This window comes from Paraburkholderia dioscoreae, assembly GCF_902459535.1.
GTDB lineage: Bacteria > Pseudomonadota > Gammaproteobacteria > Burkholderiales > Burkholderiaceae > Paraburkholderia > Paraburkholderia dioscoreae.
In genome coordinates, this window is the sequence record NZ_LR699553.1 from 112,530 (window position 1) to 168,722 (window position 56,193).

Here is a 56,193-nt window from a genome sequence, read left to right on the forward strand (position 1 = left end):
GTAAATCACGAAGAAGCCGGCTGCGAACACCAGCACGGCCGTACCGAGATCGGGCTGTTTGGCGATCAGGCCTACCGGTAACGCGAGAATCAGCAGACCGACCAGAAAATCGTACCAGCGCATCACGCCTTCGCGGCGCTGGTAGTACCACGCAAGCATCAGCGGCGTGGCGATCTTCAGGATTTCCGAAGGCTGGATCACCACGCCGACATTGATCCAGCGCTTCGCGCCCTTGCGCGTGAGACCGAATAGCGCCACCGCCACCAGCAACGCGATCCCGAATGTGTACAGCGGGACCGCGAAGCGCATCAGCGTAGTGGGCGGAACATTGGCGAGCGCCCACATCAGCACGAACGTCAGCATGATGTTGCGCAGCTGGTCTTCCACGCGGCCGGGGACGTCCAGACTCGCGCTGTACAGCGTGACGATGCCTACGCACAAAAGCAGAAACACGATCAGCGCGAGCGGACGGTCGAAGCCCGCAAACATCCGCTTGATGCGGTCGAGCCAGGCGCGCTTGTCGAATTGCATGCCTTTCTCCTTACTCGTCGATGCCGCCGGAAACCGGCTGGCGTGGCGACGTGGCCTGAATACCGTCATCGCGCGACGGTGCCGCGGCGCTCGGCGCCGGCTCGCTGGCCGGACGGGGTGGATGCGGGGCGCCGGATTTACGCGGCGTCGGATGATTCTTTGCAGCAGCCGACGTGGAGTCGGCCATGGGCGCCGACGCGGCAGCAGGTGCCGAAGCCGAGGCCGAGGCCGAAGCCGCGCTCGCCGCCGAGGCCGCCGCCGCAGCGGAGGCCGCCGCTGCCGCCGAAGCCGCACCGGGAATCGGCAAGGCAGTGAAGCCCGCCGCGACCTTGACGGGCTGCGCCGCGTCCTGTGGCGCCGGTGCGCCGCCGACTTCGGGCGCGGACGCGTCCTCGGTCGCCGACGCCGCTGCCTCGATGGCCGCCGCCTGAGCGCCCGGTTTGTTCTTGCCGACGAGATAGTAGTCGAGCACCTTCCTCGCGATCGGGCCCGCCGCTTCCGCACCCCAGCCGCCGTTTTCGACGATCAGTGCGAGCGCGATCTTCGGTTGCTCGGCCGGTGCGAAGGCGATGAAGAGCGCGTGGTCGCGCAGATGTTCGGCAATCGCGTGGCCCTTGTAGTTCGCGCCTTGCAGCGAGTAGACCTGCGCCGTCCCCGTCTTGCCGGCCGCCTGGTACTGCGCGCCGATGAACAGTTTCGACGCCGTGCCATTGGTCACGACGCCTTCCATTGCGCGCTTGATGATGTCGATGTCCGATTGCTTCACCGCGATCCTGTCGCTCGGATCGCGCACAACCGGCCGGGTCTCTTTCGTGATCGGGTTTTCGATGTCTCGCACGAGGTGCGGCTTCATCACCACGCCGTTGTTCGCGAGCGTGGCCGTGGCATGAGCGAGCTGGAGAATGGTGAACGAGTTGTAGCCCTGGCCGATGCCGAGACTGATCGTTTCGCCTTCATACCACCGTTGCTGTTCGGGCTTGCGGTACGCCTTGCGCTTCCATTCGGTGGACGGCAGGATGCCGCGCGCCTCGCCCGAAATATCGATGCCGGTGATCTGGCCGAAACCCCATGGCTTCATGAAGTTGGCGATATTGTTGACGCCGAGATCGTGCGCGAGCATGTAGAAATACGTGTCGTTCGACACCACGATCGCGCGGTTCATGTCGACCCAGCCCTGGCCCGAACGCACGTCGTTGCGGAACGTGTGGCCGCCGAAGGTGTACGAGCCCGGATCCTGGAAGCCCCAGCCCGGCGTGCGCTTATGCAGCGTGAGCGCGGCGAGCGCCATGAACGGCTTGTAGGTCGAGCCCGGCGGATAGGTGCCGTGCAGCGGCCGGTTGAGCAGCGGGTGGTCGGGTGAATTGTTGAGATCGTCCCACGTCTGCTGGTCGATGCCGTCGACGAACGAATTCGGATCGAAGCTCGGCGCGGACACGAACGCAAGCACGTCGCCCGTGGAGGGCTCGATGGCGACCAGCGCGCCGCGCCGTCCCGCGAAGGCCTGCTCGGCGACCTGCTGCAGTCCGATATCGAGCGACAGCACGAGGTTGTTGCCAGGCGTTGCCTGGGTGCGCGACAAGGTGCGCACGGGGCGGCCGCCGGCTGTCACTTCCACTTCCTCGAAACCGGTCTGGCCGTGCAGTTCGGTCTCGTAACTCTGCTCGACGCCGATCTTGCCGATGTAGTCGGTGCCCTTGTAGTTGTTCGCGTCCAGACGCGGATCGTAGTGGTCCGGATCGCTGTCGTTCTGGTCGCTGGCGTCGTCGATACGGTCCTGATCGCGCTGCGAAATCCGCCCGATGTAGCCGATCACGTGCGCCGCCGTCGGCCCGAGCGGATATTGGCGGAACAGGCGCGCACGCACTTCCACGCCGGGAAAACGGAAGCGCTGTGCGGTGAAGCGCGCAACTTCGTCGTCGGTCAGGCGGGTGCGGATGGGCAGGCTCTCGAAGTTCTTCGAGTCTTCCTGCAGCTTCTTGAAGCGGCGGCGGTCGCGTGCGTCGATCGAGACCACCGTGGCCAGGTTGTCGATCACGTTTTCGAGCGAGTCGTTCAGCTTCGAGGGCGTAATTTCGAGCGTGTAGGCCGAGTAGTTCTTGGCCAGCACGACGCCGTTGCGATCGGTGATGATGCCGCGGTTCGGCACGATCGGCGCGACGGAAATGCGGTTTTCATCGGCCTGCAGCGAGTATTTGCTGTAGTGCCAGACCTGCAGGAACAGGAACCGGAAGCCGATCAGCCCGAAGCAGACGAACACGAACAGCCCCGCCGCCGCGACGCGCAGGCGGAACTTCGAGAGCTGTTGCTGGGTGTCCTTGAATTCGGTCATGCGATTCTGCAAAAGGCCGGATAACGGCCATGATGAGTGTGCGCCTTTTCCGGCCAGAACCGGAAGGCATGAACTGCGATGCGCGTCGAGCGGGCCGGCGACGTGAGTTTCATCAGAACGGCCGGCGGGCCCGATGCGTGATCAAATTGGCCGGGTATCGTCCGGATCGGCCGGGCGGCGCTGCGGCATCAGCAGCAGCATGCTGGCAACCGGCCACAGCGCGGCTTCGACGAAACCGTCGATCAGATAACCCCAGCCTGGAAACGCCGCGCCCGTCAGCAGACGGATCACGAACGGCACCAGTTGCGCGACGACCAGCAGCGGCATGACCGCGAAGGTCTGCACGCCGAGCGACATCCACAGCACGCGGCGGTGGATCGTAATCGCGCCGTACGACAACAACGTATACGCCAGTGCGTGTTCGCCGAGCAGGCTGGCGTTGTGCACGTCCATCAGCAAACCCAGTGAAAAAGCGATGCCCATGCCGACTTTGCGCGGTTGGTGCACGTTCCAGAACAGCAGCACGAGCGCTACGAAGTCCGGCACGCCGACAAGGCGCCCCCACGGCATCAGGTTCAGCAGGAACGCCGCGGCGAGGCTGAACGAGATGAAGTACGGATTGACCGGCTGCAGAATGTATTGCGGACGGTTCATGGCTGCGCCCCCGGCGTGGCTTGCGGCTTCGCGTTCTTCTCAGTAGCCGGTTTCTTTTCGGCGGCGGACTTCTTCTCCGCAACTGCCGGTTTGGCAGGGGCTTTTTCAGCGGGCCTGGCCGCCGCGGACTTCTCGGCTGCGGGTTTTTCGCCCGCTTTTGCCGGAGCTTTGTCCGCTGCGGCTTTGCCGTCCGCCGGCTTGCCGCCCTTCTTCGCTTTCGCGTCCTTTGCGGCTGTGGCTGCGTCGGGCTCTTCGGCGGGACGCGGAGGCACATTGTTCACGTAATGCAGCACGAGCAACTGACGCGCGCCGCGCACCGGCGCGACGGGCAGGCAGATCACGCGCGCGAACGCGGTATCGGCCTGTTTGTCGACCCGTACCACCTTAGCGACCGGCAGGCCCGGCGGATACACGCCGTCGAGTCCGCTCGTGACGAGTTCGTCGCCGGTTTGAATGTCGGCGCTGATCGGCACGAAGCGCAGATCGAGTGTGTCGCCCTTCGGTGTGCCGTAAATCACGCTGCGCAAGCCGGTGCGCACGATCTGCACGGGCACTGCCTGATCCTTGTCCGTGAGCAGCGTAACTTCGGCTTGCAGCGGGAAGACGCGTGTCACCTGGCCGATCACGCCGTCTTCGTTGACGACCGGCGAACCGTTCTGGATGCCTTGCTGCGCACCGCGGCCGATCACCACTTTCTGCGTGAAAGGATCGCGCGTGTCGTACTGGATCTCGGCGGGCAGCGATTGCGTGGTGGACCGCTGGGACAGTTGCAGCAGCGCCCGCAAATGCGCGTTTTCGGCGGCCAGTTCGGCGGCCGTATTGGCTTGCTGCGAGAGTTGCAGATCTTTGCTGCGCAGTCTGTCGTTTTCGCTGCGCAGCGTGGCGCTGGTCACGGCCAGGTCGGCGGCGCCCACGAACATGTCGCGAGGCACGAGTGCCGCGCGTTGCAACGGATAAAGACCCGCGCCGAGCACGCCACGCACGATTTCGAGCGTTTTGAAGCGAGCGTCGGAGATCAGCAGGGCAAGCGCCAGCACGACGAAAAACACGAGTCGTGCGAGAGCGGACGGTCCTTGCTTGAACAGGGGCGGCGGACTGTATTCCATGGTCGGCGCCGGGGGCGTGAGCGGTTGGGTGAGACGGCGGCGCGCGAGGAACGCGCGTTCAGCGCGCGGAGGCTGGCAGGCCCAGCCAACGGCAAACCGGCCCGCAAGGGGCCGTTTGCCAGATCCGCGCTACTGACATGGAGACGGGCTCGCTTACTCGTACGAGAAGATGCTGCCCAGCTTGTCCATGCGTTCGAGCGCCATGCCCGAGCCGCGTACAACGCAGGTCAGCGGGTCTTCGGCGACGAGCACCGGCAGGCCGGTTTCTTCGGCGAGCAGGCGGTCCAGATCGCGCAGCAGCGCGCCACCGCCCGTGAGCATCATGCCGCGCTCGGCGATATCCGCGCCGAGTTCCGGCGGCGTCTGTTCGAGCGCGATCTTCACCGACGACACGATCTGGTTTAGCGGATCGGTGAGGGCTTCGAGAATTTCGTTGCTGGAGATGGTGAAGCTGCGCGGAATGCCTTCCGACAGATTACGGCCCTTCACTTCCATTTCCTTGACTTCGGAACCCGGGAAAGCGGAGCCGATTTCCTTCTTGATGGCTTCGGCCGTTTGCTCGCCGATCAGCATTCCGTAGTTGCGGCGGATGTAGTTGACGATGGCTTCGTCGAACTTGTCGCCGCCCACGCGCACGGAGCCCTTGTACACAATGCCGCCGAGCGAGATCACGCCGACTTCGGTCGTGCCGCCGCCAATGTCGACGACCATCGAGCCGGTTGCTTCCGACACCGGCAGACCGGCGCCGATGGCGGCCGCCATTGGTTCTTCAATGAGGTAGACCTGCGAAGCACCCGCGCCGTGCGCGGCTTCCTTGATCGCGCGGCGTTCGACCTGGGTCGAACCGCACGGCACGCAAATGATGATGCGCGGCGACGGCGAGAACATGCGCGATTCGTGAGCAGTTTTGATGAACTGCTTGATCATTTGCTCGGTGACGGTGAAGTCGGCGATCACGCCGTCTTTCATGGGGCGGATCGCCTCGATGTTGCCCGGCACCTTGCCGAGCATCTGCTTGGCTTCCTTGCCGACTGCCTGGATGGTTTTCTTGCCGTTGGGACCGCCTTCCTGGCGGATCGAGACCACCGACGGTTCATCAAGAACGATGCCCTTGCCACGCATGTAGATGAGCGTGTTGGCCGTGCCGAGGTCAATGGCCAGATCGTTGGAGAAGTAGCTGCGCAAAAAACCGAACATTCAAAATCCTGTCTCGCTTGGGGCCGGGCCTCGCAACGTATGCGCAGGGCGGCAGCGGAAAAAATAACAGCTTCAACCGGGCGGAAGCGGCGCCACAGGAACTTGAAGCTGCGAGGGAGTCTACCGGAGGCCGGTGCAAAGCCAGGCCAGAAAAATCCGAACGATCTTTGGGAATAGTTCAGAAAGGCCTTGGTAAGTCGGTCCGGGTTTGGGTCGAACGCGTAATGATACCTTATAATTTTGCATGATTTGAAGGAAACGGACGGCACTTTTTGCCGCCGCTGGCCCCTTTTTCGAGGGCCTCCTCCAGCGTCGTAACCCGCTGTCGCAGCGTTGTTTTTTGCATGCTGCGGCGGTCCACCACATTTTCCGGTGACTGCATGGCTCTGACCCTGACCGATGTAAAACGCATCGCGCATCTTGCGCGGCTCGAACTGGCCGATGCCGAAGCTGAGCACACGCTTGTCCAGCTCAACGATTTTTTCGGCCTCGTCGAGCAGATGCAGGCGGTCGATACCACCGGCATCGCCCCGCTTGCCCACCCGATCGAGCAGATCGAAGACGTCGCGCTGCGTCTGCGCGACGACACGGTGACCGAAACGGTCGAACGCGAAGCTTTCCAGCGCCCGGCGCCGGCCGTGCAGGACGGTCTGTACCTGGTGCCGAAGGTGATCGAGTAAAACCCCGCGCATCGGGCCCGGCGCGGAGTGCGGGGCAGCTTTCCTTCGACGTGCCGCCGTGCGGCATATCGACTCGTGGCCCCGGCGCTCGCGTGACCGTCGTCTCCGGCTTTCTCGGCTCGGCTTGCCGGCGGGCAGCCGAATGCCTCCACGGCAGCGTGACTGCGCTGCCGCGCTCTTCAGGATAAAACGCAATGCATGAAAAAAGTTTGACCGAACTGCGCGCCGCATTGACGGCCAAGGAATGCTCCGCAGTCGAACTGGCGCAGCTCTATCTGAAGCGGATCGAAGCGGCCAACAGCCTGAACGCATTCATCCAGGTCGACCCCGATCTGACGCTCGCGCAGGCAAGAGCCGCGGACGCGCTGCTCCATACCGGCCACGCCGGCCCCCTGGTCGGCCTGCCGATCGCGCACAAAGACGTGTTCGTCACCAAGGGCTGGCGCTCCACGGCCGGCTCGAAAATGCTGTCGAACTACGAGAGCCCGTTCGACGCGACCGTGGTCGCGCGTCTGCAGAACGCCGGCATGGTGTGCGTGGGCAAGACCAATATGGACGAGTTCGCGATGGGCTCGTCCAACGAGAATTCGTACTTTGGTCCCGTGCAGAATCCGTGGGACGTCAAGGCCGTGCCGGGCGGCTCGTCGGGCGGTTCGGCGGCGGCCGTGGCCGCGCGCCTCGCGCCCGCTGCAACCGGCACGGATACCGGCGGCTCGATCCGTCAGCCGGCGTCGTTTTCCGGCATCACCGGCATCAAGCCGACGTACGGCCGCGTGTCGCGTTACGGCATGATCGCGTTCGCCTCGTCGCTGGATCAGGGCGGCCCGATGGCGCGAAGCGCCGCGGATTGCGCCATGCTGCTCGAAGCAATGGCCGGTTTCGACGAGCGCGATTCGACCAGCCTCGTGCGTGACGACGAGGACTACACGCGCTACCTCGGCCAGCCGTGGAAAGAAGACGGCGCCGGCAAACCGCTCGCCGGCCTGCGCATTGGCCTGCCGAAAGAGTATTTCGGCGCCGGTCTCGCCGACGACGTGCGCGCCTCCATCGACGCCGCGCTCAAGCAATACGAGGTGCTCGGCGCCACGCTGGTCGACGTTTCGCTGCCGAAAACCGAGTTGTCGATCCCGGTCTACTACGTGATCGCGCCGGCGGAGGCTTCGTCGAACCTGTCGCGTTTCGACGGCGTGCGCTTCGGCCATCGCGCGGCGGAGTATCGCGATCTGCTCGACATGTACAAGAAGTCGCGCGCCGAAGGTTTCGGCCCGGAAGTGAAGCGCCGCATTCTGGTGGGCGCCTACGTGCTGTCGCACGGCTATTACGACGCGTACTACCTGCAGGCGCAGAAGATCCGCCGCATCATCGCGCAGGACTTTCAGGAAGCGTTCAAACAGTGCGACGTGATCATGGGTCCGGTCGCGCCAACGGTAGCGTGGGATCTGGGCGCAAAGGGCGACGATCCGGTGCAGATGTATCTGGCCGACATCTACACGCTGTCGGTGAGCCTCGCCGGTTTGCCGGGCATGAGCGTGCCGTGCGGCTTCGGCGCGGGCGCGAATGCGCAGCGTCCGGTAGGTTTGCAGATCATCGGCAACTATTTCAATGAAGCCCGGATGCTGCAGGTGGCCGACGCGTTCCAGCGCGCGACCGACTGGCACCGCAAAGCACCGGCAGGAGTGTGAGCACCATGACCAAGCAATGGGAAGTCGTGATCGGTCTGGAGACCCACGCGCAACTGTCGACCCACTCGAAGATTTTTTCGGGCGCCTCGACGCAATTCGGTGCCGCGCCGAACACGCAAGCGTGTCCTGTCGATCTGGCCTTGCCGGGCACGTTGCCGGTAATGAACCGCGGTGCCGTGGAGCGCGCGATCCAGTTCGGCCTCGCGATTGGCGCGACGGTGGCGTCGCGCAGTATTTTCGCGCGCAAGAATTATTTCTACCCCGATCTGCCGAAGGGCTACCAGATCAGCCAGTACGAAATTCCCGTCGTGCAGGGCGGTCAGGTGACGATTCAGGTGCCGGCCAATGAAAAGGCGGGCAGTCCGGCGTACGAGAAGGTCGTCAACCTCACGCGCGCCCACCTCGAAGAAGACGCGGGCAAGTCGCTGCACGAAGACTTCGCGGGCATGACCGGCATCGACCTGAATCGCGCCGGCACGCCGCTGCTCGAAATCGTCACCGAGCCGGAAATGCGCAGTGCGGCGGAAGCGGTTGCGTACGCGAAGACGCTGCATACGCTCGTCACGTGGCTCGGCATCTGCGACGGCAACATGCAGGAAGGTTCGTTCCGTTGCGACGCCAACGTATCGGTGCGTCCAGTCGGTCAGGCGGAATTCGGCACGCGCGCCGAGATCAAGAACCTGAACTCGTTCCGCTTCCTCGAAGAAGCGATCCAGTACGAAGTGCGCCGTCAGGTCGAACTGATCGAAGACGGCGGCACGGTGGTGCAGGAAACGCGTCTGTACGATCCGGACAAGCGCGAAACGCGTTCCATGCGCAGCAAGGAAGACGCGCACGACTACCGCTATTTCCCCGATCCCGATCTGATGCCGCTCGTGATCGACGCGGCGTGGGTCGAGCGCGTCAAAAGCGAAATGCCGGAACTGCCGGAAGCGATTCAACAGCGCTTCGTCACGCAATACGGTTTGACGCCGTACGACGCCAACGTGCTGACATCGAGCAAGGCAATGGCGGCGTACTACGAAGCGGTGGTGAGCAAGCTCGGCCCGGCCAACGCCAAGGCCGCGGCGAACTGGCTGATGGGCGAAGTGTCGTCGCAACTGAATCGTGAAGGTCTCGATATCGCTGCAAGCCCGGTATCGTCCGCGCAACTCGCGCTGTTGCTGCAGCGTATCGCGGACGGCACGATCTCCAACAAGATCGCCAAGGAAATTTTCCTCTCGATCTGGGAAGAGAAAGCCACGGACGAAGCCGCCGCCGATCGCATCATCGAAGCGAAGGGTTTGAAGCAGATTTCGGATACCGGCGCGCTGGAAGCGATCATCGACGAAGTGCTCGCCGCGAATCAGAAGTCGGTCGAGGAATTCCGCGCCGGCAAGGAAAAGGCGTTCAACGCGCTGATCGGTCAGGCCATGAAGGCGACCAAGGGCAAGGCCAATCCCGCGCAGGTCAACGACCTGCTCAAGAAGAAGCTGTCCTGAGTTGAAGCAGAGTTGGAAAGCACGGCCGAAGCGTTCGCGCTTTGGCCACCGCGGGCTGTTGCCGGAAACGAAAGTGGGGCAGCGGCCCGTTTCGTTTGCGGGCCCGTTTAAACGCAGATCACGGAGTGTGTGGATGGCCAGGCAACCCGAACTCGACGACTTCCGCGTGCCGTATTTCGGCGACGGCAAGAAGAAAAACAAATTCTCGCTCGACGGTTTCGATCCGGCTGCAAAACCATTTTCGGCCGGTTCGAAAGACGCCGACAAAGCCCGGTTATCGGAAATCGGCGCGAAGCTCGACATTCAGCAGGAGCGTCTGCATGCGCAGCAGCAGCGCCGTGTCCTGCTGGTGCTGCAGGGCATGGACACGAGCGGCAAGGATGGCACGATCCGCGCGGTGTTTCACGACGTCGATCCGCTCGGTTTGCGCATCGTGCCGTTCAAGGCGCCGACGCCCGTCGAAATTGCGCACGACTTTCTCTGGCGCGTGCATTCGCAAGCGCCCGCCGCGGGCGAACTGACGATCTTCAACCGCAGTCACTACGAAGATCTGCTGGTGCCCACCGTGCTCGGCAACCTGGACGCACAAGCCTTCGAGCAGCGCTGCCATCATATCCGCCAGTTCGAAGAGTTGCTGGCCTATAGCGGTACGACCATCATCAAGTGCATGCTGCACATTTCGAAAGACGAGCAGCGGGTGCGTTTGCAGGCGCGCATCGACGATTCGACCAAGCATTGGAAATTCGACGTCGCCGATCTCGACGCGCGCAAACAGTGGGACAAGTATCAGGTGGCGTATGGCGAGACGCTGGCCGCGACATCGACCGAATACGCGCCGTGGTACGTGATTCCAGCCAACTCGAAGACGCATCGCAATGTGATGGTGGCGGAGTTGCTGTTGCGCACGTTCGAGGCGCTGAAGCTCGAATATCCGCCTGCCAAAGAATCGCTGAAGGGCATCAAGATCGTGTGACCTTGCCCCTTTGCTCCAGAAACGAATCGACCAAACAAGGAACGACATGTTGCGTGTGATTACCGCCAACCTGAACGGCATCCGCTCAGCGGCGAAGAAGGGCTTTTTCGACTGGTTCGGAGAACAGAAGGCCGACGTGCTGTGCGTGCAGGAAATCAAATGCTCGCAAGACGACATGACGCCGGAATTCATGGCGCCGCACAATTTCACCGGCTATTTTCAGCACGCCGTGAAGAAAGGCTATAGCGGCGCGGGCGTGTACACACGTCACGAACCGGACGAAGTGGTGATCGGCTTCGGCAGCGAGGAATTCGACCCGGAAGGGCGCTACGTCGAACTGCGTTTCGGCAAGCTGTCGGTGATTTCGGTGTACGTGCCGTCGGGTTCGAGCGGCGACGAGCGCCAGCAGGCCAAATACCGTTTCATGGACGAGTTCATGCCGCATCTCGCGGAACTGGCTCAGGAGCGCGAAGTGATCGTGTGCGGCGACGTCAACATCGTCCACAAGGAAATCGACATCAAGAACTGGAAGAGCAACCAGAAGAATTCGGGCTGCCTGCCGGAAGAGCGCGCATGGCTCACCAAACTGTTCGATGAAGTGGGTTACGTCGACGTGTTCCGCACGCTCGACCAGCGGCCGGAACAGTACACGTGGTGGAGCAATCGCGGCCAGGCGTATGCGAAGAACGTCGGGTGGCGGATCGACTATCAGATCGCGACGCCGGATATCGCTAGCAAGGCGAAACGTACCGACGTGTTCCGCGATATCAAGTTCAGCGACCATGCGCCGCTGACGGTCGATTACGACCACAAGCTCAAGAAGTAAGCGGAGTCCGCGTCCCGGCAGCAGACGCAGTTGAAGTCAGCCCCGAGGGGGACGCCATATGTCAGGCAACGGCCGGGAGCGCGCGCGGCCCGCGCGACTCAGTTGTGAGACGGTTTGCTGCGCGGACGGCCCATGCCGCCGTAGTCCGGCAGCGCATCCACCGTTTTGCCGATTGCTTTCGCGTACAGCGGCAACATGTCGGGCAAGCGCTTGATGATGTCCTGGCGGCGCGCCGACGTGTAGGGATGCACGTAGATGAAGCCCTGATCGCGGTTGCCGCGCGTGGCCTGCGCGAGCTTGTCCCAGAGTGTGACCGCCGCGCGCGGATCGAAGCCGGCGCGCGACGCGATATCGCTGCCGATCACGTCGGCTTCGGTCTCGTCGGTATTCTCGTACTTCATTTCCAGCAGGCGCGAGCCGATGCCGAGCGGCGCCGCGCCGAGATCGGCGAGCCCGAATAGCTGCGGGATCGTGCCGGACGAGTCGAGCTGGCTCGCCTGCAACTGGCCGAGCCGCTCGCGTGCATGTTCGCGCAGCGCGTGCGCAATCTCGTGCCCAATCAGCATACCGAGTTCGTTGTCGTTCAGACGCGCGCGGTCGAGCAGGCCGCCATACACGACGATCTTGCCGCCCGGCAGACAGTACATGCGGATATCGGGCGAGCGCACCACCGCCACATCCCACTTCCAGTTTTTGGCCCGCTCGTTCCATTTCAACGAGTACGGGATCAGCTTGTCGACGATCGAGCGCACGCGCGTGACATGCGCATCGGTGTCGCCGTACAGGCGATTGGCGTGCTCGGCGCCGTACGCGATCTGGTTGAACTCTTCGGCGGCTTGCGCCTCGAGCATCGGCGATGGGATCAGGTTGCGGAACACCAGATAGCCGCCATAGCGCAACTGCGTGTTCGTCGGGCTGTACGGTGCGGATGCGACGGGCATCGACGGGGCGGCGGGCGCTTTGGCGGCCGCGGACGGCGCCGACGTCGCAGCGGGCGTCCTTGCCGTGACTGGAGTCGGCGGCGTCGTCGATGGGGCCGACGACGGCGGCGTGGCCGCTGCGGGAGCACTACCGGCGCTGCTCGCACCTTGCGCCGCCGATGTCGCGCTTTCCGGGCTTGCCGCGCCGGCTGCGGGTCTGGCCGTTGGTGCCGCCGATGTGGCCGGCGCCGGCGTCGCTGCGGGGGCGCTGGTCGCGGCCGCCGGCATGGCTGTCGCGTGTGCGTTCAACGGCGCGGCCAACGTCAGGCTCACACCACCGAGCGCCCACACCGCCCGCAGCGCCACGCGCCTGACCTTGCGCGCGGGACGCCGGGACGGAGCCGAGCGCAACACGCCCTTCGGGAGACGCGCCTTCACGACTGCGTCCTCCACGGCGCGATGCGCAGCAGAAGCACCATGCCGGGCACCGCCAGCGCGGTGCAGACGATGAAGTAGTCGAACCAGCCGATCTGCGCGACCACGTAGCCGCTCGCCGCTGAAGCCAGCGTGCGCGGCACCGAAGCGAGGCTCGTGAAGAGCGCGAACTGGGTGGCCGTGTAGCGCGGATCGGTGGTGCTGGCGATATAGGCGGTGAAAGCCGCCATCGTCAAACCGGTGGCGAAGGTTTCGAAGCCGTACACGAGCGCCAGCGCAACCGAACGCGGCTCGAGCTGCACGGCCCAGTCGATGCCCACCAGCGCCAGCAGCTTCGTCGTGCCTTGGCTCAGCCAGACGGCGATGTCGTAGATCGCCGCGAGACCGGGCGAAGCCGGTCCGAGATGAGCAAGCCACGCGAAGCCGAGCGTCGACACCATTTGCAGGATGCCGAAGATCCACAAGCCCCGGCCAATGCCGATTTTCATCAGCCAGATTCCGCCGACGATCCCGCCCGCCAGACTCGCGCCGAATGCGGTGGTCTTCGCGATCACGCCGATCTGCGTGCGCGAAAAGCCGATGTCGAGAAAGAACGACGTGGACAGCGTGGTCGCCATCGTGTCGCCGAGCTTGTACAGAAAGATGAAACCGAGCACGAACAGTGCGCCACGCCAGCCGTCGCGCTGAATGAATTCCTTGAACGGCTGCACGATCGCTTCGCGCAGGTTCCTGGGCGGCGTACCGTGTACCGCGGGCTCGCGCACCACCAGCGTCATGACCATGCCGGGCAGCATGAACGCGGCCGTCACGATGAAAACGGTGCTCCACGGCAAATGGTCGGACAGGATCAATGCGAGCGAACCGGGCACCAGCGCCGCGATCTTGTAAGCGTTCACGTGCACCGCGTTGCCGAGCCCCTGCTGCGTGTCGCTCAGCAATTCACGCCGGTAGGCGTCGATCACGATGTCCTGACTTGCTCCAAAAAACGCGACCAGCGCCGTCAGAGCCGCCACGGTCCAGATCGACTCTTTGGGCGACACGAACCCTAACGTGCCGATGGCGCCGGCCACCAGAATCTGCGTGACCAGCATCCAGCCGCGCCGTCTGCCCGGACGCCAGCCGGGGAAACGCGGCACGTAGCGGTCCATCAGCGGCGCCCAGATGAATTTCCAGGTGTACGGGAACTGGATCAGCGCGAACAGGCCGATTTCCTTCAGATTGACGCCTTCGGAGCGTAGCCACGCCTGCACCAGATAGACGAGCGTGAACAGCGGCAATCCCGACGTAAAGCCGAGAAAGACGCAGATCAGCATGCGCGTATTCAGGAACGCGCGCCAGCCGGGATGTTCTTCGTGAGCGGTAAGTGCAGGCGCCTCGTGCGGCGGGTTCGACATGTGGATAACTTGCGTTAGCTTTTCTTGACGCGATAGACCGCAAGACTACCACGCCAGTTCACCCCCCACCGCACCACCTGACCCTCGTGGAGCACCACGCGGTCGAGAATTTCGATGCCGACTTCCGGCGCGAGCGCCTCGAAATCCTTGATGGTCAGCACCCGAACGTTCGGCGTGTTGTGCCACTGATAAGGCAGCGACTTCGACACCGGCATGCGGCCCCGGAGCACCGAGAGTCGATGTGCCCAGTAGCCGAAGTTCGGGAACGACACAATGCATTCCTTGCCGACCCGCACGGTCTCGCGCAGGATCGCGGCCGTCTGGTGAATGGTTTGCAGCGTCTGCGACAGAATCGCGAAATCGAAGCTGCCGTCTTCGAACAGGCGCAGGCCGTCTTCCAGATTCTGCTGGATCACGTTGACGCCGTTCTGCGTCGACGCCAGCACGCCCGCGTCGTTGATCTCGATGCCGTAGCCCAGCACGTCCAGTTCTTCGGTCAGGAGCGAGAGCAGCGAGCCGTCGCCGCAACCCAGATCCAGCACGGTGGCGCGCGGTTCGACCCAGCGGGCGATCGCGCGGAAGTCCGGGCGCAGCGCCAGATAGTCCAGTGCTCGCTGGTTCATGCGTTCACCTCGTTCGCAATACGTTCGTAGTAGGCGCGCATCAGGTTGTGATAGCGCGCGTCGTCGAGCAGGAAGGCGTCGTGGCCGTGCGGTGCGTCGATTTCCGCGTAAGTGACCGTGCGCTTGTGATCGAGCAGCGCCTTCACGAGTTCGCGCGAGCGGGCGGGCGCGAAACGCCAGTCGGTCGTGAAGCTGGCGATCAGATATTTCGCCGTGGTGTGCGCGACCGCCGCCGTCAGATCGCCGTCGAACGCCTTGGCCGGATCGAAGTAGTCGAGTGCCCGGGTGATCAGCAGGTACGTGTTCGCATCGAAATAGTCGGCGAACTTGTCGCCCTGGTAGCGCAGGTACGACTCCACCTCGAATTCGACGTCGAAGTTGAAGTTGTACGCGTCCAGCGCGCCTTCCGCGCGCCGCAGCGAGCGGCCGAATTTCTCGGCCATGTCGTCGTCCGACAGATACGTGATGTGGCCGATCATGCGCGCGACGCGCAGGCCGCGCTTCGGCTTCACGTTGTGTGCATAGTAGTTGCCGCCGTGAAAGTCCGGGTCCGAGAGGATCGCCGAGCGCGCGACCTCGTTGAACGCGATGTTCTGTGCCGACAGCTTGGGTGTGGACGCGACCACGATGCAGTGCGCGACGCGTTCCGGATACATCATGCTCCACGCGAGCGCCTGCATGCCGCCGAGGCTGCCGCCCATCACCGCGGCGAAACGCGTGATGCCGAATTGGTCCGCGACGCGCGCCTGGGCGTTGACCCAGTCTTCCACCGTCACGACGGGAAACGCCGCGCCGTACGGATTGCCGGTAGACCGATCGATACTCATCGGCCCGGTCGAGCCGAAGCACGAGCCCAGATTGTTCACGCCGATCACGAAGAATTTGTCGGTGTCGAGCGGTTTGCCCGGGCCGACCATGTTGTCCCACCAGCCGATGTCGTTGGGGTTGTCGGCATAGATGCCCGCCACGTGGTGCGACGCGTTGAGCGCGTGGCACACCAGCACCGCATTGCTACGCGCGGCATTGAGCGTGCCGTAGGTCTCGACCATCAGGTCGTAACCGGCGAGCGAGCTGCCGTTCTGCAACTGCAGCGGCTCGGTGAAATGCATTTTTTGGGGAGCGACGATACCGATCGATTCCATTCATTCCGCCATTTAACAAAACAGGGCGGCTAGATGGCGTCGGCGAAGCACGGAGGAGAATGACTGTGTGCGCGGCTGACGACCTCTTTAGCCGCATTTATAGTGAACCGCGGGAAACATTCCCGGCAGTTCGCGCGCCCGCAATCGAGTCAGCAAATCGGCGCGTACAAGGTTATTGATGCAGGTGTTCAGGGTGCTGCGGATAGCGGCTCCAGATGCATTGGGGTGCCGCAGTCAGGCGCAAAGTATAGCGGAAATTTTCGTGCGGCAACGTCGCGGGCGCAGTCACGGCGCGGTGCATGCGGCGCGGACTACTGAAGAATCAGCAGCAGTTGCGCGTCGGCGTGTTCGGCGGGCGGTCGCGCGAAGCCGCTGCGCACATAGCGGTGCCAGCGGCCGATGATGTAGCTCAGCAGCAGACTCGCGCGAATAGCCGGATCGTAGCCGGCGGGCAGCGGGACGGTGTCGTGCTGCGCGCTGGCGTCGTCAGTCGGACTCGCGCTGGCGTTCGCCTCCATTTGCGCGAGGCGCAGACATTGTTTTAGCGACGCTTCGACGCGCTCCAGCATCTGATTGACGCGCTCGGTCAGCCGCTCATGCTCGCCGACCAGCGCCTCGCAGGTCAGCACGCGCGTCATGCCGGGGTTCTTCGCGGGAAAGTTGAGCAGCATCAACGCGATCGCGCGGGCCTGCAGCACACCGTTGCTTTCCTTGTCGGCGATCTGGTTGATCAACCCGAAGATGGTTTGCTCGATGAACTCGATGAGCCCTTCGAACATTTGCGCCTTGCTGGCGAAATGCCGGTACAGCGCGGCTTCCGATACGCCTAACCGGGCGGCCAGCGCCGCGGTGGTGATCTTTTCGCTCTTCGGTGCCTCCAGCATCGCGGCGAGCGTCTGGAGGATATGCACGCGGCGCTCGCCCGGCTTCAGGCGTTGCGCGCGCGGGGCGGCGAGCGTGGTGGTCGGTTCGTGTTCGGCTAAGACTTCGTCAGGCTTGTCGATCGGCTGCATGGCTGTCGTCCCGTCTGCTGTCCCTTCAATCGAACCGAGCGGGTGCCCAGTCGTAGCGATTTTAACGAACGAATGCTCCGGTCGACATAGTGCGGCCGGCCGGTGCCCGGCAGGCGCTTCGGCACGCCGTCCGCGTGCGGCTTGCGCGGCAGGTGGCCGGTGATCCACACCGTGCGGATGCCGAGGCGCCGGTAGTTCTTCAGATGCGAGCGCGTGTCTTCGACAAGGATCACGTCCTTGAGCGAAACATGGGCGTCGCGCATGGCTTTGCGCAGCATTGCGTGATCGGGTTTGGCGCGCCAGAGGCGGCGATCGCGCATGTGTTCGATGGCGATCACCTGTTCGAACAGACGCTCGATGCGCAGTTCGGCGAGCACTGCGCGCGCATAGGCTTCGGGCGCATTGGTCAGCACGATCTTGCGGCCCGGCAGCGCAGCCACGAGGCGCGCGACGCCGCGTTCGTGGCGGATCATCGAGCCGAGATCGGGGAACGTGTGCACGACCTTCAGGAAGTCGTTCGCATCGAGCGGATGGTGGCGCGTAAGGCCGAGCAGCGCCGCGCCATAGCGCTGCGTGTAGCCGGTGCGCAGACGGTTCGCTTCGTCGATGTCCACTTGCAAGGCGTCGATGATGTACTGCGTCATCCCGTGATTGATTGCAGGAAAGATCGCGTGCGACGCGTGGTGCAGCGTGTTGTCGAGATCGAACAGCCAGACCGGACGGCCACCTGCGATATGCGGACGACGGCGTCGGGAAGTGGGAGTGCGCATGATGGAGAGCGCCGGTCAGGCGCGAACAGTCGCTTCACGCGGCGAACGCGAGCGGTTCACGGTGCGGGCGGCGAAAAAAGAAGGGAGAGCGGGGCGGTGCGCCGAGGCGGCACGTTGCCGGCCGCCGTAGACACTATGCGCGCCGACGAACGACCGGGCAGCGCAACTGCACGGCGCACATGACACGTCATGCTGATGTGCCGTGTGCGCCGGATTCGAGGCAGGAATCAATGCGAACGGATCATCGTGCCGAACGGCTGTTCGGTGAGAATTTCCAGCAGTACCGAGTGCTCGATGCGGCCGTCGATGATGTGCACCGAACGCACACCGCTCTTGGCCGCGTCCAGCGCCGACGAGATTTTCGGCAGCATGCCGCCGGAGATCGTGCCGTCCGCGAACAGGCCGTCGATTTCGCGCGCCGACAGATCGGTGAGCAGATTGCCTTCTTTATCCATCACACCGGGGATGTTGGTCATCATGACCAGCTTTTCGGCGTTCAGCACCACCGCCAGCTTGCCCGCGACCAGGTCCGCGTTGATGTTGTAAGACAGACCGTCTTCGCCGAAACCGATCGGCGAGATGACGGGGATGAACGCGTCGTCCTGCAGCGCTTTCACGACCGCCGGGTTGATCGCCTCGACTTCGCCCACCTGGCCGATATCGACATACTGGCCCGGATTGTCGCGATCCGGCATCAGCATCTTGCGGGCGTGGATCAGGCCGCCGTCTTTGCCCGTCAAGCCGACCGCGTGACCGCCGAAGTGGTTGATCAGCGTGACGATGTCCTGCTGCACTTCGCCGCCGAGCACCCACTCGACGACTTCCATCGTCTCTTCGTCGGTGACGCGCATGCCCTGGATGAACGTGCCCTGTTTGCCGATCTTCTTCAGCGCCTGGTCGATTTGCGGACCGCCGCCGTGCACGATGACCGGATTGATACCGACCAGCTTCAGCAGGATCACGTCGCGCGCGAAGCCCTGCTTCAGGCGCTCTTCGGTCATGGCGTTGCCGCCGTATTTGATGACCACGGTCTTGCCGTGATACTGGCGAATGTAGGGCAGCGCCTCGGCCAGGATTTCAGCCTTCAGGGTGGGCGCGATCTGCGAAAGGTCGGGAAGCTCGGACATGGCGGCAGGCTCAGGCACGGAACAGTTGAATCAGGGCGAATTGTACAGGACTGGCGCGCTGCAACAGGGTTTTCGATAGCTGCGCAAGCGGTGGGCGCCACGGGCTTTGCGCACCGCGCAATCACAGCTCGCAGGCGCCAGCCCACGATCAAGCGTAGCGCGGTTTCGGCAGCCCTGTGAATTAGCCGAACGGACGACTCACGGTGGTCAGTCAGACGTGGCATCATTTCCTGATTCAGGCTGAAGCGAGACCATCCGGCCCGTCATGAAACCGTCCGTCTCCCGCTCACAAAGCAGCGCGCGCTGCCCGCGCTGCGGCAACGCGTTCGATTGCGCCATGCATGGGCAGCCGTTCGACTGCTGGTGCCGCAAAATGCCGCCGTTGCCGGGGCACAGGCTCGATCCGGCCGGACGCTGCCTGTGCCCCGAGTGTCTCGCCGCGGAGATTGCGCGGGCGACTCAGGCGCCGCCCGGCGTGTGATCGACGCACGTGAGCGACGATCAGACCGCCGCGAGAGCCGCTGTTTGAGCGAAGCGGGAGCGGCTTACGCCGCGCGGTGCTGGAGCGCCAACGCCCGCAGATCGCGCGCGAGGGATTCCAGCGCCGGCTCCCATTCACCGAACCGCGGCTGCCGATACAGCGTGGCGTCTGGATACCATGGGCTGTCGCGACGGTCGAGCAGCCAGACCCAGTGCGGGTTGACGTCGAGCAGCACCCAGGTGCGCTGGCCGAGCGCGCCGCTCAGATGCGCCACCGACGTGCAAACGGTGACGACGAGATCAAGCGCGCCCACGAACGCCGCAGTGTCGTCGAAGGTCGTGAATTCGGCGGTGTAATCGGTCATTGACAGGCCGGCCCCTCGCGCCGCCGCGACGTCGGCGGTTGCGCCCGGTTGCAACGAATAAAACGCCACGTCATGCATACCGCCGAAATGTGCCGCATAGCGTTCCCAACCCACCCGGCGGAATGGATTGCGCTGATGGCCGTGGCTGCCGGTCCATGTCAGCCCGACCTTGAGCCTTGATTCGGCCGCCAGCCTTTCTTGCCACGACCGGATCGCAGCCGGGTCCGCATGCAGATAGGGTGCCGTGGCCGGAATCGTATCCCCTCGGGTATCGAATATCAGCGGCAGGCTGAGCAACGGGATCTCGTAGTCGAACGCCGGTAGCGATTCGACGCCGCCGCCAGCTGAGAACTCGTCCGCGTGACTGCCCAGGCTGCGCGCGAGCAGTGCGCCCATTTGCGGAAACGTGTTCCAGCTCAGACGGCCGCCTTCGCGATGCACTCGCTCGGCTAGCATCGGGATATACCGGCAGAACTGCAAGACGTCGCCCATGCCTTGCTCGCCCCATACGAGCAGCGTCTTGCCGGCCAAAGGTTCACCACGCCAGAGCGGTGCCGGCATGACCGGACGGTTGCCGCCCAACTCCGCGGAGCCGTCCCAGCGCGCCTCGTGCGATGCCCAGCCGTGCGCGTAATCGGCACGAATGAGTTGCAACATGGACAGATTCGAGCGGAAGGAGGCGTCGTGGGGGCCCAATGCGCAAGCGGTCTGGGCGGCTTGCTCCGCATCGCTCCAGCGTTGTGCCTCGCGCAGCGTCAGCGCATAGTTGTTGTGCGCCAGTGGGCTATGCGGTGCGCATTGCACGGCTTTTGCGCCAGCTTCCAGCGCTTGCGGCAAATCCCTATTCATGCGGTACGCGTTCGTCAGATTGGTCCAGCCGTCACCCTCGCCGGGCTCGTCGCGGACCGCGCGTTCCAGCAGATCGATCTGTTCGTTCAGGTCGCCGCCGGCGTGCGCCAGTGCGCCGGCGAGATTGCTGCGCAGGCATGGCAATCGCGGATCTATAGCGAGTGCACGGCGATACGGTGCAATGGCCTCACCATGCCGGTTCGCTACCTGCAGCGCGTAGCCGTGACGAAAGTGCGCAAGAGCGCGGTGCGGATCGAGTTGGGCAATAATGGCGGCGAGTTCGATCGCGTCGCCGAGACGGTGTTGATCGAGCAACGTAGCCGTAAGCGATGCGAGTGATGCGTCGTCCAGTGGATGGATTCGCGCCGCGGCGTCGAGACAGCCGGCCTCGGCTTGCGCCGTGCCGTTGTGCCGGGCCGCTGCGGCTTGTCGCAAAACAGTCAGGAAAGCTGATGAGGCATCGGCCTCGCAGGGGGAAGTAGGTAGCATGGATAGGCTGCGCGACGGAGGAACCGATAACGAGGGATCGGTCCGTGCGACGCGGTCGCAAAAATTCCCATGTTACCGGCGCAAGGTCGCAAGGTAAGTCGGACGAGTCCGAACAGGTAAACTAACGTCATGCATCGTATAACCAACACCGGCCGCGTCAATCTCGGGCATCTGTTCTGGCTGCGCAGTCTCGCGATCATTGGCCAGTTGATGACGATTGCGTTCGTGCAGACCTTCATCGGCGTGCATCTGCCGTTGCCCGCCATGCTGCTCGTGATCGCGCTCGAAGTGATCTTCAACGGACTCACGTGGTGGCGCGTTTCGCAGCAGCGGCCCGAATCCAACATGGAGCTGTTCGGCCAGATCTGGGTCGATCTGGGCGCGTTGTCCGCTCTGCTGTTTCTCTCGGGCGGCACCACCAATCCATTCGTTTCGCTCTACCTGCCCTCTCTCGCCATTGCCGCGGCTGTGCTGCCGTGGCATCTGATGGCGTGGCTCGCGGCGTTCGCAGTTGCTTGCTACGCGGTGCTGGGTTTCGATTCGGTGCCGCTGAATCTCGACAATCCCGCGAACCTGTTCGACTACTATCGCGCGGGCATGTGGGTGAACTTCATGGTCAGCGTCGGCCTCATTGCATGGTTCGTTGCGCGCATGTCGGGAGCGCTGCGGCTACGTGACGCAGCCCTTGGAGACGCGCAGCAGCGCTTGCTTCACGATGAACGCGCGGTCGCGTTGGGCGTGCAGGCTGCCACTGTCGCTCACGAAATCGGCACGCCTCTGTCTACAATTGCAATGTTGTCCGAAGAATTGCGCGACGCCGCACGCTCCGACAAGGGCCTCGCGCCATACACAGCCGATCTCGAACTGCTCGAACAGCAGATGACGCTGTGTACTTCGGCGCTTGCCCGGCTGCGCAGTCGGGCTTCGACGAGCGCCAGCCGACAACCGGTCGGCGAGTGGCTGGAATCGTTCGGCGAGCAGTGGCGCTTGCGTCATCCGCATGTGAAATTCGAGCGGCTCGGCGTGCCTCCCGCGGATGTCAGTCTTGACGATACCGTGGCTGTCAGTCAGATTCTCACGATTCTGCTCGACAACGCCGCGCGAGCAAGTCGCGATCACGTCACGCTGTCCTGCTCGCTTGCGGCGCGTGGAGATCAGATCGTATTCGAAGTCTGCGACGCGGGCCCCGGCATTCCGGCCGCGTTGCGCGGTTCGCTGGGTGCGATGCCGGTCGAGAGTACGCAAGGCGGGCACGGCGTGGGCCTCTATCTCGCATTTTCGGCGGCGGCGCGTCTGAAGGGATCGATCGAGCTGACCGATGTCAGCACGATCAGGCCGCGCGGTACGCGTGCGGTCCTGAAACTGCCGCTCGCCGCGCGCAAATTTTTTGGCTCGGGCCGTCACGGTGCCGAGCCATCCAACACGGAGAAACAAGTATGAGTGAAATGAATTTTCTGGTGATCGACGACGACGAGGTGTTCTCCGGCATCCTCGCCCGTGGTCTCACCCGGCGCGGCTACACGGTGAGCGAAGCGCACAACGCGGATGAGGCCATCAAGCTGGCGAATCAGCAGAAGTTCAGCCAGATCACGGTGGATCTGCATCTCGGCAATGACTCCGGTCTTACGCTCGTCGCGCCCTTGCGCGATCTGCAACCCGACGCGCGCATGCTGGTGCTGACCGGCTATGCGAGCATCGCCACGGCGGTGCAGGCGGTGAAAGACGGCGCCGATAACTATCTGGCCAAGCCCGCCAACGTGGAGACGATCTTGTCGGCGCTGCAAAGTGAGGCGAGCGCGCTGCAGGCAGAAGAGGCGATCGAGCATCCCACGCCGCTCTCGGTGGCGCGTCTGGAGTGGGAGCATATTCAACGCGTGCTCGCCGAACACGGCGGGAATATCTCGGCTACGGCGCGCGCGTTGAACATGCATCGGCGAACGCTGCAACGCAAGCTCGCGAAGCGGCCGGTCAAGCAGTAAGCGCGGCGTCGCGGCTGCGCTTGCCGTAAGCAAATGAAAACGGGCTGCCTTGGCGAAGGCAGCCCGTTTTTTATGCGGCTCACATCAGATCAGCTCGGTCTCAAGCGGTGATGAACACATCACCGCTTGAGATATTCGCCACGTCGAAATCACAGCACGTAGCGCGACAGATCCTCGTCTTCGGCCACTTCGTTCAGTGCGCGATCGACATAGGCCGCGTCGATCTGCACCGTGCGGCCCGAGTGGTTGCCGGCCGCGAACGAGACTTCCTCGAGCAGCTTTTCGATCACCGTGTACAGGCGGCGCGCGCCGATGTTCTCGGTTTTCTCGTTGACCGCGTACGCGATTTCGGCGAGACGGCGGATGCCGTCGTCGGCGAATTCGAGGTGCACGTCTTCGGTGGCGAGCAATGCCTGGTATTGCTTGACGAGGCTCGCGTCCGTGGACACCAGGATCGATTCGAAGTCGTTCACCGACAGCGAATCCAGTTCGACGCGAATCGGAAAGCGGCCTTGCAGTTCCGGAATCAGATCGCTCGGCTTGGCAAGGTGGAATGCACCGCTGGCGATGAACAGAATGTGATCGGTCTTCACCATGCCGTACTTGGTGTTGATCGTGGTGCCTTCGACTAGCGGCAACAGATCGCGCTGCACACCCTGACGGGAGACTTCGCCGCCGCCGGCTTCGTTGCGCGACGCGATCTTGTCGATTTCGTCGAGAAACACGATGCCGTTCTGCTCGACGTTCTGCACCGCCTTGGTTTTCACCTCTTCGTCGTTCAGCATCTTGGCGGCTTCTTCGTCGGTGAGCGCCTTCAGCGCTTCCTTCACCTTCATCTTGCGGCGCGTTTTCTTGCCGCCGCCGATGTTCGCGAACATCGAACGGATCTGCTCGGTCATGTCCTCCATGCCCGGCGGCCCCATGATGTCCATGCCGACTTGCGGCTGCTCCACGTCGAGTTCGACTTCCTTGTCGTCGAGCAGGCCTTCGCGCAGACGCTTGCGGAAGGTCTGGCGCGTGGTGCTGCCTTCGTCCACGGTATCGGCGGCGCTCGAACTCGCGCCGAAGCCGACCGGGCGCGCACTCGGCAGCAGAATGTCGAGGATACGGTCTTCGGCCTGATCTTCGGCCTTGGTCCGCACCTTGCGCATTTCCGTTTCACGCGTCTGCTTGACCGAGATTTCGATCAGGTCGCGCACGATGCTGTCCACATCGCGGCCCACGTAGCCGACTTCGGTGAACTTGGTGGCTTCGATCTTGATGAACGGCGCGTCGGCCAGTTTTGCCAGACGCCGCGCGATTTCGGTCTTGCCGACACCAGTCGGTCCGATCATCAGAATGTTCTTCGGCGTGATTTCCTGACGCAGCGGTTCTTCAACCTGCTGGCGACGCCAGCGGTTGCGCAACGCGACGGCCACCGCTTTCTTCGCGCGGCCTTGGCCGATGATGTGTTTGTCGAGTTCCGAGACGATCTCGGCAGGGGTCATGGTGCTCATTGTGGATCCTTACTCGATCGTCTCGATAACGCGGTTATGGTTCGTGTAGATGCACATGTCGCCGGCAATCTCCAGCGACTTTTCCACGATTTCGCGCGGCGACAACTCGGTGTTGTCAGCGAGCGCTTTCGCTGCGGCTTGCGCATAAGCGCCGCCCGAACCGATCGCGCAGATGCCGCCTTCCGGATCGAGCACGTCGCCGTTGCCGGTGATGACGAGCGTGGTGGTGGCGTCCGCGGCGATCAGCATGGCTTCGAGCCGGCGCAGCATGCGGTCGGTGCGCCAGTCTTTGGCGAGTTCGACGGCGGCGCGCGTGAGGTTGCCCTGATGTTTTTCCAGCTTCGCTTCGAAGCGGTCGAGCAGCGAAAAGGCGTCGGCCGTGCCGCCGGCAAAGCCGACCATCACCTTGCCGTTATAGATGCGCCGGACTTTCTTCGCGCCGCCCTTCATGACGATATTGCCCAGCGTCACCTGGCCGTCGCCGCCGAGCGCGACCTTGTCGCCGCGGCGCACGGAGACGATCGTCGTGCCGTGAAATTGCTCCATATGCGTTCCTCTTTGCAAAACGGGTAGGACGCGGCGGCGCAATGCGCTACCGCATGAATCCTGAAAGCGGACGGCGCGCGGCGCTAGAACAGAACCGGCCGGCGCGCGCTCGTGCAGCGCATGTCGGGTTTATTTTAGGGCGTGCGCGGTCATATCAAGAGCCGGCAAATGGCATAAGACAAAAAACACGCGATTCGGTGCGGGGGGCGGGGTGTGATGCGGAGGGGGCGTGTGCTAGTGGGCGCCGCGCGGTCGCGGAAGAGAGGCACAGGAGGTGTAAAAGGCGTAAGAGGCGCCGCATCGCATGTCCGCCGGGCGGTCGCGCAAAGCCATCACTTACGGCAACGCCCAAAAGAGCGCCGCACAAAAGAAAAAGGCGCACGGATCACCGTGCGCCCTCTCGACGAAGCAGCGTTTCGGGGCGCGGAGCCGAAGCCGCGCCGCAAGCGTTCAGTCGCCGAACAGCTTCTGGCGCAGTTCGCGGCGTTCCTGTGCTTCGAGCGACAGGGTGGCCGTGGGCCGTGCGAGCAGACGCGGAATGCCGATCGGCTCACCGGTTTCTTCGCACCAGCCGTATTCGCCCGAATCGATGCGCGCGATCGATTGCTGCACCTTCTTCAGCAGCTTGCGTTCGCGGTCGCGCGTGCGCAGTTCGAGCGCATGCTCTTCCTCGATCGTTGCGCGGTCGGCCGGGTCCGGCACGATGACCGTCTCGCGCAAATTCTCGGTCGTCTGGCCGGCATTACGGAGAATGTCCGCTTGCAGCTGTTCGAGCTTGTTCTTGAAGAAGGCGAGCTGATCCTCATTCATGTAATCCTTGTCGCTCATCTTCAGGATTTCGGCTTCGGTCAAGAGTCGTTTCGTCGTCATCTGGCTAACTTCTTCAATGTGAGGCAAAACTCTTACGTAGTGCCCGCACTTTCGTATTGCCCGCAAAGGCACCTTGAGGACGCGGAGCGCCAGGGCGGGCACGGACGGTGGACTGTCGTGACGCCGAAGCGCCTCGTGCCCACACGCCGGGCGTCGCAACGCCAATGCGGGGCCGAACTCCTCTGGAAACCGATTCTCAGATGCTCCTGAGGCATTGCTTGCCGGCAGCGCGTCTTTTCTGACTGTGCCAGCCGGCATTGTCGGCGTATTGTCCGGATAAGATTTTCCGGCGCCGTTCAGGCCCGGCGCAGGATACGCGCTGACCGGGCAATTCGTTCTCATTCTCCAGTGGGCACGTATTGTAACTGAATCACAATCTGGCACCGCAACTGGTGAAAATCCCCCTGCGGCGCGCCGATATCCCGAAAATATAACGCGCGCACGACCAAAAAGCGATGGTCGTGCACGCTTTAATACAGCAGGGTTTTCACGCGTTTTTCACACGCGCGCCTTTTCAACGAGCTTTCGGCCGTCGCCGGCAATATTCAGCAGACGATTATCTCGGACACGCATTTCGCCGATGCACGCGCTCGGGGGCCGTCAGCACGATGCGTGCCGCGCCGAACGCGCCAGTGCAACGCTGACCGGGCCCGCCCGCCACGCTCAGACGAGACAGGCGTCCAGACCGTCGGTGATCAGATCTTGCGGCAGTTCGATACCGATAAACACCATCTTGTTGGTCTTTTTCTCGATCGGTTGCCATTTCGCGGCCAGATCGCTGCCCATCATCTGATGCACGCCCTGAAACACGACTTTGCGGTCGACGCCCTTCATATACAGCACGCCCTTGTAACGCAGTAGCCGTTCGCCGTAAATCTGCAGAATGCCGCCGAGGAAGTCTTCGAGCTTGTTGGGATCGAACGGACGGTCGTTGCGGTAGACGAACGACTTGATCTTGTCGTCATGGTGCGCATGGTGGTGGTGATGCCCATGATCGTGGCCTTCGTGATCGCAATGGCCGTGATCGTGATCGCAGTTCGCGTGATCGTCGTGGGTATGGCCGTGCTCGTCATGCGCGTGAGCGTGGCTGTGCGCGTGCTCGTCTTCTACAAGGAAATCCGGATCGATCTCGAGCTTCGAATTCAGGTTGAAGCCGCGCAGGTCGAAGATTTCCTTGATGTCCGCTTCGCCGAAATTGACGACCTTGATCGCCGCGCGCGGGTTCATGTGCAGCAGACGGTGGCGCAGATCGGCAAGGTGCTTTTCATCGACCAGATCGGACTTGGTGATGAACAGGCGATCGGCGAAACCGACCTGGCGTTGCACCACTTCGTGCTCGTCCAACTGGTGGTTCGCGTGCTTGGCGTCGACCAGGGTGATGATCGCGTCCAGCAGGAATTCGTTGGCGATCTGGTCGTCCATGAAGAACGTCTGCGCGACCGGGCCCGGGTTGGCGAGGCCCGTGGTTTCGATCACCACGCGGTCGAAATCCAGTGTGCCGGCCTGCTTCTGCGCCGCCAGATCGCCCAGCACACGCGAAAGGTCACCGCGGATCGTGCAGCAGATGCAGCCGTTGCTCATCTGGATGATCTGCTCGCCCGTATCCTGCACGAGGATTTCGTTGTCGATGTTTTCTTCGCCGAACTCGTTCTCGATCACGGCGATCTTCATGCCGTGCTTTTCATTCAGGATGCGCTTGAGCAGGGTGGTTTTGCCGCTGCCGAGAAAGCCGGTCAGGATGGTGACTGGAATCATGTTGGTCGCCTGTATTGTCGTGAAACGGTGCGTAGTCGAAGCCTGGGCGGGCGCGGCAGCCTGATGGCGCGCAGCCCTGTCCAGCGGGTTATTGAAACATATTCGCCGGGCCGGCGCTGGCGCGCGGATACGGGCCCTGCTTTCGCCCGAGCCGGCGGCGCCGGGAAATACCCCTCAAATTATGGGCGATCAGGCGATTTGCAACAGCAGGCCCTTCAGATACTCGCCTTCCGGGAATGCCGTCAGCAAGGGATGATCCATCCCGGCGCCAAGCCGCTTGAGGATCCGGGCATCCACGCGCGCGTCGGCGGCCGCGCCCGAAACGATCTTCTGGAACAGTTCGGAGTCGATCGCGCCGGAGCACGAATAGGTGAACAGCAGGCCGCCCGGCCGCAGCAATTTCAGGCCGGTCAGATTGATGTCCTTGTAAGCGCGCGATGCACGGTCCACATGTTCACGCGACGGCGCGAATTTCGGCGGATCGAGCACGACCAGGTCGAAGCGCTCGCCGTCGTCGTAAAGACGGCGCAGCGTTTTGAAAGCGTCGGCGTCGAGCCACGTGGCGCGCTCGGCGTCGAAGCCGTTGGCCGCCACGTTCTGCTGCGCGATCGCCAGCGCGTCGCCCGACGAATCGATCGAGACGACCCGTTTGGCGCCGCCTTTCAGCGCAGCCAGTGAGAAGCCGCCCGTGTAGCAGAAGCAGTTCAGTACGTCGCGATCCTGCGCGAGCTGCTGCACCAGCAGGCGGTTGTCGCGCTGATCGACGTAAAAGCCGGTTTTGTGGCCGTTGCGCACGTCGACGTGATACCGCACGCCGTTTTCGCTGACGATCAGCGCTTCCGACGGCGGTTCGCCCGCCAGCACGCCGGTGATCTGCTCGAGTCCTTCCTTCTGGCGAATCGACACGTCCGAGCGTTCGTACACATTTGGGCAGTCGGTCGCGCCCGTCAGTGCCGCGACGATCGCTTCCTTCCACGCCTCGACGCCCGCGGCCATGAACTGGCAGACCAGCTGGCTGCGCTGGCCTTCGTCCTCGGCCATGTAATGATCGACGATCAGGCCGGGCAAGCCGTCCGCTTCGCCGAAAATCAGCCGCACCGCGCCGGTGTCGTGAACCATCGTCTGACGGTGCGCGAGCGCGCGCTGCACGCGGCGCTTGAAGAACGCGTGGTCGATCGGCTCGGTTTCGTCGAAGCTCCACACGCGGGCGCGGATCTGCGAATGCGGGCTGTAGGCCGCGCGCGCGAGGAAGCGGCCGTCGTGCGCGCGTACCAGCACGGTGGCGCCGGGTGCGGGATTGCCGTCGATCCGGTCGATCGCGTTGGCGTAGACCCACGGATGGCGGCGCAGCAGCGATTTTTCTTTCGACGGTTTGAGCGTAACGGTATTCATCGGGGTGTCAGAGTGAGCAATGGGCCGCGCGGCTCAGCGCACGCGGCAGATAAAGCGAAGGCGGAGACCGTACGCCGCGAATCGGGTCGCGGCGTCAGTCGCGTTTTTTGGCGCGTGGATGCGCCTGATCGTAGACGTGCGCGAGATGCTGGAAATCGAGCGCGGTGTAGACCTGCGTGGCGGTGATGCTGGCGTGGCCGAGCAGTTCCTGCACCGCACGCAGATCGCCGCTCGACTGCAGCACGTGCGTGGCGAACGAATGCCGCAGCACGTGCGGATGCACGTTGGCGGGAATGCCGGCGACCAGCGCCGCGCGCTTTACGCGCTCACGCACTACGTTCGGTGACAGCCGATTGCCGCGCGCCGACAGGAACAGCGGATGCGGATCGTGCTTCACCATCTGGTCGCGCACGGCGAGCCAGGCGCCCAAGGCTTCCAGCGCCTTGCTGCCGACCGGCACGACGCGGCGCCGGTTGCCTTTGCCGAGCACTTCGACTTCGGCCGAGTCGAGCTTGAGCCAGCCGGCGGAGCGGTAGCCGTCGGCATCGGCGAAACGGGCGTCGAGGCCGACCAGTTCCGCGAGACGCAAGCCCGACGAGTAGAACAGTTCGAGCATGGCGTGATCGCGCAAACCTTCGGGCGATGCAGCGGGAGGACTCTCCATCAGACGCGTGGCGTCGTCGACGGAAAGTGCTTTGGGCAGCGTTTTGGCCTGCTTTGGCGCGCGCACGGTCGCGACCGGATTGGCCGGCAGATCGACGCGGCCGGCGAGCCAGCGGTAAAACGCGCGCCATGCCGAGAGGCGGTGGCTGATCGAGCGCGCCGTCAGGCCGCCTGCGTGCGCCCGCGAAACGGCGCCGCGAATGTCCACGGCGGTGAGGCTTTCGAGCGGCCGGCCCTTGGCCAGCAGCTTGAGTTCTTCCAGTTCGTGTGTGTAGCCGCGCAGCGTATGCGCCGAGAGCCGCCGCTCGTGTTCGAGATTCGACAGATAGGCGGCGATCGGGTCGGCGGCGGTCACGGTGGGCTTTTTTGAGCGGCTCTGGCGCTGGGCGGAAGCCGCTTAGCGCGGCAGCAGACGGCTCAGCGCGGCGCTTGCCAGCGCCCCGATCTGCGTGAGGAAATCCGTTGCCATGCCGTCGTGAAAGCGGCGCGCGTCGGGCGAACCCATCACCAGCAGGCCGAAGGTCGGTGCTTCTTCGTTGCCTTCGGGGTCGCGCAGCGCGAGCAAGGCGATCGATTCGGTGGTGTGCGCCGACTCGGACGCCGCGTGGCCGGCCGCGCTCTCGTCGCTAACGGATGCGACGGACGGCGCTAGCCACTGCGCCGCTTCGAAGCCGGTATTCGCGCCGCAATACGGGGTGGTCAGGCTACCTGCGAAGATGCGCACTTCCTCGCCGACATGGCGCGCGAAGTCGGCCTGCGCATAAGACTCGGCGACATCCCACACGCGCAGCGCCGCTTGCGGCACGTCGAAAATATCGTGCAAGCCGGTGGCGATCGTGCGCGGCAGAGCATACGGATCGCGTTCGGCGATCACGCGGATGGTCCAGCGGTTGAATTTGGACGCGATGCTGTCGTTCTCGTGGCCGTACCGCAGGAGTTCGGCGAGGCGGCGTTCGAGATGCTTGTTCTTGTCGCGCAGCATTTCCATCTGCCGTTCCTGCAGCGACACCGCGGCTTTGCCGTGCGGATTCGCGAGCCGGATCGTCGCGAGCATCTCCGCATGTTCGGCGAAGAATTCGGGGTTGGCGAGCAGGTATTCGGCGACTTCGCGATCGTTCATGGTTTCGGCTAAAAGACTACGGGGCGACGCCTCGGGGCGGCGCGTCGGTCAATGAGTTCAGGCGGCCTGTGAAGCCGCTAATGAGTCGGGCAGCTCGATCTCGCCTTCGAAAACGGTTACAGCCGGTCCGGCCATCAGCAGCGGTTCACCTTCTCGCGTGTTGTCCCACGAGATGGTCAGATTGCCGCCGTGCGTGTGCACGAGCACGGGTGAATCGAGCCGCCCGCGCCGGATTCCGGCCGCGACCGCCGCGCATGCGCCCGTGCCGCACGCCAGCGTTTCACCCGCGCCGCGCTCGTACACGCGCAGCCTGATTTCACTGCGGCCGACGATCTGCATGAAGCCCGCGTTCACCCGCTGCGGAAAACGCGCATGACGCTCGATCACCGGACCTTCGACCAGCACCGGGAACGCTTCGACGTCGTCGACGACCTGCACGGCGTGCGGATTGCCCATCGACACCGCCGAAATCCAGCGTGTCGTGCCGCTCACGTCGAGCGGCCAGAGCGTGTCCGCACCTTCGCGGCGGCCTTCGAGGCCTTTGGTGGCGAACGGCACGCGTTCCGGGTCGAACACGGGCGTGCCCATGTCGACCAGCACTTCGCCGTTTTCCTGCATGGTCAGCGTGACGGTGCCCTTCTGTACCTGCACGCGCACGCTGCGTTGATCGGTGAGGCCGCGCTCGCGCACGAACTTGACGAAGCAGCGCGCGCCGTTGCCGCAATGCTCGACTTCGCCGCCGTCGCAATTGAAGATGCGATATCTGAAATCGACACCGGCCACCGTGGGCTTTTCGACCAGCAGCAGCTGGTCGGCGCCGACGCCGAAATGCCGGTCCGCGAGCGCGCGCACCTGCGCCGGCGTCAGGTTGACCGGTTGGGTGTAGCCGTCGAGCACGACGAAGTCGTTGCCCGCGCCGTGCATTTTGGTGAATTTCAGTTTCATCACGCTATTGTAAGTGACGCGCCCGCAGGTGAGCCGAACGCCATATTTTTTCCGCGTCGGGTTGCGTTCCGCACAGGCCGCGTGGGCGGCCGTTCGGGTTCAATACACGCTCGGGTCGCCGGGCGGCCGGGTCTTGAAGCGCTTGTGCACCCAGTAGTACTGCTCGGGCATCAACGGAATCTGCTCTTCGAGAAAGGCGTTCATGCGGCGGGCGTCCGCGTCGTCGTCGCCGGTCGGGTAGTTCTCCCACGGCTTGAATACCTTGAGCCGGTAGCCTTTGTAGTTCGGCAGCACTTCGCCGATGAACGGCACGACCTGCGCGTGCCCGACCTTGGCCAGACGCCCCACCGCGGTCAGCGTGCAGGTCGGCACGCCGAAGAACGGCACGAAGGTGGAATTGCGCGCGCCGTAGTCCATATCGGCGCCGAGCATGACCGGTTTGCGCTCGCGCAGCCAGCGCAGCACGATGCGCGCGCTGTCGGCGCGGCTCGCCATGTCCGCGCCGAAACGCGCGCGCGCCGCTTTGGCGACTGCCTCGAGCTCCGGATTCGACATGGGCTGATAGAGCGAGCCGCATTGACGCCTGAGCGAATAGTTCAGGAAGATCGAGCCGGCCTCGATACCGACGAAGTGAAAGCCAAGAAACAGCGTGGGCGGCAGATTCGGGTCGGTCAGATCGATCGCGCTGTCGAGCTGGATCAATTTTTCGAGCTTCTTCGCCGAGCCGAACCACTGCACGCTGCGTTCGAGATAGCTGCGGATCGCGTGGCGGAAATGCTTCTGCGCGACGTCTTCGCGGCGCTCGTCGCTCCATTCGGGGAAGCACAGCTTCAGATTGATATGGACGATGCGTTTGCGCCGGCTCGGGATCTGATACAGCAACCAGCCGAGGCCGTCGCCGAGACGGGCGATCAGGCCATAAGGCAACAGCGCAAACAGTTTCAGCAACCCGATCGCGAGTTTTGCGCCATAGCGGCTCAGCATGCCGCCTCCTGAAAAGAGGCGTTGCGCGTGACGGGCTTCAGCAAAGCGGAGAAGTTGACGTAATACCGCACTCGTAGACACTCTGTGACAATCTGAGGAAGTCGCTATAATAAATGCTTCGCCGAGTTAATAGACAACTTGCGGGGCGAAGCCGGCGGCTGCAAACCATGTGATTTGCGCCTCCTGGTAAGGTAATCCGCTAAAGCGTCGCCGCTTCAAGGCTCCCGAAGCTGGCTACGTGAAACTCAACCGTAACCACAAAACAGGAGTCTGCAACGTGGCAAACGACTATCTCTTCACTTCCGAATCCGTCTCCGAAGGCCATCCCGACAAGGTCGCGGATCAGATTTCCGACGCCATTCTCGACGCCATCCTGGCTCAGGACAAATACTCGCGTGTGGCTGCGGAAACGCTGTGCAACACGGGTCTCGTCGTGCTGGCCGGTGAAATCACCACGACCGCCAACGTCGATTACATCCAGGTCGCACGCAACACGATCAAGCGCATCGGTTACGACAACACCGACTACGGCATCGACTATCGCGGCTGCGCCGTGCTCGTCGCGTACGACAAGCAATCGCCGGACATCGCCCAGGGCGTGGACCGCGCGCACGACAACAACCTCGATCAAGGCGCCGGCGATCAGGGCCTGATGTTCGGTTACGCGTGCGAAGAAACACCGGAATTGATGCCGCTGCCGATCCACCTGTCGCACCGTCTGGTGGAGCGTCAGGCGAATCTGCGCCGTGACGGCCGTCTGTCCTGGCTGCGTCCGGACGCGAAGTCGCAGGTCACCGTGCGTTATGTCGACGGCAAGCCGCATTCCATCGACACCGTGGTGCTGTCCACGCAGCATTCGCCGGACATCGATCTGGACACGCTGCGCGAAGCCGTGATCGAAGAAGTGATCAAGCCGACGCTGCCGGCCGACCTCATCAAGGGCGACATCAAGTTCCTCGTGAACCCGACCGGTCGTTTCGTGATCGGCGGTCCGCAAGGCGATTGCGGTTTGACCGGCCGCAAGATCATCGTCGATACGTACGGCGGTGCCGCACCGCACGGTGGCGGCGCGTTCTCGGGCAAGGATCCGTCGAAGGTCGACCGTTCGGCGGCCTACGCCGGCCGTTATGTCGCGAAGAACATCGTGGCCGCGGGCCTGGCTTCGCGCTGCCTGATCCAGGTTTCGTACGCGATCGGCGTCGCCCAGCCGACTTCGGTGATGGTCAACACGTTCGGCACCGGCCGCGTGTCGGATGCGGTCATCACGCGTCTGGTGCAGGAGCATTTCGACCTGCGTCCGAAGGGCATCATCCAGATGCTCGACCTGCTGCGCCCGATCTACGAGAAGAGCGCCGCCTATGGTCACTTCGGCCGCGAAGAGCCGGAATTCACGTGGGAATCCACGGACAAGGCGTTGGCGCTCGCCGAAGCCGCCGGCACGGAACCGGTTGCCGCGCTCGCAGAGTAAGCGCAAGCCGTCCTTCGTTAAGCAAAAAACCCCGCCCGGCGCATTGAGCCGGGCGGGGTTTTTTATCGCCTTCGCCAGTCCATGAACTGAATGGCCACGCTATCGACCGCGGGCTTCACCAGCCGCGAAGTCATGTCGCGTCCTCAGTCAGTACGGCACTTGAGCCGCGCCAGGTCCGGCAGCGCGTTCTGTACTCGGGCGCCTTAACGGCTCGCAAACGCGAACGCGAACCAGCCGGTGCTGCCATTCGTCGACATACGACGCGGACGGCGACTCGAGTTCTGCGGCACGGCAACCGCTGCGCGCGGCGCGGCGAGGCGCAGCGGCGTGGGTTTGCGCAGCAGTGTGCGCAGCGAAAAGCGGCGCGAACTGCCTTGCAGGCGCAGCGCGGAGAAGAACGTATTGAACCAGGTGCGAATGCCGTCGACGGCTTTGGCATCGCGCCACTGTTCGCCCAACGCGCGCGCGCGTGTGGCATGGTGACGCAGCGCGCGCACGACATGGCGACGCGCCGGACGCGCCGCTTTCAGTGCGGCGCGGGTAAGACGGGTGCTCAGGAGAGTATGCATGGCTTCACTGGTAGGCAACGTGTCGCGCGACGGAGTGTGCGCCATGAAGAGCACCAAATGTGCCAATGGCGATGTCGCAATGAACGGCGCGAAAGCCTCGAATTCGATGGAAAAGTGCACGGAATACAGCGGAGTCGGCCTTGTCGGCCTCGACGCGGCGCAAAAGTGCGGGAATGGCGATCAACATGCAGCGCAGGTTACACGCGATTCGTGACGTCAGAAAGTCGGTTTTTACCCTGCGAATGCGGGTTTTTCCGAGGGAAATCGTGGATCGCGGCGGCGGGTCGTGCCCTTTTGGGGCGATTATCGTGCGCGCTTGCCCATTCGAAGTGCCGCGAAATTGAGCGGCGCGCCTGAAAGTAGTGCGAAAGGCTGCGCTTTCAGATCGTGAAACAGCACACTCGGCGATCGCGCCCGTTTTACAATCGAGCATCGGCTAGTCGACAGTAACGGAACGCCATGTCACTTCATTCCAAGAAAGAGCAGATTCAAACGTTGCGGGAGCAGGGTTTTGTCGTGGTGCCCGGATTGGTGTCGGCCGAGCGCTGCGAAGAACTGAAACAGATCGCGCAGCGCCAACTGGAAGAGGCAGCCGCGCCGATCGAGTTCGAAGCGGATCTGCAATATCCCGGCGCGCCGGTGTCCAGGCAGGCAGCGGGCGGCCATACGGTGCGGCGGCTGCTGGATGCGTACGCACGTCATCCGAGTTTTGCGCGCTGGGCGACCGCGCCGGAAATTCGCGGCTGGATGGAGTTGTATTTCGGTGAAGAGCCGCGCCTGTCGCGCGCGCACCATAACTGCATGATGACCAAGCATCCTGCGTACGGCAGTTTGACCGGCTGGCATCGCGACGTGCGGTATTGGTCGTTCGAGCGCGACGATCTGGTTTCGGTGTGGCTCGCGCTCGGTTCGGAGACGGTGGATAACGGCGCGCTGTGGATGGTGCCGAAGTCGCACAGCGCCGCGTTTACGTCCGACCGGTTCGATCAGGCCAAATTCTTCCGCTCCGATCTGGAAGAGAATCAGGGATGGATTCGCACTGCGGTGTCACCTGAGCTCAAGGCCGGCGACGTGGTGTTCTTCCATTGCAATACGCTGCATTCAGCCGGCAAGAACATCACCGATCAGGTGAAGTTTTCGCTGGTGTACACCTATCACGGCGCGAGCAACGTGCCGCTGCCGGGAACCCGCTCGGCTGCGAAGCCCGAGGTGGCGTTCTAGATTTTTTTCGGTTCCAGGTTTTTCGGTTTTTCGCGGCGGCGCTTGCGGTCCCTGTACCCCGATATCGCAAGCGCCGCGTAGCCGCACACGCTGTTATCGCTTGCGTCCCGACAAAGCCATGCCCGTCAGGCCGGCGATCGTCGCCACCACGCCGCCCACGATCAGCAGGATCGCCTTGTTGGTCGGCGAGCCGGTAAAGACGCGCGAGACGTCGCTGCTCACCGAATTGAACGCCTGCCCGCCGAAATACAGCAGCACGATACCGCCGACAATCAATGCGATGGAAATCGCCTTCGTCATCTATCTCTCCCGTCAGCCTGAATCGGGCAAAGTGTAGGGGAGCCGCAAGCAATCGTCCATCCCGCATACTGGGCGTCTGCATGCACCACGTCGATTCGCTACCATAGCGGTCTGGCCGCATCCCTAGCTACAAAAATAAAGCGGCACGCCTCCCGCAGCATGCAATTGCCCATGCCCGCACCGGTCGGGCGCCTTCAACATCAAGGACACTAGCAATGGCTTACGAAGCAGCTTCAGAACGCTATTCAGATATGCAGTACCGCGTCTGCGGCAAGTCGGGTCTCAAACTGCCGGCGCTGTCGCTCGGTCTGTGGCACAACTTCGGCGACACCACGCCGATCTCCACGCAGCGCGACATCCTGCGCACGGCTTTCGACCTGGGTATCACGCACTTCGACCTCGCCAACAATTATGGGCCGCCGTACGGCAGCGCCGAAACCAACTTCGGCCGCCTCTTCAAGGACGACTTCAAGCCGTATCGCGATGAACTGCTGATTTCGTCGAAGGCCGGTTGGGACATGTGGCCGGGTCCGTACGGTCAAGGCGGCGGCTCGCGCAAATACGTGCTCGCGAGTCTCGATCAGAGCCTGCAACGTATGGGCCTCGACTACGTCGATATTTTCTATTCGCATCGTTTCGATGCCGATACGCCGCTCGAAGAAACCGCGGGTGCATTGGCGAGCGCCGTGCAGCAGGGCAAGGCGCTGTACATCGGTATTTCGTCGTACTCGGCAAGCAAGACGCTCGAGATGACGAAACTGCTCGCCGAATACAAGGTGCCGCTGCTGATTCATCAGCCTTCGTACAACATGCTCAATCGCTGGATCGAGCACGAGTTGCTGGACGCGCTGGCGAAGGCCGGCGCGGGCGCCATCGCGTTTACGCCGCTGGCTCAGGGTCTGCTCACGGGCAAATATCTGAACGGCGTGCCGGAAGACGCGCGCGTCAACAAGCCGGGTGGCGGTTCGTTGAAGCAGGAGCATCTGAGCCCGCAGAACATCGAGCACGTGCGTAAGCTCAACGACATCGCGCAACGTCGCGGGCAGAGCCTCGCGCAGATGGCGCTCGCGTGGGCGCTGCGCGATCCGCGCGTGACGTCCGTGCTGATCGGCGCAAGCCGCGCGGAGCAGGTGCGTGAAAACGTCGGCGCGCTGAAGAACCTTGCGTTCTCGAAGGACGAACTGGCCGAGATCGACCGCTACGCGACCGAAGGCGGAATCAACCTGTGGGAAAAGCCGTCGACGGATCAGGCGATCTGATTCCCGCGTCGTCGTCTTTCACGCCATAGAAGCAGCAAAGCCGCCCACGGGCGGCTTTTTTCATCTAGACGAGCGCCGGCAAACCTTCCACCAGCACCACCGCGAACACCACGCCGATCAGCGCACCCAGCACGCGCAGCGCGTTGTGCCGGAATTCCGTCTTGCAGGGAAGCGCACCGACAAACAAAGCCCCGGCCAACGCCATCGGAATGACCAGGATGAAATCGCCGATCGTGAAGTAGGTCGTCATTCTCGTCTCCTTTATATTTCCGGCGAAGGCGGCGGCTCGATTTATGGAGTCATGCACCGCCCACGCTCGATTTGAGTATAGGAGACAGTCCGGTCGATATAACGACGCCTTGCGGCGTTGCAGCGGCTATTCGCAAGCCGCTGAACCCGGCAGCGCATGGGCCGCCGCGATTGCCGCGGCGCAGCAAATACGTCGAAAAAGATGAAGCGTTTGCTTACGCGGGCCTTACTTTCAGGCGTCATTCAATGCGCGTTGGGTCATCGAGCGATCATGCGCGAGGCTGCTCACGTCTGCGCAGACGCGCCGCCGCAACCAGGCCGATGACGAGCAACGCGCCGACCAGTCCGGCGACGCCGTTCCATCCGTAGCTCGTCCACATGTGGCCGCCATACGAGCCCACCACGCTCGAGCCGATGTAATACGCGAGCAGATAGAGCGCCGCGGCCTGACCTTTGGCATCTTTGGCGAGACGTCCGACCCAGCCGCTTGCCACCGAGTGTCCGGCGAAGAAGCCGAATGTCACGCACGCAATGCCGGCCGCAATCGCCGTCAGCGGATGCAGCATGGTGAGCGCGAGACCGAACGCCATCAACAGCAGGCTGGCGGTGAGCACGCGTGCGCGGCCGAAAGTATCGGCCATGCGTCCCGACCACGGCGAGGCCACCACACCCGTCAGATACACGACGAAGATCGCGCCGATTTCCGTCTGATCCAACCGGTACGGCGGCGCCAGCAACCGGTAGCCGATGTAGTTGTACAGCGTGACGAAGCTGCCCATCAGCACGAAGCCGAGCAGGAACAGCAGAGGCAGGCCGGGTCGAGTGAACTGCTTGAGCAGCGCGGTACGGTGATGCATGAAGCCGAGTCCACGCCGCGGCACGAAATGACGCGACGGCGGCAACAGCGCGCGAAACGCGAGCATGGACAGAAGGCCGAGCACGCCGATCGTCCCGATCGCCACGCGCCACGAAAACAGATCCGCGACGACGCCGGTAATCACGCGCCCGGCCATCCCTCCGATCGCCGTGCCGCCGACATAGAGTCCCATCGCGAGGCCAAGGCCGTCGGGGTGCACTTCTTCCGCGAGATAGGCCATCGCGACGGCGGGCACGCCACCGAGCGCGAGACCTTCGAGTGTGCGCAGCACGAGCAGTTGATGCCATTGCGGAGCGATCGACACGCCGATGGTTGCCAGCGCGGAAATGGTGAGCGACAGCGTCATCAGCTTGTGACGGCTCCAGCCTTCGGAGATGAAGCCGGCAACGAACACGGCAAGCGCGAGCGCGGCCGTGGTCAATGAGAGCGACAGGCTGCTTTGGGCCGGCGTCACGTTGAACGCTGTGGAAAACGACGGCAGCAGCGGCTGTACGCAATAAAGGAGCGAGAACGTGGCGTAGCCGGCGAACAGCAGCGCGATGCTGGCGCGCCAGTACGCGCGCGTGCCGCGTTCGAGGTAGGGGATGTCGGGCACGGCGGAAGCGGGTTGCAAAGGAGAAAAAGGGAGTTAAGGATACGCTGAAAAGAGGCGGAGCGGGTCGCTGGAGCGCGCTGCGAGCCGCGACCACGCCGGGACCACGGCGCCACCCCGACGCAACCACGACGCCACCACGACGCCACCAGGCGCCGTGCCCGGCGCCCTTTCGCTGCATCGACAACCCCCCCGGCTACCCACGCGCCGCGGCATCGCTCGCGGGTGTGGACGGATGCACGATCTGTTCATCCGTCGGCAGCGCGGACTCGTTCCAGCCGCCGCCCAGCGCCTTGATCAACGCCACGCTCGCGGCCATGCGACGTCGCGCGATCGACACGGCGTCGCGTTCGTTGGTGAGCGCGGTGGTTTGCGCGACCACCACGTCGAGATAGGTGATCGCGCCGTTCCTATAGCGGTCCGATACGACCGCCAGCGCACGTTGCGCGGCTCTCACCGCGTCGTCCTGGGCGCTCGCTTCCTGCTCGAGCACGCGCAGGGCGGCGAGATTGTCCTCGACCTGGCCGAAGGCGGTCAGCACGGTCTGCCGGTATTGCGCGACGCTTTCGTCGTAGTGCGCGCGGGCCTGTTCTTTGACGGAGGCGCGTCCGCCGAAGTCGAGCAGCGTTCCGGCCAACGTCGGCCCGAGCGACCACAGCCGGCTCGGCGCCAGCAACCATTGACTGTAGTTGGTCGCTTCGAGGCCACCCGTCACGGACAAAACGAGGTTCGGAAAAAACGCCGCCGTCGCCACGCCGATCTGCGCGTTCATCTCGGCGACGCGCCGTTCCGCCGCCGCAATGTCGGGGCGCCGTTCGAGCAACTCAGACGGCACGCCCGCCGCCGCGACGACCGGCACCGCCGCGAGCGGCGCAACCGGCAGCGCAAACGTGGAAGGCGGCTGGCCGATCAGAATCGCGATCGCGTGTTCGAGCTGCGCGCGCTGCACGCCGAGGTCGAGCGCTTGCGCCTGGGTGGTTTTCAACTGCGTCTGCGCCTGCGCGACATCGGCGTCCGTGGCGATGCCGCCGGCGTAGCGGTGCTGCGTCAGCTCCAGCGCTTGCCTGTAGGCCTCGATCGTGTCGTCGAGCAGTCGGCGCTCCTGATCGAGTCCGCGCAGCTCGAAGTAGTCGGTGGCGAGTTCGGCCTGCATCGACAGCAGCGCGGCTTGTGTGTCGGCGTCGCTTGCCTGCGCTTCGGCTTTCGCGCCTTCGACACTACGTGACACGCGGCCCCACAGGTCGGGTTCCCACGACGCGTCGGCTTGCACGAGGTAGTCGTTCAGCGTGAGACCCGCGGTCGATTTGTGCAGTACGTTCTCCGATGAACGGGCGCGCGAATAGGCACCGGTCGCGCTGACGAGCGGGAAGAAACTCGAACGATATTGCGCGACGGTGGCACGGGCGGCGCGAAAGCGCGCTTCGGCAGCCTGCACGTTCTGATTCGCGCTCGCGACCTGCTGTTCGAGAGCGTCGAGCGACGGGTCCGCGTAGACGCTCCACCACGCGCCGCGTGTGAACGTGTCGGCGGGTTGCGCGGGTTTCCAGCCGGTGCCGTCGAGTTCCTTGTAGGTTGCGGCGGTGGTCGCGGTCGGCTTCACGTAGTCGGGGCCGACGGTGCACGCGGTGAGTGCGCACGCGCCTGCGAGTGTCAAGGCGCACGCATGCAGCGAGACGCGCCGCAGCGGCCGCACGACGAAACGGCGACGGGATGCCGGCGCGTTCATGATGATGCCTTTACGGACAGCGACGCGGCGACATGCGTGGTTGGCGTGTCTGCCGCAACAGCGTTCGAGCCGCCCGCCACCCGATCATTGCCCGCGGCTGCGCCGCTGGCGCTTGCGGCACCGTCGCGGCTCGCCGCTGCGCCGGACGCGCCTGCCGCGCCCTCACCACCCGCCGCCGCGCCGGAAGCACCGGTCGCTCCTGACGCGCCCGTGGCAGTTCCCGCTTTCGCAGCCACGATCCGCACCGGCGCGCCGTCGATGATCGAGTCCTGCGGATTCAGGATCACCCGCTCATCGCCCTGCAGGCCGGATGCAATCGCGACACGCGTGCCGAAGTCCGTTCCCAGCGACACCGCGATCAGCTTTACCTTGTGCTGCGCGTCGACGGTCGCGACTTTCACGCCATCCGGGCGGAACAGCAGCGCGTTGCCAGGCAGCGTGAATGGCGCCGCGCCCGTGCCCAACTCGAAGTGCACTTGAGCATACGCGCCCGGCAGCAAATCGCCGTTACGGTTGTCGACGTCGACTTCCACCAGCATCGTGCGCTGTTGCGGATCGACGGCGCCCGCGGTGCGCGCCACGGTGCCCGGATAATGTCGGGACGGCGTCTCGGTCAGCGTCAGGAACGCGGCTTGCCGCGCGCGAACCTGCTGCGCGTAGGCCTGCGGTACGTTCACATAGACGCGCAGCCGATCCGCCTGCGCGACGTGAAACAGCTCCTTCGCAGGGCCGCCCGAACTGCCCGCGTCGATCAGCGCGCCGACATCGACATTGCGCGCGGTCACGATGCCGTCGAACGGCGCATACACTTTCTGGAACGACTGCGTTTTCTCGAGTCGCGCCACGTTGAAGCGTGCAGCGTCGAGCGTGGCTTTCTTTGCGAGCATGTCGCCGACCTTTTCGTCGGTTTCCTGCTTCGAGACCGATTTGCTTTTCAGCATGTCGGTCCAGCGCCCGGCGGTGCTCTTCGCAAGCGCATAGTTGGCGTCGGCGTTTGCGAGTTCGGCGCGGGCCGCGCGCAGTTGATCGTCCACTTCCGGCGTGTCGATCTCCGCCAGCAACTGGCCGTTTTTCACCCGCGCGCCGATGTCCGCGTACCACTTCTTCAGATAGCCGTTGGTGCGCGCGTAAATCGGCGTGTCGAGAAACGCCTGCACGTTGCCGGGCAGCACGAGATCGAGCCCGGCCGTCGATTTCTGCGGCCGCACGACTTCGACGCTGGTCTGGCTGGTGTGCTCGGCATCGCGTTCGAGCGCCGCGTGCGCGTCGTGACGCGACCAGATACCTTGTGCCGCAAGCGCGATGACCACCACGGCGACCGCGACGGCGATCCAGCGTGCGCGCTTTGCCTTCGCCGGATCGCGCGTGGTGCCGGAACTGTCTGGACGTTGTCCTTCCATCAAACTTCCCGTGCAAAAATGGTTGCTGTGAAGATGCTCGGGCAGTCGAAGCTGCCTCTCGTGCTGCCTGCTATTGCCGCTGTTGCCGACACGATCGCCGCGGCGCTGCACATCATGGCTTCTGCACCACGTGCTCGGCTGCACGCAGGCGTCGTGCCGCGAGTCGCCGGTAGATCATCGAAAACACCACCGGCACGAAGATCAGCGTTGCCAGCGTGCCGATCGTCAGACCGCCGATCACCGCGCGCCCGAGCGGCGCATTCTGCTCGCCGCCTTCGCCGAGACCGATCGCCATCGGCACCATGCCGATCACCATCGCGAGCGCTGTCATCAATACCGGACGAAAGCGCGTGAAGCCCGCTTCGATCGCCGCGCGGGCCGCGTCGCCGTGTTCGAGCAACTGCTCGCGCGCAAAGCTGATCACGAGAATCGAGTTGGCGGTGGCAATGCCTATACACATGATCGCACCCGTGAGCGCAGGAATCGACAGCGTGGTGTGCGTGAGAAACAGCATCCATACGATACCGGCGAGCGCGCCCGGCAGCGCGGTGATGATGATGAACGGATCGAGCCACGACTGGAAATTCACCACGATCAGCAGATACACCAACAGAATCGCGAACACCAGACCGGCGAACAGGCCGGAGAACGAATCGTTCATGGTCTGCACCTGGCCGCGCACTTCGATAGTCGAGCTTTTGGGCAGATCGGCCTTGGCGTCGTCGATGATCTTGCGGATGTCGTCGGACACGCCGCCGAGATCGCGGCCGTCGGCGGTGCCGAAAATATCGATGGTGGTCTGCGCGTTGTAGTGGGTGAGCGTGGCGTTGCCTGCTTCGCGCTTCATGATGGCGAGCGAACCGAGAATATTGCTGCGGCCGTTCGCGTTCAGCGGAATGTTCGCGAGCGATTGCAGTGAATCGATCGTGTATTGCGGGGCTTCCGTGATCACGTTGTAGCTCACGCCGTTGCGCGGATTGAGCCAGAACGTCGGCGTGGTTTGCTGGCTGCCCGATAGCGTGATCAGCAGATTGCTCGCAATGTCGCGTTGCGAGAAGCCGGCTTGCTGCGCACGCGTGCGGTCCACGTCGATAAAGATACGCGGCAGATCGGCGGGCTGCTGGATGCGTGCGTCGACGAGACCGGGCACCGTGCGCAGACGGTTCAGCAACTTCGCGGCGAATGCGCGATTGCCGGCCACTTCACGGCCCACGATCTGAATGTCGATCGGCGACGGCATGCCGAAGTTGAGCGTTTGACTGACGATATCCGCGGGCAGGAAGGCGAACTGCACGCCGGGGAATTCGTCGGTGAGCGTACGCCGCAGCGTGCGCACGTAGTCCGCGCTCGGATGATGGTCGGGATTGAGCGTGATCAGCACGTCGGCGTCCGAGGTGCCGATCGTGCCGGTGTTGCTGTACGAGAGGTTGATACCCGAGACCGGCAAGCCGATGTTGTCGATGATCGAATGCAGCTCGCCCGCCGGTATCAACTGACGGATACGTGTGTCGACGCGATCGGTGACGACCGCGGTCTCCTCCACCCGCATGCCGGTTTTCGCGCGCAGATGCAGCGCGATCGTGCCGGCGTCCACAGCCGGGAAAAAGTCGCGGCCGAGAAACGGCATCAGCAACATCGAGGCGCCGCAGCAAACAAGAAACAGCGTCACGAACAGGCCCGGCCGCGCGACGCGCGCTTCGAGAAACACGCGATAGCGCTCGCGCAAACGCGCGAAGCCGCCTTCGAATGCGTAGTGCGCGCGCATGAACGGATTGCGCGTTTGCGCCGGGGTGTGATGCAGGTCCGCGGGTTTATGGTGATAGCGCAGCAGGTATTTCGCGAGCGTCGGCACGAGCGTGCGCGAGAAGAAATACGACGCCAGCATGGCGAACACCACCGCCTCGGCCAGCGGAATGAACAGATAGTGCGCGACGCCCGTGAGCAGAAACATCGGCACGAAGACGATGCAGATGGACAAGGTCGACACCAGCGTCGGAATCGCAATCTGATGCGCGCCGTCGAGAATCGCCTGTTCGAGCGTCTTGCCCTGTTCGAGTTGATGGCTGATGTTTTCGATCGCCACCGTCGCATCGTCCACCAGAATGCCGACCGCGAGCGCAAGCCCGCCGAGTGTCATGATGTTGATGGTTTCGCCGAGCAGGGAGAGCGCGATGATCGAGGTGATCATCGACAGCGGAATCGACACGGCGATGATCAGCGTGGCGCGCCAGTTGCCGAGGAACAGCAGAATCATCAGGCCGGTCAGGCAGGCAGCGATCAGCGCCTCGCGCAGCACGCCTTGCACGGAAGCGCGCACGAACAGCGACTGGTCGGCAACGGGGTCGATATTCAGAGAGGCGGGCACGAGATTGCGCAACGTCGGCATCAACGTCTTGATGCGATCGACGATTTCGAGCGTGGACGTATTGCCGCTCTTGTTGATGGTCAGGAGCGCCGCGCGCTGGCCGTTCACGCGCACGATATTGGTTTGCGGCTGGAAACCGTCGCGTACATGAGCGACGTCGCGAATATAAACGGTGCCGTTAGCCGTGGATCGGATCGGAATATTGTTCAGGCCTGCCAGCGAATCCGGGCTGCCGTTCATTTCCACCGAGTATTCCGTTGAACCGATTTTGGCGGTACCGGAAGGCAGGATCAGATTCTGTGCGGTGACCGCGTTGACCACGTCCAGCGGCGAAAGATTGCGCTCCTGCAATTTGCGCGAATCGATATCGACCATGATCTGCCGTTGTTTGCCGCCGTACGGCAGCGGCGCGGAAGCGCCCGGCACGGTGGCGAGCTGGGTCTTCAGGAAGTTGTTGCCGAAGTCGTATAGCTCCTGCTCGGTGAGCGACGCGGACGACAGCGCGAGCCGCAGAATCGGCACCGTCGAAGCGTTGTAGCGCAGGATATTCGGCGGCGTGATGCCGGGCGGCAGCGAGCGCAATTGCGTTTGTGACAGCGCGGTGACTTCGGCGAGCGCCTCGTCGATATTCGCGTGCGGCTGGAAAAAGATCTTGATCACCGCGATGCCGTTCAGCGAGGTCGACTCGGTGTGCTCGATATCGTTGACTGCCACCGAGAGCCCGCGCTCGTAATTCAGCACGATGCGTTTTTCCATCTCGTCGGCGGGCAGGCCGTTGTACGACCAGATCACCGAGAGCACTGGAATGTCGATATTGGGGAAGATGTCGGTCGGCGTGCGCAGGATCGTCAAAGGTCCGACGATCAGCAATAGCAGCGCCAGGACGACGAACGTATACGGGCGCCGTAGCGCAAGACGAACGATCCACATGACTAGTTCAACCGCTCAAAGCCGTGCGAAGAGATGTCGCGCGCGTGCCACGCATGCCGGACACAATGCGCGTAACGGCCGCCGCAGCGGCGCGAGCAGGCCGGCCCAGCGGTCGGATCGAGCAAATGGTCTGGTTGGTGCACGTTTTTGATATCTCACCCCGGCAGGGTTTATGATGACCTTATTGCGACGCGTTACGCTCCGAATCATCGGTCCGCCGCGCCGTAATGGGAATAGGGCGAAACGACGGGTAAAGAATGTTGAGTCTGCAGCCTCGAGTTCGCGCTTTCCCCGGCCCCGCAAAACGGGAACAGTGACTCGAACCTCTCACGCGTATCACGCGCAGCAGATTGGGTGCGTACGCAACGTTATCGGCGGAGCGACGCTTTTATCATCACCTTGACCGGCAAGGAAATCATAAAGCCGGCTATGGGAGAAACGGGGAAACATCATGCAAATCGGTTCCATTGTCCGATCGGTGCATATCGCCGTGCCGCAAGGCGCGCGCGGGATCGTCATGCGCATTCTCGGCGACATGGCAATGGTGGCGTGGTATGCCGGCGAGCCCGGCGCTTCGCTGCAACTGAACACTGAACCCTTTTTCCTTGAAGACCTGATCGATACGGGCGAGTTGGTGCGACCGTCGAGCGCGCAGATGCATTGAAGGCCGTTCGAGTGCAAGCCGTGTGCGAGTTGTAAGCCGCGGGTTGCGCCGCGTTGTGCGTTGTCGCCCTCGTCTTTGACGCCGGCGCGGCGCACAATGCGGGCATGAACGACGACATCCTCGATCCACAGGACCGCGCGGACAGCGCTGTGCCTTTCGCCCGGCTCAAGCCGGAAATCGTGCTCGACGCGCTCGACGGCGTGCTCGGCACAGTCGGCGTGCGCACCGACGGCCGCATGCTGCCGCTCAACAGCTACGAGAACCGCGTGTACCAGGTCGGCGTGGAAGATGGTCCGCCGGTGGTCGCGAAGTTCTATCGACCCGAGCGCTGGAGCGACGCCGCGATTCTCGAAGAACATGCTTTCGTTGCCGATCTCGCTTCCCGCGAAATTCCAGCGGTGCCTGCGCTCACTTTCGAAGGCCGCACGCTGCATAGCTTCGACGGCTTTCGCTTCTCGATCTTCGAGCGTCGCGGCGGCCGCGCGCCGGATCTCGACCGGCCCGACACGCTGGAATGGCTCGGGCGTTTCATCGGCCGCATCCATGCGGTTGGTCAGACGCAGAATTACGTCGAACGTCCTACTCTGGATATTCATACCTTCGGCTACGAGCCGCGCGACTTCCTGCTCTCTCACCGTTTTGTGCCGGACGACGTGCGCACCGCATGGGAAACCGTGGTCAATCTCGCGCTCGAAGGCGTGGAACGTGCGTACGAGCGGGCCGGCGATATCCGCATGTTGCGAATGCATGGCGACTGTCATCCGAGCAACGTGTTGTGGACAGACGCAGGGCCGCATTTCGTCGACTTCGACGACAGCCGCATGGGACCGGCGGTGCAGGATTTGTGGCTGTTGCTGCCGGGCGAGCGCGTAGAAGCGTCACGCGCGCTGGCGGATCTGCTCGCCGGTTACGAAGACTTCTGCGACTTCGAGCCGCGCGAACTTTATCTGGTCGAAGCATTGCGCACGCTGCGGCTGATTCACTATCAGGCGTGGCTCGCGCGTCGCTGGGACGACCCGGCGTTTCCCGCAGCGTTTCCGTGGTTCAACACGCAGCGTTACTGGGAAGACCGCATCCTCGAATTACGCGAGCAGATCGGCGCGATGCAGGAAGGGCCGCTCTGGCCCGTTTGAGCGCATCCCCGGCGAAGGCATGCGCTTTCGCCGGCGCTCACGGCGCCTGCGAAGCAACACTCGATGACTCCACTAGCGTCGATCTGACAATCACTTCCGCACGCACGTCGCGCCCGATGGCTTCGATCGCGGGGCGCATCTGCTCGAAGTCGTCGGGTGTGCAGACGTCGCTATCGAAATGCGTGGCGCCGTCGCGCGTCATCGTGACCACGTTGCTGTGCGGATCGAACGTGTACTGCGACTGGAAATCGACAAGGCGGTCCTGGGTCCGCTTCGCCTCCGGCATGTCGAGCACGCGAAAATTGGCGGGCAACTCGATGCGCGCGCGTTCATGCAGCGCCTGGTTGCGACAGATGAACGGCTGCGTGCGCTGTCGCTCGCCAAGCCAGTAACGCGTATCCGCCTCGAAGCCGCCGGCCAGACTCGTCAGCGCCGGAATCGACGCCGCCGCGCCGGGCACCACGAGACTTTCCAGCGTGCCTTTCATCGTGATGGTGAGCGGGCCGTCGGCCACGGTGAGGTCATTCGTGGTGAGCGTAGCGGTGCCGCGCAGGTTGGCGCCGCGCAATTCCGCCTGAATCGAATCCTCGCGCTGTGCGGGTGTTTGCGTGCGTAACATGGCGCGCGTCTGTTCGGCGGAAGCGCCGGCCGCCTCCAGCCGATACGTGAAGCTTGCCGAGCCATCCGGTTCGACCTTGATCGACAGGTCGGTGCTGCGCGTCAGGAGCGCGGTGGCGGGCGTGCGCGAGAGCATACCCTCGCCGACGAGCACGGTCGGCCGGTTCATGTCGGAGGGCGGCAGAAAACCGAATTCGACATTCGATGCGGTCGAATCGGCGTATTGCTGCAAATCCGGCAGCCACGTGATGATGTGATTGATGACGCCGTAACCCGGCACGCTCGGCAGCGTGTAGATCGTGCCGCTGCTGATCAAGGCCGGCTCGTTGCGCACGCCGGCCGCGTCGAGCAACGCGCCGTAAAGCGCGACGTGATCCTTGCAATCGCCGTAGCGGTTCGCGAGGACTGCGCTCGCGCTGTGCGGCACCACCGCGCCGCGTCCGACGTTGATAGCCACGTAGCGCACATTGCGGCGTACCCAGTCGTACAGCGTTTTGGCTTTGTCGCGCGGCGTGTGGTCGCGCGCGGTGAGCTGTTGCGCGAGACGCGTGACGGCGGCATCGTGCGCGCTCGGGTCCGCTGCGGATTCCCGGTAGGTCGCGGCGAACGCGGCATAGTCCGGGAAGGTCGAGACCATCAGCCGGTCGCCATACGACACGTACGCAACCGAGCCGCGCTCCAGGCGGCTGAAATGCGCCTTGTCGTAGCGATATTCGTAGCGCGTGCGGCCGTCGCGCGTTATGGGCTGCGCGACGGTGAAGCCGCGCGCATCGGCATAAAGCGGCTTACCGGCGGGCAGATCGTAGATCAGGCAGAAGTTGTGCGTGGGCGCGAGATCGGGCGGCGTGAAGTCGCTGAATTCGCCCGGCACGATCGGCTGCTTCTGCGTCTTGCGATAGGTGAGATGCACGCGCGCGCCCGGCTCCACGGCGGGAAACACGATCACCTTTTCCTGAATGTCCTGAAACATCGGCGCGTCGAACGAGCGGGCTTCCTGGACGTCGCGGATCTGCTCGGGCTGCACGTCGTGACGTACGCCGTCGGCAGTGATCGTGTAGGCCTCGATGATCTGCACGTCCGCCATGTTGCGGTTGAACCAGACATATTGCTGCGCGACCCGCGCGACGCCTGCTTCGTTGTTCACAAGCAGTGTCATCGAATCGAGCTTCGAATAGGAGCCGTCCGCGTTGACGGTGAAGGTCTGCGTCTCGCCTTCGTTGGTATAGGGATCGTCCAGTCTGGCCGCGACGCCCGCCCCCGCGCCGTGGATGCCGGCAAGCCAGCCGAAGGAGGCAAGACAGACCAGGGAAGAAAGGCGCATGGCAGGCTGGTGTCCGAACTGAACGTTGGCGGGATCGCCAGCTAGAGTCGGGGCGCGCCGCGCCGATGTCAAGCGGATGCCGCGCGTTGTGATTGAGTAAATCGCTTAATTATGTAATGATATCCATTCTCAATTGAAAGGCGTCGCCAGCTTTCTGTCACATTCTCCTCCTCTGTGACCGCCAGCCAGCCTCTCAGCCGGACGGCCCGGACCGCAAGCCGGGTTGTCCGGCACTCCCTTTTCGATACTTCCCTCGACCACTGCCGGGTGAGCATGCGCTTTGTCGCCGCGTGACGGCGATGGATCGACTTGCTGCGCCTGGAGCCCGGATTTGAATGCGCCTGACTCGATCGACATCGACATGAAACCCGCCGCCGGTCACGGCACGCAATACACGGCTCACACGCCGGAACGCGGCCAAAATCTGATGGACGACGCCGAACAGGCGGCGCGGCGTCAGCGCTCGCGGCGCGCGAATTTCATCAAGTGGCTGCGCAAGGTGCACGGCTGGGTCGGCCTGTGGGGCGCGGTGCTGGGCTTGCTGTTCGGTGTGACCGGGTTTCTGCTGAACCACCGCGGCGGCCCGCTGAAGGTCTCGTCGGGCGAGCCGCAAGTCGAGCAAATGCAGATTCCCGTTCCGCAACAGCCGCTGCGTTCGCCGATGGAGATGGCGAAGTGGCTCAAAGCCGAGTTGAAAATAGACGGCAAGCCGGGCAGGACGAAGCGCGAGCCGGCACATCCGGTGGCGTGGGGCGATCGCAGCACGATGCAGCCGGAATTCTGGCAGGTCGGCATCATGGGACCGTCGCAGAGCGTGCAGGCCGAATACTGGGTGGGCAACGGCTTCGTCGCGGTGAAACGCACGCAGAACTCGTTTCTTTCGACGATGAACAACCTGCACAAAGGCGTGGGACTGAGCGTCGGCTGGGTGTTGCTGATCGATACGATCGCCGGCAGCATGATTCTGCTTTCGCTGACCGGCGTTCTGCTGTGGACCGAGTTGAACAGGCGCCGCGTGGTGGGCGTCGTGCTGGTGGGCGGGTCGGTGATCGCTGCCGTGGTTTGCGGCTTGATGTGAGCGGATTGTTGCGCCGCGCTGAGTTGCTCTGACTCTGCGGTGCTCTGCGTCGCGGCGGCTGAGAACAGCGCGCCGCGCGCAGGCAGATTTCCGTTAAACGCTACACGCCGTTCCGCCCGAAGCGGCAATTTCCCGCGCAGCCTTGGCGCCTTCGACCTGAAGCAAGGTCGGCAGGGACACACCGTTCTTGGCCGCCGTCACTTCGGCAAGAATCGAAACCGCGATCTCCGGCGGCGTTCTGCTGCCGATATAAATGCCGACCGGTCCGTGCAGGCGGCCCAACTCCGTATCGTTCAGATCGAACTCCTTGAGGCGCTCGCGCCGCGCCTGATTGTTTCGTCGCGAACCCAACGCGCCGACGTAAAACGCGGGCGTTTTCAACGCTTCCATCAGCGCGAGATCGTCGAGCTTCGGGTCGTGCGTCAGGGCGATCACCGCGCAGCGCTCGTCGAGCTTCATCTCGATCACCGTGTCGTCGGGCATGGTGCGCACGATCTTCGTGCCGGGAATGTTCCACTCCTCGGTGTATTCCTCGCGCGGATCGCACACAGTGACCTGATAGTCGAGCCCAACCGCGATATGGCACAGATAGCGCGACAACTGCCCCGCGCCGATCACCAGCATGCGGTAGCGCGGGCCGTGAATCGTCAGCAGACGAGCGCCGTCGAAATGCACGCCGTCCGTTGCCTGCGCGCTTTCCAGCCGCGCCGCGCCGGTTGCCATATTCACTTCGCGGGCCACGAGGCGCCCGTTCTCCACCGCGCCGCACAGGTCGGCGATGCCGCTGTGCAGCGTCAGCGGTTCCAGCACCAGCTGGATCGTGCCGCCGCACGGCAGGCCGAAGCGATGCGCTTCTTCCGCGGTGATGCCGTATTTGACCGCTTCGGGCAGCGTCTGCTCGATACCCCGTTGCCGCACGCGGTCGATCAGATCGTCTTCGATGCAGCCGCCCGACACCGAGCCCACCACGAGCCCATCGTCGCGCACTGCGAGCATTGCGCCCTCGGGACGCGGCGACGAGCCCCATGTCTTCACCACCGTTACCAGTAGCGCGCGATGTCCCTCTTCCAGCCAACGTGCGCTGGACTTCAGGACTTCGAGATCCACGCTGTCCATGATTTCTTCCTTTTCGTTGCGTCGCCGCCGGATTCACCGTCCGCAGCGTCAGTCGATGCTGTATTGTGCGGCACCGTTTGATCGGCTGCATTTTCCTTGGCGTCCGGGGCCGCCGCGCCATCACCGTTACCGTCACCCGAGCCGCCCAGCCGGGCGCCGAAGCGCTTGAAGAATTCGCCTGCGATTTTACGCGCCGCGCCGTCAACGAGCCGCGAGCCGATCTGCGCGAGCTTGCCGCCGACCTGCGCATGCGCCGTATAGCTGAGCTTCGTGGCGGCCTCGCCATCGGCTTCGAGCGAAACGTGCGCGTTGCCCTTGGCGAACCCTGCCGCGCCGCCCTGGCCTTCGAACACGATGCTGTACGAGTTGGGCGCCTCGATGTCGATGAGTTGCATGCGTCCCTTGAAACGCGCCTTGACCGGGCCGACCGCGGCGCTCAGTGCCACCAGATAGGCGTTCTCGCCGTCCGGATCGATGCTTTCGCAGCCGGGAATGCAGGCGCGCAGCATTTCCGTGTCGTTCAGCGCGTCCCACGCGGTTTGCTGCGAAACGGGTAGCACATGGGTTTCGGTCAATTCCATGAAGTCGCTCCTACGGCCCTCGCGCCGACGCTGCGAAGAGGCGCGCGCGTGAGTTGCGCGAGGTCGCGGCCGAACGCCGTCAGGCTGTCCAGATTATGAACCGGCCGATGCGCATCGACATACGGCAGGATGGCCTGCACGCCGCGCGCCTTCGGAGAAAAACCGCTGAAACGCAGCAGCGGATTGAGCCACACGATACGGTGAGCGAAGCGGTGCAGACGAGCCATCTCGGCGTCGAGCACGTCGATCGCTTCGTGATCGAGGCCATCAGTGACGAGCAGCACCGTGGCACGTCCGGTGAGCACCCGCCGTGCCCAGCGGCGGTTGAATTCGGCGAGCGCCGCGCCGATCCGCGTGCCGCCGGACCAGTCGACCACCTGCTCGGTGAGCGTCGCAATCGCCACGTCGGGATCGCGCTCGCGCAGCGCGCGTGTCGCGTTGGTGAGGCGCGTGCCGAACAGAAACACCTGCAGGCGTTCGCGCGACTGCAGCAGCGCATGGCAGAAATACAGCACCGCGCGCGAATAGCTGCTCATCGAGCCGGAAATGTCGAGCAGCAGCACGAGCGGCGGTTTGCGTTCGACCACCGCGCGATACTTCCACACTGTCCAGTCGCCGCCCGCACGCACGGCGTGGCGGGCACTCGCGCGCAGGTCCGCATGCGTGCCGTGGGAAGCGGCTTTCAGGCGGCGCGTCGGCTCGGTTGCGAGCGGCAGACGCTGGCCGCGAATCAGATGACGCAAGGTGCGCCACTCATCGGCGGAAAGGGTATCGAAATCGCGATGACGCAGGCGTTCTTCCGCGCTGAAGGTGACGTGCGCATGCAGTTCGTGCTGCTCGGTTTCCTGCGGCGCCCTGTTATGCGCTGACCGCGGCGCGCGCACGGCCAGCGCGTCGGCGAGACGGTTGTTGCGTTTGGGCGGCGGCAGGCCGTCGCGAACCTTCGGTAGAAGCAGCGCGCGCAGCTTGCCTTCCCAATTGGGATCGCGCCAGAACAGGTCGAATGCGGCGTTGAACAGATCGCGCTCGTTGGGCGCTGAAACCAGCGACGCCGCGAGCGCGGCGCGCACGTCGTCGCGGCGGCCCAGATCGATCCAGTGCAGCGCGGCGAGCGCATCGACGGCTTGCGCGGGCGACATCGGCAAGCCGGCGCCGCGCAGCAGGCGGACAAAATGGATCACGTTGCGGGCGAGCGTTGGCGTGCCGTCGAGCGAGGTGGCTGCGGTTTTGCCCGATGAGGACGACGCCACGACTCGTTGGCCAGGCTGACCAATGTGTGAGCGGTCGCCAGGAGTGTCGCTATTGCCGGCGTCGAGCCGTGAGCTCTGGCCCGAGGCGCCGTCGTTGCCGGCGTGAATGGAGTTCGTCATGCTGGCTATCCAGGCGCCGCAAGACAGTGCGCGATCTGCGCGGCGTCGACACGCGCCAGATCGTCCTGATATTTGAGCAGCACGCCGAGCGTGTTGTGCACGGATTGCGGGTCGAGCTCCGTCACCGACAAGGCTTCCAGCGCGCGGCACCAGTCGATCGTTTCGGCAATGCCGGGCGCCTTGAACAGATCCATGCCGCGCAGCCGGTGGACGAAATCCACCGCGCGCCGCTGCAATTCCGCCGACGTTTGCGGCGCGCGAGCGGCAACGATCTCCAGCTCGCGATCACGTTCCGGATAGCCAATCCATTGATACAGGCAACGGCGCTTCAACGCGTCGTGCACTTCGCGCGTGCGGTTCGAAGTCATCACGACGAGCGGCGGTTGCTCCGCGCGGACCGTGCCATATTCGGGAATCGATACCTGGAAGTCCGAAAGCAGTTCCAGCAGAAAGGCTTCGAACGGTTCGTCGGCGCGATCTATCTCGTCGATCAGCAACACGCGCCGTGCGCCGGGATGATTTTCATCCGGCATCAGCGCTTGCAGCAGCGGGCGCTTCAGCAGGAATTCGCCGCGATACAAGGTGTCGTTGTCGGGATGCTCGCCGGCGGCTTCGGCAAGACGCAGCGCCATGATCTGGCGCGGATAGTCCCATTCGTAGAGCGCGCTCGCCGTGTCGAGGCCTTCGTAACATTGCAGCCGCAACATCGAGGTGCCGAGCATGCCCGCCGCTGCCTTGGCCAGCTCGGTCTTGCCGACACCCGGCTCGCCTTCGACGAACAGCGGCCGTTCCATGCGCAGCGCGAGATAGAGTGCGGTTGCCAGCTCACGGCTAGCGAAATAGCGCTGGGCGGCGAGTTGGGCGAGGGTGTCGTCGATTGAAGCGGGCTGCATGGTGGTCCTGAATCTGCGCAATGAAGCGAAGCCAATGAGGCGACGCGTCAGTGGCGCCCGTGAGCGAATGCGGCTGAAGTGCCCGCGCGAGCACGGGCACTTCAGCCGCGAACAGCGGGGAAAGCTAAGCGTTCGCCTTCGTCACCGCGCGCGCGGCCAGTACCGGAATCAGATGCGCGCGATATTCGGCGCTCGCGTGCATGTCGGTGTTCAGGTCGGCGGCCGACACCGTCACCGCGCGTGCGGCTTCGGGCGTGAAGTTCGCCGACAACGCGCTTTCCAGTTCCGGCACACGAAACACCGACGCCGCCGCGCCCGTCACCGCGACGCGCACGCCACTCGCAAACTTCGCGACGAACACGCCGACCAACGCGAAGTGCGAAGCGGGATTGCGGAATTTCTCGTACGCCGCGCGCTCGGGCACCGGAAACTCCACGGCGACGATCAACTCGTCGGGCGCCAACGCCGTCTCATACATGCCGACGAAGAAGTCGCTCGACGTAATGCGCCGCCGGTCGGTCACGATAGTCGCGTCCAGCGCCATCGCCGCGGCCGGATAACAGGCGGCCGGGTCGTTGTTGGCAAGCGAGCCGCCGATCGTGCCGAGCGCGCGCACCTGGCGATCGCCGATATGCGCGGCGAGATCCGCGAGCGCTGGCGATACGCGCCGCAGTTCCGCGTGATCCGCGACGTCCGCATGACACACGGCGGCGCCAATCGTCACCGTTTTTCCGTCGACGGTGATCGACTTGAGCGCGGGAATGCGCGTTACGTCGATCAGTTGCGACGGCTGCGCGAGACGCAGCCGCATGGTGGGCAGCAGGCTTTGGCCGCCCGCCAGAAACTTCGCGTCGCTGTCGGTGGTGAGAAGGGCGGCGGCCGCTTTGGGATCCGTCGCGCGTTGATACTCGAATGAATACATGTCGAATGCTCCGCTCAGGATCTCAATGGGCTTGCTTGGCGGCGTGGATCGCGGACCACACGCGATGCGGCGTCGCCGGCATTTGCAGGTCGGTCACGCCGAGCGGCACGAGCGCGTCGAGGATCGCGTTGATCACCGCCGGCGGCGAGCCGATCGCGCCCGCTTCGCCGCAGCCTTTCACACCGAGCGGATTGTGCGTGCACGGCGTGCCCTTCGCGGTTTCGACGGTGAAGTCCGGCAAGTCGGACGCATGCGGCATCGCGTAATCCATATACGAGCCGGACAGCAACTGGCCGCTCTCGTTGTCGTACACGCAGCGCTCCAGCATCGCCTGGCCGATGCCCTGAGCGAGCCCGCCATGCACCTGGCCTTCGACGATCATCGGATTGATCACGTTGCCGAAATCGTCGACCGCGGTGAACTGCTGGATCCGGCACACGCCCGTTTCCGGATCGACTTCGATCTCGCAGATGTACGCGCCGGAAGGATAGGTGAAGTTGGTCGGATCGTAGAACGCGCTTTCTTCGAGGCCGGGTTCGAGCACGTCGAGCGGATAGTTGTGCGGCACGTATGCAGCGAGCGAAATCTCGGCAAACGCCTTGGTGCGATCGGTGCCCGCGACGCGGAATACGCCGTCCTTGAACTCGATGTCTTCCGCCGCGGCTTCGAGCAGGTGGGCGGCGATCTTCTTCGCCTTGGTTTCGATCTTGTCGAGCGCTTTCATG

At 63.7% G+C, this 56,193-nt stretch carries 52 protein-coding genes (2 of these 52 running past the window's edge); 15 read left to right on the forward strand and 37 right to left on the reverse strand.

The window, feature by feature from the left end; genetic code table 11:
* The 6 genes from rodA to PDMSB3_RS00585 all read right to left on the reverse strand — a co-directional run.
* On the reverse strand, positions 1-531 hold the beginning of the coding sequence (gene rodA, locus PDMSB3_RS00560) for a rod shape-determining protein RodA (RefSeq protein ID WP_007179702.1). 618 nt of this gene lie to the left of the window's left edge; 531 of the gene's 1,149 nt are visible here — the first part of the coding sequence; the start codon lies at positions 529-531; the stop codon falls past the left edge of the window.
* A gap of 10 nt (positions 532-541) precedes the next feature.
* Positions 542-2,860: a penicillin-binding protein 2 gene (gene mrdA, locus PDMSB3_RS00565; RefSeq protein ID WP_007179701.1), complete on the reverse strand. Its 2,319-nt coding sequence runs from the start codon at positions 2,858-2,860 to the stop codon at positions 542-544.
* Positions 2,861-3,001: 141 nt separating this feature from the next.
* The gene (gene mreD / locus PDMSB3_RS00570; RefSeq protein WP_007179700.1) at positions 3,002-3,514 is read right to left on the reverse strand and encodes a rod shape-determining protein MreD; all 513 of its coding nucleotides are present in this window, start codon (positions 3,512-3,514) and stop codon (positions 3,002-3,004) included.
* Positions 3,511-4,620, reverse strand: coding sequence for a rod shape-determining protein MreC (gene mreC / locus PDMSB3_RS00575; RefSeq protein WP_165184249.1), 1,110 nt, complete (start codon positions 4,618-4,620; stop codon positions 3,511-3,513). Before mreC ends, mreD begins: the two co-directional genes overlap by 4 nt.
* A gap of 153 nt (positions 4,621-4,773) precedes the next feature.
* The gene (locus tag PDMSB3_RS00580) at positions 4,774-5,817 is read right to left on the reverse strand and encodes a rod shape-determining protein (protein WP_004189550.1); all 1,044 of its coding nucleotides are present in this window, start codon (positions 5,815-5,817) and stop codon (positions 4,774-4,776) included.
* Between the two features lie 232 nt (positions 5,818-6,049).
* The gene (locus PDMSB3_RS00585) at positions 6,050-6,199 is read right to left on the reverse strand and encodes a hypothetical protein (protein ID WP_157187803.1); all 150 of its coding nucleotides are present in this window, start codon (positions 6,197-6,199) and stop codon (positions 6,050-6,052) included.
* Here PDMSB3_RS00585 and gatC point away from each other — a divergent pair.
* From gatC to PDMSB3_RS00610, 5 genes are all read left to right on the forward strand, one after another.
* Positions 6,198-6,497 carry an Asp-tRNA(Asn)/Glu-tRNA(Gln) amidotransferase subunit GatC gene (gene gatC, locus PDMSB3_RS00590; RefSeq protein WP_007179698.1) on the forward strand — a complete coding sequence of 100 codons (300 nt, stop codon included), beginning with the start codon at positions 6,198-6,200 and terminating at the stop codon, positions 6,495-6,497. The two genes, PDMSB3_RS00585 and gatC, sit on opposite strands and share 2 nt — an antisense overlap.
* Positions 6,498-6,691: 194 nt before the next feature.
* Complete coding sequence (gatA, locus tag PDMSB3_RS00595) at positions 6,692-8,179, forward strand: Asp-tRNA(Asn)/Glu-tRNA(Gln) amidotransferase subunit GatA (RefSeq protein ID WP_165184251.1); 1,488 nt, start codon at positions 6,692-6,694, stop codon at positions 8,177-8,179.
* Positions 8,180-8,184: 5 nt separating this feature from the next.
* The gene (gene gatB, locus PDMSB3_RS00600; RefSeq protein ID WP_007179696.1) at positions 8,185-9,660 is read left to right on the forward strand and encodes an Asp-tRNA(Asn)/Glu-tRNA(Gln) amidotransferase subunit GatB; all 1,476 of its coding nucleotides are present in this window, start codon (positions 8,185-8,187) and stop codon (positions 9,658-9,660) included.
* 133 nt (positions 9,661-9,793) lie between these two features.
* Positions 9,794-10,633 (forward strand): PPK2 family polyphosphate kinase, encoded by an 840-nt coding sequence (locus tag PDMSB3_RS00605; protein WP_007179695.1) that lies wholly within the window; start codon positions 9,794-9,796, stop codon positions 10,631-10,633.
* Between the two features lie 46 nt (positions 10,634-10,679).
* Positions 10,680-11,459, forward strand: a complete 780-nt coding sequence (locus PDMSB3_RS00610) for an exodeoxyribonuclease III (protein WP_007179694.1) — start codon at positions 10,680-10,682, stop codon at positions 11,457-11,459.
* 98 nt (positions 11,460-11,557) lie between these two features.
* Here PDMSB3_RS00610 and PDMSB3_RS00615 read toward each other — a convergent pair whose 3' ends face one another.
* From PDMSB3_RS00615 to argB, 7 genes are all read right to left on the reverse strand, one after another.
* On the reverse strand, positions 11,558-12,817 hold the full coding sequence (locus PDMSB3_RS00615; RefSeq protein WP_165184254.1) for a M48 family metallopeptidase: 1,260 nt from the start codon (positions 12,815-12,817) through the stop codon (positions 11,558-11,560).
* Positions 12,814-14,208, reverse strand: a complete 1,395-nt coding sequence (locus tag PDMSB3_RS00620) for an AmpG family muropeptide MFS transporter (RefSeq protein WP_007179692.1) — start codon at positions 14,206-14,208, stop codon at positions 12,814-12,816. Before PDMSB3_RS00620 ends, PDMSB3_RS00615 begins: the two co-directional genes overlap by 4 nt.
* A 14-nt stretch (positions 14,209-14,222) precedes the next feature.
* Positions 14,223-14,831 carry a methionine biosynthesis protein MetW gene (gene metW, locus PDMSB3_RS00625; RefSeq protein WP_007179691.1) on the reverse strand — a complete coding sequence of 203 codons (609 nt, stop codon included), beginning with the start codon at positions 14,829-14,831 and terminating at the stop codon, positions 14,223-14,225.
* A complete protein-coding gene (gene metX, locus PDMSB3_RS00630) occupies positions 14,828-15,973 on the reverse strand; it encodes a homoserine O-succinyltransferase MetX (protein ID WP_007179690.1) in 1,146 nt (381 codons plus the stop codon). The genes metW and metX overlap by 4 nt, the downstream gene beginning before the upstream one ends.
* 311 nt (positions 15,974-16,284) lie before the next feature.
* A complete protein-coding gene (slmA, locus tag PDMSB3_RS00635; RefSeq protein WP_007179689.1) occupies positions 16,285-16,986 on the reverse strand; it encodes a nucleoid occlusion factor SlmA in 702 nt (233 codons plus the stop codon).
* Complete coding sequence (locus PDMSB3_RS00640) at positions 16,953-17,756, reverse strand: pyrimidine 5'-nucleotidase (protein WP_007179688.1); 804 nt, start codon at positions 17,754-17,756, stop codon at positions 16,953-16,955. The genes slmA and PDMSB3_RS00640 overlap by 34 nt, the downstream gene beginning before the upstream one ends.
* A 227-nt stretch (positions 17,757-17,983) precedes the next feature.
* A complete protein-coding gene (argB, locus tag PDMSB3_RS00645) occupies positions 17,984-18,883 on the reverse strand; it encodes an acetylglutamate kinase (protein WP_007179687.1) in 900 nt (299 codons plus the stop codon).
* 265 nt (positions 18,884-19,148) lie between these two features.
* Between argB and PDMSB3_RS00650 the strand changes: the two genes are divergently transcribed.
* Positions 19,149-19,364 carry a cysteine-rich CWC family protein gene (locus PDMSB3_RS00650; protein WP_084747773.1) on the forward strand — a complete coding sequence of 72 codons (216 nt, stop codon included), beginning with the start codon at positions 19,149-19,151 and terminating at the stop codon, positions 19,362-19,364.
* A 64-nt stretch (positions 19,365-19,428) separates the two neighbouring features.
* Here the strand turns inward: PDMSB3_RS00650 and PDMSB3_RS00655 are convergent, their stop codons facing one another.
* Entirely contained in the window at positions 19,429-21,066 is a 1,638-nt protein-coding gene (locus PDMSB3_RS00655; protein WP_007179686.1) for a tetratricopeptide repeat protein, read from the reverse strand.
* A gap of 129 nt (positions 21,067-21,195) precedes the next feature.
* On the opposite strand from PDMSB3_RS00655, the gene PDMSB3_RS00660 reads away from it, so the two are divergent.
* Complete coding sequence (locus tag PDMSB3_RS00660; protein WP_007179685.1) at positions 21,196-22,506, forward strand: ATP-binding protein; 1,311 nt, start codon at positions 21,196-21,198, stop codon at positions 22,504-22,506.
* Positions 22,503-23,045 (forward strand): response regulator transcription factor, encoded by a 543-nt coding sequence (locus PDMSB3_RS00665; RefSeq protein WP_007179684.1) that lies wholly within the window; start codon positions 22,503-22,505, stop codon positions 23,043-23,045. The genes PDMSB3_RS00660 and PDMSB3_RS00665 overlap by 4 nt, the downstream gene beginning before the upstream one ends.
* Before the next feature lie 149 nt (positions 23,046-23,194).
* On the opposite strand, the gene hslU is transcribed toward PDMSB3_RS00665, so the two are convergent.
* The 9 genes from hslU to PDMSB3_RS00710 all read right to left on the reverse strand — a co-directional run bounded on the left by hslU (position 23,195) and on the right by PDMSB3_RS00710 (position 32,816).
* The gene (gene hslU, locus PDMSB3_RS00670) at positions 23,195-24,541 is read right to left on the reverse strand and encodes an ATP-dependent protease ATPase subunit HslU (RefSeq protein WP_007179683.1); all 1,347 of its coding nucleotides are present in this window, start codon (positions 24,539-24,541) and stop codon (positions 23,195-23,197) included.
* Between the two features lie 9 nt (positions 24,542-24,550).
* Positions 24,551-25,087, reverse strand: a complete 537-nt coding sequence (gene hslV, locus PDMSB3_RS00675) for an ATP-dependent protease subunit HslV (RefSeq protein ID WP_007179682.1) — start codon at positions 25,085-25,087, stop codon at positions 24,551-24,553.
* 450 nt (positions 25,088-25,537) lie between these two features.
* Positions 25,538-25,957 carry an RNA polymerase-binding protein DksA gene (gene dksA / locus PDMSB3_RS00680; RefSeq protein WP_007179681.1) on the reverse strand — a complete coding sequence of 140 codons (420 nt, stop codon included), beginning with the start codon at positions 25,955-25,957 and terminating at the stop codon, positions 25,538-25,540.
* A 663-nt stretch (positions 25,958-26,620) separates the two neighbouring features.
* Positions 26,621-27,712, reverse strand: a complete 1,092-nt coding sequence (locus tag PDMSB3_RS00685) for a CobW family GTP-binding protein (protein ID WP_007179680.1) — start codon at positions 27,710-27,712, stop codon at positions 26,621-26,623.
* A 189-nt stretch (positions 27,713-27,901) separates the two neighbouring features.
* Positions 27,902-29,104, reverse strand: coding sequence for a class I SAM-dependent rRNA methyltransferase (locus tag PDMSB3_RS00690; RefSeq protein ID WP_007179679.1), 1,203 nt, complete (start codon positions 29,102-29,104; stop codon positions 27,902-27,904).
* 94 nt (positions 29,105-29,198) lie between these two features.
* Entirely contained in the window at positions 29,199-30,122 is a 924-nt protein-coding gene (gene xerC / locus PDMSB3_RS00695; protein ID WP_007179678.1) for a tyrosine recombinase XerC, read from the reverse strand.
* Between the two features lie 42 nt (positions 30,123-30,164).
* A complete protein-coding gene (locus PDMSB3_RS00700; RefSeq protein WP_007179677.1) occupies positions 30,165-30,887 on the reverse strand; it encodes a DUF484 family protein in 723 nt (240 codons plus the stop codon).
* 57 nt (positions 30,888-30,944) lie between these two features.
* Entirely contained in the window at positions 30,945-31,832 is an 888-nt protein-coding gene (gene dapF, locus PDMSB3_RS00705) for a diaminopimelate epimerase (RefSeq protein WP_007179676.1), read from the reverse strand.
* 99 nt (positions 31,833-31,931) lie between these two features.
* Complete coding sequence (locus PDMSB3_RS00710) at positions 31,932-32,816, reverse strand: lipid A biosynthesis lauroyl acyltransferase (protein WP_007179675.1); 885 nt, start codon at positions 32,814-32,816, stop codon at positions 31,932-31,934.
* Between the two features lie 277 nt (positions 32,817-33,093).
* Here PDMSB3_RS00710 and metK point away from each other — a divergent pair, with 277 nt between their 5' ends.
* Positions 33,094-34,284, forward strand: a complete 1,191-nt coding sequence (metK, locus tag PDMSB3_RS00715) for a methionine adenosyltransferase (RefSeq protein ID WP_007179674.1) — start codon at positions 33,094-33,096, stop codon at positions 34,282-34,284.
* A 203-nt stretch (positions 34,285-34,487) separates the two neighbouring features.
* Here metK and PDMSB3_RS00720 read toward each other — a convergent pair whose 3' ends face one another.
* A complete protein-coding gene (locus PDMSB3_RS00720; RefSeq protein ID WP_035517756.1) occupies positions 34,488-34,853 on the reverse strand; it encodes a hypothetical protein in 366 nt (121 codons plus the stop codon).
* Here PDMSB3_RS00720 and PDMSB3_RS00725 point away from each other — a divergent pair.
* Positions 34,852-35,067, forward strand: a complete 216-nt coding sequence (locus tag PDMSB3_RS00725) for a hypothetical protein (RefSeq protein WP_165184256.1) — start codon at positions 34,852-34,854, stop codon at positions 35,065-35,067. The genes PDMSB3_RS00720 and PDMSB3_RS00725 overlap by 2 nt on opposite strands.
* 245 nt (positions 35,068-35,312) lie before the next feature.
* Positions 35,313-36,074 carry a phytanoyl-CoA dioxygenase family protein gene (locus tag PDMSB3_RS00730; RefSeq protein WP_007179672.1) on the forward strand — a complete coding sequence of 254 codons (762 nt, stop codon included), beginning with the start codon at positions 35,313-35,315 and terminating at the stop codon, positions 36,072-36,074.
* A 93-nt stretch (positions 36,075-36,167) separates the two neighbouring features.
* On the opposite strand, the gene PDMSB3_RS00735 is transcribed toward PDMSB3_RS00730, so the two are convergent.
* On the reverse strand, positions 36,168-36,374 hold the full coding sequence (locus PDMSB3_RS00735; RefSeq protein ID WP_007179671.1) for a DUF3185 family protein: 207 nt from the start codon (positions 36,372-36,374) through the stop codon (positions 36,168-36,170).
* Positions 36,375-36,589: 215 nt separating this feature from the next.
* On the opposite strand from PDMSB3_RS00735, the gene mgrA reads away from it, so the two are divergent.
* On the forward strand, positions 36,590-37,633 hold the full coding sequence (gene mgrA, locus PDMSB3_RS00740) for an L-glyceraldehyde 3-phosphate reductase (RefSeq protein ID WP_165184259.1): 1,044 nt from the start codon (positions 36,590-36,592) through the stop codon (positions 37,631-37,633).
* A 64-nt stretch (positions 37,634-37,697) separates the two neighbouring features.
* Here the strand turns inward: mgrA and PDMSB3_RS00745 are convergent, their stop codons facing one another.
* From PDMSB3_RS00745 to PDMSB3_RS00765, 5 genes are all read right to left on the reverse strand, one after another.
* A complete protein-coding gene (locus PDMSB3_RS00745) occupies positions 37,698-37,883 on the reverse strand; it encodes a hypothetical protein (protein ID WP_007179669.1) in 186 nt (61 codons plus the stop codon).
* Positions 37,884-38,151: 268 nt separating this feature from the next.
* Positions 38,152-39,354 (reverse strand): MFS transporter, encoded by a 1,203-nt coding sequence (locus tag PDMSB3_RS00750; protein WP_035517754.1) that lies wholly within the window; start codon positions 39,352-39,354, stop codon positions 38,152-38,154.
* Positions 39,355-39,547: 193 nt separating this feature from the next.
* Positions 39,548-41,077, reverse strand: coding sequence for an efflux transporter outer membrane subunit (locus PDMSB3_RS00755; RefSeq protein ID WP_165184262.1), 1,530 nt, complete (start codon positions 41,075-41,077; stop codon positions 39,548-39,550).
* On the reverse strand, positions 41,074-42,477 hold the full coding sequence (locus tag PDMSB3_RS00760) for an efflux RND transporter periplasmic adaptor subunit (protein WP_165184264.1): 1,404 nt from the start codon (positions 42,475-42,477) through the stop codon (positions 41,074-41,076). The genes PDMSB3_RS00755 and PDMSB3_RS00760 overlap by 4 nt, the downstream gene beginning before the upstream one ends.
* A 112-nt stretch (positions 42,478-42,589) precedes the next feature.
* Positions 42,590-45,772 (reverse strand): efflux RND transporter permease subunit, encoded by a 3,183-nt coding sequence (locus PDMSB3_RS00765; protein ID WP_165184267.1) that lies wholly within the window; start codon positions 45,770-45,772, stop codon positions 42,590-42,592.
* Positions 45,773-46,223: 451 nt separating this feature from the next.
* Here PDMSB3_RS00765 and PDMSB3_RS00770 point away from each other — a divergent pair, with 451 nt between their 5' ends.
* Both PDMSB3_RS00770 and PDMSB3_RS00775 read left to right on the forward strand, forming a co-directional pair.
* The gene (locus tag PDMSB3_RS00770) at positions 46,224-46,436 is read left to right on the forward strand and encodes a hypothetical protein (RefSeq protein ID WP_007179664.1); all 213 of its coding nucleotides are present in this window, start codon (positions 46,224-46,226) and stop codon (positions 46,434-46,436) included.
* A 104-nt stretch (positions 46,437-46,540) separates the two neighbouring features.
* Positions 46,541-47,569, forward strand: coding sequence for a serine/threonine protein kinase (locus PDMSB3_RS00775; protein WP_007179663.1), 1,029 nt, complete (start codon positions 46,541-46,543; stop codon positions 47,567-47,569).
* A 37-nt stretch (positions 47,570-47,606) separates the two neighbouring features.
* Here PDMSB3_RS00775 and PDMSB3_RS00780 read toward each other — a convergent pair whose 3' ends face one another.
* Positions 47,607-49,508 (reverse strand): DUF3857 domain-containing transglutaminase family protein, encoded by a 1,902-nt coding sequence (locus tag PDMSB3_RS00780; protein ID WP_165184269.1) that lies wholly within the window; start codon positions 49,506-49,508, stop codon positions 47,607-47,609.
* A gap of 331 nt (positions 49,509-49,839) precedes the next feature.
* On the opposite strand from PDMSB3_RS00780, the gene PDMSB3_RS00785 reads away from it, so the two are divergent.
* A complete protein-coding gene (locus PDMSB3_RS00785) occupies positions 49,840-50,586 on the forward strand; it encodes a PepSY-associated TM helix domain-containing protein (protein ID WP_007179661.1) in 747 nt (248 codons plus the stop codon).
* 93 nt (positions 50,587-50,679) lie between these two features.
* Here PDMSB3_RS00785 and PDMSB3_RS00790 read toward each other — a convergent pair whose 3' ends face one another.
* From PDMSB3_RS00790 to PDMSB3_RS00815, 6 genes are all read right to left on the reverse strand, one after another.
* Complete coding sequence (locus PDMSB3_RS00790) at positions 50,680-51,702, reverse strand: XdhC family protein (RefSeq protein ID WP_165184272.1); 1,023 nt, start codon at positions 51,700-51,702, stop codon at positions 50,680-50,682.
* Complete coding sequence (locus tag PDMSB3_RS00795; protein WP_007179659.1) at positions 51,675-52,283, reverse strand: CoxG family protein; 609 nt, start codon at positions 52,281-52,283, stop codon at positions 51,675-51,677. Before PDMSB3_RS00795 ends, PDMSB3_RS00790 begins: the two co-directional genes overlap by 28 nt.
* Positions 52,274-53,653: a vWA domain-containing protein gene (locus PDMSB3_RS00800; RefSeq protein WP_232064083.1), complete on the reverse strand. Its 1,380-nt coding sequence runs from the start codon at positions 53,651-53,653 to the stop codon at positions 52,274-52,276. The genes PDMSB3_RS00795 and PDMSB3_RS00800 overlap by 10 nt, the downstream gene beginning before the upstream one ends.
* A gap of 5 nt (positions 53,654-53,658) precedes the next feature.
* On the reverse strand, positions 53,659-54,546 hold the full coding sequence (locus tag PDMSB3_RS00805; protein ID WP_007179657.1) for an AAA family ATPase: 888 nt from the start codon (positions 54,544-54,546) through the stop codon (positions 53,659-53,661).
* Positions 54,547-54,670: 124 nt separating this feature from the next.
* Positions 54,671-55,468, reverse strand: coding sequence for an FAD binding domain-containing protein (locus tag PDMSB3_RS00810; protein ID WP_007179656.1), 798 nt, complete (start codon positions 55,466-55,468; stop codon positions 54,671-54,673).
* A 22-nt stretch (positions 55,469-55,490) separates the two neighbouring features.
* On the reverse strand, positions 55,491-56,193 hold the 3' end of the coding sequence (locus PDMSB3_RS00815; RefSeq protein WP_007179655.1) for a xanthine dehydrogenase family protein molybdopterin-binding subunit. It continues 1,679 nt past the right edge of the window; the window shows 703 of its 2,382 coding nt (coding positions 1,680-2,382); its start codon lies off the right edge, out of view; the stop codon is at positions 55,491-55,493.

What these genes read in the sequence shown, in the direction of transcription:
- PDMSB3_RS00770 (WP_007179664.1), top strand. Translation starts at nt 46,224, where the DNA reads ATGCAAATCGGTTCCATTGTCCGATCGGTGCATATCGCCGTGCCGCAA.
- PDMSB3_RS00720 (WP_035517756.1), bottom strand. Translation starts at nt 34,853, where the DNA reads ATGCATACTCTCCTGAGCACCCGTCTTACCCGCGCCGCACTGAAAGCG.
- PDMSB3_RS00735 (WP_007179671.1), bottom strand. Translation starts at nt 36,374, where the DNA reads ATGACGAAGGCGATTTCCATCGCATTGATTGTCGGCGGTATCGTGCTG.
- mreC (WP_165184249.1), bottom strand. Translation starts at nt 4,620, where the DNA reads ATGGAATACAGTCCGCCGCCCCTGTTCAAGCAAGGACCGTCCGCTCTC.
- hslU (WP_007179683.1), bottom strand. Translation starts at nt 24,541, where the DNA reads ATGAGCACCATGACCCCTGCCGAGATCGTCTCGGAACTCGACAAACAC.
- dapF (WP_007179676.1), bottom strand. Translation starts at nt 31,832, where the DNA reads ATGAAACTGAAATTCACCAAAATGCACGGCGCGGGCAACGACTTCGTC.
- PDMSB3_RS00800 (WP_232064083.1), bottom strand. Translation starts at nt 53,653, where the DNA reads ATGACGAACTCCATTCACGCCGGCAACGACGGCGCCTCGGGCCAGAGC.
- PDMSB3_RS00700 (WP_007179677.1), bottom strand. Translation starts at nt 30,887, where the DNA reads ATGAACGATCGCGAAGTCGCCGAATACCTGCTCGCCAACCCCGAATTC.
- hslV (WP_007179682.1), bottom strand. Translation starts at nt 25,087, where the DNA reads ATGGAGCAATTTCACGGCACGACGATCGTCTCCGTGCGCCGCGGCGAC.
- PDMSB3_RS00795 (WP_007179659.1), bottom strand. Translation starts at nt 52,283, where the DNA reads ATGGAATTGACCGAAACCCATGTGCTACCCGTTTCGCAGCAAACCGCG.
- metX (WP_007179690.1), bottom strand. Translation starts at nt 15,973, where the DNA reads ATGGAATCGATCGGTATCGTCGCTCCCCAAAAAATGCATTTCACCGAG.
- PDMSB3_RS00605 (WP_007179695.1), top strand. Translation starts at nt 9,794, where the DNA reads ATGGCCAGGCAACCCGAACTCGACGACTTCCGCGTGCCGTATTTCGGC.
- PDMSB3_RS00730 (WP_007179672.1), top strand. Translation starts at nt 35,313, where the DNA reads ATGTCACTTCATTCCAAGAAAGAGCAGATTCAAACGTTGCGGGAGCAG.
- PDMSB3_RS00760 (WP_165184264.1), bottom strand. Translation starts at nt 42,477, where the DNA reads ATGGAAGGACAACGTCCAGACAGTTCCGGCACCACGCGCGATCCGGCG.
- PDMSB3_RS00805 (WP_007179657.1), bottom strand. Translation starts at nt 54,546, where the DNA reads ATGCAGCCCGCTTCAATCGACGACACCCTCGCCCAACTCGCCGCCCAG.
- mgrA (WP_165184259.1), top strand. Translation starts at nt 36,590, where the DNA reads ATGGCTTACGAAGCAGCTTCAGAACGCTATTCAGATATGCAGTACCGC.
- mreD (WP_007179700.1), bottom strand. Translation starts at nt 3,514, where the DNA reads ATGAACCGTCCGCAATACATTCTGCAGCCGGTCAATCCGTACTTCATC.
- PDMSB3_RS00640 (WP_007179688.1), bottom strand. Translation starts at nt 17,756, where the DNA reads ATGCGCACTCCCACTTCCCGACGCCGTCGTCCGCATATCGCAGGTGGC.
- gatA (WP_165184251.1), top strand. Translation starts at nt 6,692, where the DNA reads ATGCATGAAAAAAGTTTGACCGAACTGCGCGCCGCATTGACGGCCAAG.
- PDMSB3_RS00790 (WP_165184272.1), bottom strand. Translation starts at nt 51,702, where the DNA reads ATGGACAGCGTGGATCTCGAAGTCCTGAAGTCCAGCGCACGTTGGCTG.
- PDMSB3_RS00690 (WP_007179679.1), bottom strand. Translation starts at nt 29,104, where the DNA reads ATGAATACCGTTACGCTCAAACCGTCGAAAGAAAAATCGCTGCTGCGC.
- PDMSB3_RS00650 (WP_084747773.1), top strand. Translation starts at nt 19,149, where the DNA reads ATGAAACCGTCCGTCTCCCGCTCACAAAGCAGCGCGCGCTGCCCGCGC.
- PDMSB3_RS00610 (WP_007179694.1), top strand. Translation starts at nt 10,680, where the DNA reads ATGTTGCGTGTGATTACCGCCAACCTGAACGGCATCCGCTCAGCGGCG.
- PDMSB3_RS00660 (WP_007179685.1), top strand. Translation starts at nt 21,196, where the DNA reads ATGCATCGTATAACCAACACCGGCCGCGTCAATCTCGGGCATCTGTTC.
- PDMSB3_RS00775 (WP_007179663.1), top strand. Translation starts at nt 46,541, where the DNA reads ATGAACGACGACATCCTCGATCCACAGGACCGCGCGGACAGCGCTGTG.
- mrdA (WP_007179701.1), bottom strand. Translation starts at nt 2,860, where the DNA reads ATGACCGAATTCAAGGACACCCAGCAACAGCTCTCGAAGTTCCGCCTG.
- argB (WP_007179687.1), bottom strand. Translation starts at nt 18,883, where the DNA reads ATGTCCGAGCTTCCCGACCTTTCGCAGATCGCGCCCACCCTGAAGGCT.
- PDMSB3_RS00655 (WP_007179686.1), bottom strand. Translation starts at nt 21,066, where the DNA reads ATGCTACCTACTTCCCCCTGCGAGGCCGATGCCTCATCAGCTTTCCTG.
- metW (WP_007179691.1), bottom strand. Translation starts at nt 14,831, where the DNA reads ATGAACCAGCGAGCACTGGACTATCTGGCGCTGCGCCCGGACTTCCGC.
- dksA (WP_007179681.1), bottom strand. Translation starts at nt 25,957, where the DNA reads ATGACGACGAAACGACTCTTGACCGAAGCCGAAATCCTGAAGATGAGC.
- PDMSB3_RS00580 (WP_004189550.1), bottom strand. Translation starts at nt 5,817, where the DNA reads ATGTTCGGTTTTTTGCGCAGCTACTTCTCCAACGATCTGGCCATTGAC.
- PDMSB3_RS00725 (WP_165184256.1), top strand. Translation starts at nt 34,852, where the DNA reads ATGGCTTCACTGGTAGGCAACGTGTCGCGCGACGGAGTGTGCGCCATG.
- slmA (WP_007179689.1), bottom strand. Translation starts at nt 16,986, where the DNA reads ATGCAGCCGATCGACAAGCCTGACGAAGTCTTAGCCGAACACGAACCG.
- PDMSB3_RS00780 (WP_165184269.1), bottom strand. Translation starts at nt 49,508, where the DNA reads ATGCGCCTTTCTTCCCTGGTCTGTCTTGCCTCCTTCGGCTGGCTTGCC.
- PDMSB3_RS00755 (WP_165184262.1), bottom strand. Translation starts at nt 41,077, where the DNA reads ATGAACGCGCCGGCATCCCGTCGCCGTTTCGTCGTGCGGCCGCTGCGG.
- PDMSB3_RS00810 (WP_007179656.1), bottom strand. Translation starts at nt 55,468, where the DNA reads ATGTATTCATTCGAGTATCAACGCGCGACGGATCCCAAAGCGGCCGCC.
- gatC (WP_007179698.1), top strand. Translation starts at nt 6,198, where the DNA reads ATGGCTCTGACCCTGACCGATGTAAAACGCATCGCGCATCTTGCGCGG.
- PDMSB3_RS00765 (WP_165184267.1), bottom strand. Translation starts at nt 45,772, where the DNA reads ATGTGGATCGTTCGTCTTGCGCTACGGCGCCCGTATACGTTCGTCGTC.
- PDMSB3_RS00710 (WP_007179675.1), bottom strand. Translation starts at nt 32,816, where the DNA reads ATGCTGAGCCGCTATGGCGCAAAACTCGCGATCGGGTTGCTGAAACTG.
- PDMSB3_RS00685 (WP_007179680.1), bottom strand. Translation starts at nt 27,712, where the DNA reads ATGATTCCAGTCACCATCCTGACCGGCTTTCTCGGCAGCGGCAAAACC.
- PDMSB3_RS00665 (WP_007179684.1), top strand. Translation starts at nt 22,503, where the DNA reads ATGAGTGAAATGAATTTTCTGGTGATCGACGACGACGAGGTGTTCTCC.
- gatB (WP_007179696.1), top strand. Translation starts at nt 8,185, where the DNA reads ATGACCAAGCAATGGGAAGTCGTGATCGGTCTGGAGACCCACGCGCAA.
- PDMSB3_RS00620 (WP_007179692.1), bottom strand. Translation starts at nt 14,208, where the DNA reads ATGTCGAACCCGCCGCACGAGGCGCCTGCACTTACCGCTCACGAAGAA.
- PDMSB3_RS00745 (WP_007179669.1), bottom strand. Translation starts at nt 37,883, where the DNA reads ATGACGACCTACTTCACGATCGGCGATTTCATCCTGGTCATTCCGATG.
- PDMSB3_RS00585 (WP_157187803.1), bottom strand. Translation starts at nt 6,199, where the DNA reads ATGCAGTCACCGGAAAATGTGGTGGACCGCCGCAGCATGCAAAAAACA.